This is a genomic window from Citrobacter sp. ANG330 (assembly GCF_047467925.1).
Taxonomy (GTDB): Bacteria; Pseudomonadota; Gammaproteobacteria; order Enterobacterales; family Enterobacteriaceae; genus Citrobacter_A; species Citrobacter_A amalonaticus_G.
Genome location: NZ_JASJUI010000009.1, coordinates 57,672 through 114,260 on the forward strand (window position 1 = coordinate 57,672; position 56,589 = coordinate 114,260).

Consider the following 56,589-nt stretch of genomic DNA (forward strand, 5'->3'; position numbering starts at 1 on the left):
CTCGCCAAAGTTAACGTAGCCCTGGCCGAGATTACGCAGCTTGCTCAGGCCACGCAGCATCTGCGGCAGGCTTTCTTTCTCTTTAGTCGCGCCGCGCAGCTCTTTGGCATAGGTTCCCACTTCCATCACGTGTTCGTAACCGATGTAAATCGGCACCAGGGTGATCGGACGGGTGCCGCCGCGCAACATCGCCTGAATGGTCATCGACAGCGTGCCGGTTTTCGGATCCAGCAGACGACCGGTACGGGAACGCCCGCCTTCGACAAAGTATTCAACCGAGTAGCCACGACTGAACAGTTCGCCCAGATACTCACGGAAAACCGTGGAATAGAGCTTATTGCCCTTAAAGGTACGACGAATAAAGAAGGCGCCCAGGCGGCGGAAGATCGGACCTGCCGGCCAGAAGTTCAGGTTGATACCTGCAGCGATGTGCGGCGGCACCAGCCCCTGGTGGTATAACACGTACGAAAGCAGCAGATAGTCCATATGGCTGCGGTGGCAGGGCACATAGACAATTTCGTGCCCGTCGTGCGCCAGTTGCCGGACGCGCTCCGCGTTGTGAACGTTAATCCCCTGATACAGCCGGTTCCAGGTGAAGCCCAGAATACGGTCGGTCAGGCGAATCATCTCGTAAGAGAAGTTGGCGGCGATCTCTTCCATCAGCGCAATCGCGTTTTGCTGCGCCTTTTCATGGGAGATTTTTTTGCTGCGCGCTTCATCTTCTACCGCACGGGCAATTGCTTTGGACGCCAGCAGCTTGTTGAAGAGATCCTGACGCGCAGGCAGGCGCGGCCCCACAGCGGCCAGGCGCTGACGGGCGAAGTGCATACGCGCCACGCGCGCCAGTTTCTGCGCGATGGTTTTATCCGTGCCGTGCTCATCGGCCATTCGGCGCAGAGAGACGGAAGGCGAGAAGCGGACAAAGCTGTCGCGGCCAAGCCAGGAGACGGCAAAGAACTTCTGTATGCCGTTAAGCATGCGCAGCGGCGGGTTCACTTCACCTTTTTCACGGCCCGGAGAGCGTCCAAACATCACCGATACCGGCACCATTTGCACATCCAGATCCGGGTTGCTGCGGTGCAGGTCGAGATAGTTATGGAACAGCTTGATGGACTCTTCTTTCGGCGTGTAATAAGTGAAGACACGCGGACCGCCGTGAATGAACACATAGCGCGGCAACTGTGTGCCATCGATCTCCAGCGGCTCTAACGGGTCGGGGAGATCGTGCGCCAGACATTGCGCTCGCAGGGTCAGCAAGTCCGCTTTGGAGTTGTACGGTAAAACGTACATAATTGGACGAGAGGTATCGAGTCCCAATTCCGGGGCAGGATCTGCCGGAATAGACTTACTTTTTACCAGTACGCTTAATGGTAAATTCAGGATTTTGTAGTAAATTCGTGGCCAGCCGGACATAAACGATGTAAAGCCTCTGGTTAATAATGCAATTGCGATGCAAGGATATCAGAAAGTCATGTGAATTTCTGGTGTATCCCGTCATACTTCGCGCCGCGTTGCCGTTACTCGAATCACATGAGTTAACAAGACAATGTCATTGACGCCAATAATGTAAAAAGGTTCTTTTAATGGCTAATAATACCACTGGATTCACCCGAATTATCAAAGCGGCAGGCTATTCCTGGAAAGGTTTTCGCGCCGCGTGGATTAACGAGGCGGCGTTCCGTCAGGAAAGCATAGCGGTGTTGTTGGCCGTGGCGGTCGCCTGCTGGCTGGATGTGGATGCCATTACGCGCGTACTGCTGATAGGCTCCGTCATGCTGGTCATGATTGTTGAAATTCTCAACAGCGCCATTGAGGCCGTGGTGGACCGTATCGGCTCTGATTATCACGAGCTCTCTGGTCGCGCTAAAGATATGGGATCGGCTGCGGTGCTGCTCTCAATCATTGTGGCGTTGATCACCTGGGGTCTCCTGCTGTGGTCACATTTTCGCTAAGGTTTTTCGACCCTGATTCCATAACCGGTTAAATCTGCTGTTGAATGTGCAGTTTGTGGTTCCAAAATCACCTTTAGCTGTATATACTCACAGCATAACTGTATATACACCCAGGGGGCGGAATGAAAGCGTTAACGGCCAGGCAACAAGAGGTGTTTGATCTCATTCGGGATCACATCAGCCAGACAGGTATGCCACCGACGCGTGCGGAGATCGCGCAGCGTTTGGGGTTCCGTTCCCCAAACGCGGCTGAAGAACACCTGAAAGCGCTGGCGCGTAAAGGTGCGATTGAAATCGTCTCTGGCGCTTCACGCGGCATTCGACTGTTGCAGGAAGAAGAAGAGGGCTTACCGCTCATCGGTCGCGTAGCGGCGGGTGAACCGCTGCTGGCACAGCAGCACATCGAAGGCCATTATCAGGTTGATCCGTCGCTGTTTAAGCCGAATGCCGATTTCCTGCTGCGCGTCAGCGGAATGTCGATGAAAGACATCGGCATTATGGATGGCGATTTGCTGGCGGTACACAAAACCCAGGACGTGCGTAACGGCCAGGTGGTGGTGGCGCGTATCGATGACGAAGTGACGGTCAAGCGCCTGAAAAAACAGGGCAATAAAGTAGAACTGCTGCCCGAAAACAGCGAATTTAAACCGATCCTGGTTGACCTTCGCGAACAGAATTTTACCATCGAAGGATTGGCCGTTGGCGTCATCCGTAATGGTGAATGGCTGTAGTATTTCTGTAGGCCGGATAAGGCGTTTACGCCGTTATCCGGCACTCTCACCACTCTCGTTATGACCTCTTCTCAGGCTCGTCTCCATGCCGTTTTTTGCTTCTGCTGACAAAGCACTCTGGCGCCTCGCCTTACCCATGATTTTCTCCAATATTACGGTTCCGTTGCTGGGACTGGTGGATACGGCGGTCATTGGACATCTGGACAGCCCCGTCTATCTCGGCGGTGTGGCAGTAGGCGCAACCGCAACCAGTTTTCTGTTCATGCTGTTGCTCTTTTTACGCATGAGCACTACCGGACTGACGGCGCAGGCGTTCGGTGCGAAGGATCCTCAGGCGCTGGCGCGTGCGCTGGTACAACCGCTGATTCTGGCGCTGGGCGCGGGAGCCTTGATTGCACTGTTTCGCACGCCGATTATTGACCTGGCGCTGCACATTGTCGGCGGTAGTGAAGCGGTGCTGGAGCAGGCCCGGCGGTTTCTGGCGATTCGCTGGCTGAGCGCTCCAGCCTCGCTGGCGAATCTGGTCCTGCTCGGCTGGTTACTGGGCGTACAGTATGCGCGTGCGCCGGTGATCCTGCTGGTTGTTGGCAATATCCTGAACATTGTGCTCGATCTCTGGCTGGTGATGGGGCTGCACATGAACGTGCAAGGGGCCGCACTGGCAACGGTGATCGCAGAATATGCGACGTTGCTGATCGGTCTGTTGATGGTACGTAAGGTGCTGCGTCTGCGCGGTGTTTCATTTTCCATGCTCAAACAGGCCTGGCGCGGGAATATTCGCCGGCTTCTGGCGCTCAATCGCGACATCATGCTGCGTTCGTTGCTTCTGCAACTCTGCTTTGGCGCTATCACTGTACTTGGCGCAAGGCTTGGCAGCGATATCATCGCCGTCAACGCCGTGCTCATGACGTTGCTGACGTTTACGGCTTATGCATTGGATGGCTTTGCCTACGCCGTGGAAGCGCATTCCGGCCAGGCTTATGGCGCTCGCGACGGCAGTCAGTTACTGGAAGTCTGGCGGGCGGCGTGCCGCCAGTCCGGCATTGTGGCGCTCCTGTTTTCACTGGTCTATCTGCTGGCGGGCGAACAGATTGTCGCGTTGCTCACCTCACTGCCGCAAATCCAGCAACTGGCCGATCGCTATCTGCTCTGGCAGGTGATTTTGCCTCTGGTCGGCGTCTGGTGCTATCTGCTGGATGGCATGTTTATCGGTGCCACGCGGGCGGCTGAAATGCGCAACAGCATGGCGGTAGCTGCTGCCGGATTTGCGCTGACGCTATTGGCGTTACCCGCGCTGGGGAATCATGGTTTGTGGCTGGCGCTGGCGGTATTTCTGGCGCTGCGTGGCCTCTCTTTAGCCTTCATCTGGCGGCGCCACTGGCGAAACGGCACCTGGTTTTCGGCAGCGTAACGGTTAAAAATTCTGAATAGTGAATCGAACCCAGAATCCCTGACTACACTTAATATCACGTCCAGCAGAAAACGTAACGACGTTGGATGATACAGACTCGCTATTCACAACCTAATGAAGAGGACTTTATGATGAATAAAGACGAAGCCGGTGGTAACTGGAAGCAACTCAAAGGTAAAGTGAAAGAGCAATGGGGCAAACTGACCGACGATGATATGACGGTCATTGAAGGTAAACGTGACCAACTGGTAGGTAAAATCCAGGAACGTTACGGCTACGCAAAAGATCAGGCGGAAAAAGAGGTCGGTGACTGGGAAACCCGTAACGACTACCGCTGGTAAATCGACTCCTGCCCGAAAAGTACAAGGATGTACTCCCCACTGTTTGCTTTAATGCTTTGAGCGGCAGCGTTTGCCGCTCAGATTGTTAGCGCGGTTTCTTTTTCACCTGAATGGTATGATCGTGCTGACACTCGTCAGGGTGACGACAAGCCTCAACTTCCACGCACGCTGAACATAATCCATGTGCTTCAATCACATTGTGGCGCAGGGCAAATCCCATCTTCGCCGCCAGCGTATGCATAATGTCTTCCACGCCTTCCGCACACTCTTCCTTCACTGCACCGCAGCGGTCGCAGATAAACATCGCAGAAGTATGGGTTGGCTGATCGAACAGATAGCACAAAACATAGCTGTTGGTGGATTCGACCTTATGTACAAACCCTTGTTCAAGCAGGAAATCCAGTGCGCGATAGACCGTTGGCGGCTTGGCCTGCGGTTCTGATTCACGCAGTAAATCCAGCAGATCGTAAGCGCTAATCGCCCCTTCTTGCAGGCTCATCAGACGCAACACTTCGAGGCGCTGTGGGGTCAGGCGCACATTGCGTTGCGCGCACAGTTTTTCAGCTTGCGCCAGCAACTCTTGCGTTGTGGTCTTTTCCATCAGGCACCTCGGATTGTGTGGGATAAGAAAACCCTCACTTTATCATGTTATGGGAGAAACGCCGAGTTCCTCCCCGGCACGATAAATCGCCTGCTAATCTTTCCCTGTTTCGCATTCTCTTCTATACATATTGATGGCTGTCACATAACAAAAGCGTTCCAGCAAGTTCTGCATGGAGCGAATAGCGTCATCTTTATCCATTTTATCACAGCAATAGTCCTACTCAGCCGCGCTGATACTGGCTGAGGCATTATTTCACCTGCAAATAAAATAGGCTTACTGTGAATAAAAATTTTAATTTTTCGGTGGTGGCAATTGCGGTCTCGTTCCTGGTTTCACACCAGGCGAACGCGGCGAATACCTGGGCGGAAGCGCGTAACGATGCGATGGGCGGAACGGGCGTGGCGTCGGCAAATTATGGCAGCGGGGTCCTCATTAACCCGGCGTTGCTGGCGAAAGCGAAGCCTGAAGACAGTGTTACCGTGATTCTTCCGGCGGTCGGTGCACAAATCACCGACAAAGATAATCTTCAGGATGAAATTGATGAGATCAGCGACAAAATCGATTACTACGATGATGTGGTTGATAATCTGACGCCGCAGGACGTTTTGCTCAATCCTCGCGGCGTGTTGAATCAGTTTCAGGGCGCGGCACGCGATCTTGCTGATGAACTCGAATACCTGAAAGGGAAAACGGCACGCGCCAGTGCAGGGGCGGGTCTGGCGGTGAGCATTCCCAATGAGACGCTTTCCCTGGCTTTCGTGGCGAAAGGCTACGCGCATGGACGGGTCAGTTCATCCATTGATCAGGGTGATATTGACTATCTGCGCCGGATTGAGGGCAGCGATACCTATGCGCTCGTTGAAGCAGGGAAGGCGGCGATTGAAGGCTCAGATGAGATAACCAAACACCTCAACTCCACGGCATCGGGACGCGCGGCAATTGTTTCAGATTATGGTATCGCCGTTGCCCGACAGTTTGCGTTCGGTGATGTGCCGGTGTCGATTGGCGTCACGCCAAAACTGCAAAAAACCTGGCTCTACAATTACACCACGTCTATCTATAACTACGACAGTAGTGACTGGAACAGCAGCCGTTATCGCAATGACGACACCGGTTTTAACGTCGACGCCGGGATTGCGGCAGATTTTGGTGAACACTGGACGGTGGGGATCAGCGGGCAGAACCTCATTTCACGCGATCTGGATACCAAATCGATCACTATCACCCACGGCATGACGGGTGAAACGCGAAACTACAAAGACACATACCAGATTCGCCCGCTGGTCACCGCCGGGGTGGCCTGGCAAAATGAGCTTGTCACGCTGAGCGCCGACGGGGATCTTACTGAAACCAAAGGCTTTAAGAGTGAAGACAACTCACAGTACGTGGGTGTCGGTGCCGAAGTTCGGCCAGTAAACTGGCTGGCAGTGCGTGCGGGTTATCGTGCTGACGTGAAAGATAACGACAGCAACGTCTTTACCGGCGGTATCGGGTTTGCCCCGTTCAATCGTGTCCATCTTGATTTGATGGGACTGTATGGCGAGGACGAAACCTGGGGCGCAGGCGCGCAGGTCAGCGTGACGTTCTGATGAAGATGACGGGGCATTATGCCCCGTCTTTCAGCCATGAGCCGCTTTGGTAAGCGTATCATTAATCCATTGATTGACACTTTTTCCGGAGACTTCGGCTGCGATATTAATCGCCGAATGCACCTCCGGAGAAATACGCAGACTGATCTTTCCACTTGCCGGGCGCAGAGGTTCCCTGCCTTGTTTAGCACAGTAAGAAAGGTAATCATCGACTGCTTCTTCGAATGCATTGCGAAGATCGGCAACGTTGTCGGCATGGAAACCAATCACATCACGTATACCGGCGACATGCCCGACGAAGCATAAATCTTCGTCACTGTAATCAATTTTGGCGGCATAGCCCTTATAAGTCATGGTGTTCATGGGGTCACTCCTACTGCGATAAGAAAGGCCATAGCATCCTTGACCTGATAAACTTTGGCTTCCTTTTCAGGATGTGGGCGATGAAAAGAGGCCACAACCTGATTGATTTCGAATCTGACACGGGATCCGTTTCCCTCTGAGACCTTTGCACCTAAGGCAACAAACAGCGCCTCAATTTTTCGCCATTCCAGCGCTGCAGGCGTAGGTAGGGAGAAAATCTGCTGTAATGTTTTTTGGTGTCTGGCGCTTAGTGATGTCATATCAATGCCGTTTCCTTGTGAGTGTGATGCCCGCCAGGACAACTTAATGATATCATTTTTTGATATCACATCAAGGTGAATCGTATCCCTTTCATGCCTGTGCTATAGTAGCGCCCCTAATTCATCAGATGTTCAAAAAATCGCCATGTCGCCAGAATCCCAATCCACTTTTCCCGCTTACCGTTTCTCCATCGCGCCGATGCTCGACTGGACGGACAGACACTGCCGTTACTTCCTGCGTCAACTGTCTCGCCAGACGTTGCTCTATACCGAGATGGTGACGACCGGGGCGATTATTCATGGCAAAGGGGATTATCTGGCGTACAGCGACGAAGAACATCCGGTCGCGCTGCAACTGGGTGGGAGCGATCCGGCGGCGCTGGCACAGTGTGCGAAGCTGGCTGAAGCGCGCGGCTATGACGAAATCAACCTGAATGTGGGTTGCCCGTCCGATCGTGTACAGAACGGCATGTTTGGCGCGTGTCTGATGGGGGAAGCGCAACGGGTAGCCGATTGCGTGAAGGCGATGCGTGACGTGGTGTCGATTCCGGTGACCGTGAAAACGCGCATTGGTATTGATGACCAGGACAGCTATGAATTTCTGTGCGATTTCATTAATACGGTGTCTGGTCGCGGTGAGTGCGAGATGTTCATCATCCATGCGCGTAAGGCCTGGCTTTCTGGTTTAAGTCCGAAGGAAAACCGTGAAATCCCGCCGCTGGACTATCCGCGTGTGTATCAACTGAAACGCGATTTCCCACAACTGACCATGTCCATTAATGGCGGCATTAAATCGCTGGAAGAGGCGAAGGCGCACCTTGAACATATGGATGGCGTCATGGTCGGGCGTGAAGCCTATCAGAACCCCGGCATTCTGGCCGCTGTTGATCGCGAAATCTTTGGCGCCGCGACCACGGATGCCGATCCGGTAGAGGTGGTACGGGCGATGTACCCGTATATTGAGCGCGAACTGAGTCAGGGCACGTATCTGGGACATATTACGCGCCATATGCTGGGGTTGTTCCAGGGGATCCCAGGCGCGCGCCAGTGGCGCCGTTATCTGAGCGAAAATGCCCATAAAGCCGGTGCCGATATCAATGTGCTGGAGCACGCGCTGAAGCTGGTTGCGGATAAGCGGTAGAATTTCACTAAAAGTTAGTCAATTTCGCCACGCCCTGCGAAAGTTCGCGGGGCGTTATCTTTGTAAATCAATAGATTAAGTTTGGCATGATTCTTGTAATGCTCTGAGCAGAATCCATTAGGGGAGAGCATCATGCTGGAACTACTTTTTGTGCTTGGCTTTTTTATCATGCTGATGGTCACGGGCGTCTCGCTGTTGGGCATTCTGGCCGCGTTAGTTGTGGCCGCGTTCGTGATGTTCCTTGGCGGCATGTTTGCGTTGATGATTAAACTGCTGCCGTGGTTACTGCTGGCCGTTGCGGTGGTGTGGGTGATCAAAGCGATTAAATCGCCAAAAATCCCACAATATCAGCGCAATAACCGCTGGCGTTACTAAAGATGTGAGGGATACATCACAACCTGTGATTTTGGCTTTAGAACCAAATAGGAATTGAACAGCAAATCTGTCACTATTGCGCGACTAACTGATTCATCGAGCTGTACCCTACATACAGCCGAACTAAAAAAGAAAGGGCTTCCCGTGTTGCATGGGAAGCCCAATTTCTTTCAGGAACAAGGGAATCAAGGGATCAGCAAACTCGATCCCTGCGTCGCCCGACTCTCCAGCACTTCATGGGCACGCCGTGCCTCTTTCAACGGATATTTCTGAGCGTCTGGCACATCCACTTTGATCACACCGCTGGCAATCAGTGAAAACAGCTCGTTGCTGGCTTCAGTCAGTTCTTCCGCGTTGGTGATGTAACCCTGAAGAGAAGGGCGCGTGGCGTACAGCGAACCTTTTTGATTCAGAATTCCCAGATTCACGCCGGTTACCGGCCCTGATGCGTTGCCAAAGCTGACCATCAGGCCACGGCGTTGCAGACAATCCAACGAGGCTTCCCACGTGTCCTTACCGACGGAGTCATACACCACCCGAACTTTTTTGCCGCCGGTTACCTCTTTAACCCGCTCAACGATGTTCTCTTCGCGATAGTTAATCACCTGCCATGCACCGGCATCCAGCGCCCGTTGCGCCTTTTGCGCACTGCCGACGGTGCCGATCAATTTCGCGCCCAGCGCTTTCGCCCACTGACAGGCAATCAGCCCAACGCCGCCGGCGGCTGCATGGAACAGGAACGGTTCTTCAGGTTTGATTTCGTAAGTTTTGCGCAGCAAATAAAAAACGGTCAGTCCCTTCAGGAAAGAGGCGGCAGCCTGTTCATAAGAGATGGCATCAGGCAGGATAGCGGCTTTATCGGCCGGCACGTTGTGGACCGAGCTGTAAGCGCCCAGCCCGGATTGCGCATACACCACGCGATCGCCCGCTTTTATATGGCTGACGCCGCTGCCGACTTTGCTGACGACGCCCGCCGCTTCGGTCCCTAAACCGCTCGGCAGCGCGGGGGGGGGATAGAGCCCACTGCGAATATAGGTATCGATGAAGTTAATGCCGATCGCTTTGTTTTCGACCTGGATTTCGTTTGCTGCGGGATCGGCAGGGGTAAAGTCCACGGCCTGAAGCACCTCAGGACCACCATGCTTGTGAAATTCAATTCGTGTTGCCATGATTTCTCCAGTATCATCGGAAGATTAGCGTCAACTCACTTTTATCTCGGTAACTCCATTCACTATGGCAGGAAATAAACCCTTCAACAAACAACAGACTGATGTCCGTGATCGCGACCCACAGGTTGCCGGACTGAAAGTACCGCCGCACTCGATTGAAGCGGAACAGTCGGTGTTGGGCGGTTTGATGCTGGATAATGAACGCTGGGACGATGTCGCCGAGCGCGTGGTAGCGGAAGATTTTTATACCCGCCCACACCGCCATATCTTTACTGAAATGGGGCGATTGCAGGAAACCGGCAGCCCGATTGACCTGATTACGCTCGCGGAATCGCTGGAGCGACAAGGGCAACTGGACAGCGTCGGTGGTTTTGCGTATCTGGCTGAACTCTCCAAAAATACGCCAAGTGCGGCGAACATCAGCGCCTATGCGGATATCGTGCGCGAACGTGCGGTGGTGCGCGACATGATTGCCGTCGCCCATGAAATTGCCGATGCGGGTTTTGATCCGCAGGGGCGCACCAGCGAAGATTTGCTCGATCTCGCCGAGTCCCGCGTCTTTAAAATCGCCGAAAGCCGCGCCAATAAAGACGAAGGCCCGAAAAACATTGCCGATGTGCTCGATGCCACCGTTGCGCGTATCGAACAACTGTTCCAGCAACCGCACGACGGGGTGACGGGGGTTAACACCGGCTATGACGATCTCAATAAAAAGACCGCAGGCCTGCAGCCGTCGGATCTGATTATCGTCGCGGCGCGTCCGTCGATGGGTAAGACCACATTTGCGATGAACCTCGTTGAAAACGCGGCGATGTTGCAGGATAAACCGGTGCTTATCTTCAGTCTGGAAATGCCCTCTGAACAGATTATGATGCGTTCTCTGGCCTCGCTGTCCCGCGTGGATCAGACCCGTATTCGTACCGGGCAGCTGGACGATGAGGACTGGGCGCGCATTTCCGGTACGATGGGCATTCTGCTGGAAAAGCGTAATATCTATATTGATGACTCCTCCGGTCTGACGCCAACGGAAGTGCGCTCCCGCGCGCGCCGTATCGCCCGTGAACACGGCGGTATCGGGCTGATTATGATCGACTACCTGCAACTGATGCGCGTGCCGTCGCTCTCAGACAACCGTACGCTGGAGATTGCTGAAATTTCCCGCTCGCTGAAAGCGTTGGCAAAAGAGCTGCATGTGCCGGTGGTAGCGCTGTCGCAGCTTAACCGCTCGCTGGAACAACGTGCCGATAAGCGCCCGGTCAACTCCGATCTGCGTGAATCCGGCTCCATCGAACAGGATGCCGACTTGATCATGTTTATCTACCGTGACGAGGTTTATCACGAGAACAGCGATCTGAAAGGTATTGCGGAAATCATCATTGGTAAGCAGCGTAACGGCCCCATCGGGACGGTACGACTGACCTTTAACGGACAATGGTCGCGCTTCGATAATTATGCGGGACCCCAGTACGACGACGAGTAAATCCTCTCCTTCCTTTGCGCCACAGCGGTGTTGGTCGCCTTGCTGTGACTCAAATGTTTTCGAGGATTGTTTCTTTATTAAGGCAAGGAATGACAATGCAAGCGGCAACTGTCGTTATTAACCGCCGCGCTCTGCGACACAACCTGCAACGCCTGCGTGAACTGGCACCTGCCAGTAAGCTGGTTGCGGTCGTGAAAGCGAACGCTTACGGACACGGTCTGTTAGAGACTGCGCGAACGCTCCCCGATGCTGACGCTTTTGGTGTGGCACGTCTCGAAGAAGCCTTGCGTCTGCGCGCAGGGGGGATCACGCAGCCCATCCTGCTGCTGGAAGGTTTTTTTGAGGCAGCCGATCTGCCCACCATTTCCGCCCAGCATTTGCATACGGCGGTCCATAACCAGGAACAACTGGCTGCGCTGGAAGCCGCAGAACTGGATGAACCGGTGACCGTATGGATGAAACTCGACACCGGTATGCATCGTCTGGGCGTGCTTCCCGAAGAGGCGAACGCCTTCTGGCAGCGCCTGACGCAATGTAAAAATGTGCGCCAGCCAGTGAACATCGTCAGCCATTTTGCCCGCGCGGATGAGCCGGAATGCGGCGCGACTGAACGACAGCTTGATGTGTTCAATACCTTTTGTGAAGGTAAAGCGGGCCAACGCTCGATTGCCGCCTCCGGCGGGATTTTACTCTGGCCGCAGTCGCATTTTGACTGGGTTCGTCCGGGCATTATTCTCTACGGAGTGTCGCCGCTGGAAAACCAGTCCACAGGGGCAGATTTCGGCTGCCAGCCGGTCATGTCGCTGACCTCCAGCCTGATCGCGGTGCGCGAGCATAAAGTGGGCGAGCCGGTTGGCTATGGCGGAACATGGATCAGTGAACGTGATACGCGTCTTGGCGTCGTGGCGATGGGCTATGGCGATGGTTATCCACGCGCAGCGCCATCGGGAACGCCGGTACTGGTGAATGGCCGAGAAGTACCGATTGTAGGTCGCGTGGCAATGGACATGGTGTGTGTTGATCTTGGTCCACAGGCAGAAGATAAGGCCGGTGACCCGGTGATTTTATGGGGGGAAGGTCTCCCGGTTGAACGCATTGCGTCCATTACAAAAGTAAGTGCTTACGAACTGATTACTCGCCTGACCTCACGGGTGGCAATGAAGTATATCGATTAAGCGAGTGAGTGGAGTGCCGGATGGCGGCGTAAGCGCCTTATCCGGCCTACGGTCAGCAAGCATTGCAACAATCCATGCCGGATAAGCGTCAGCGCCATCCGGCAATATTCCCACCAGGCGCTCGATCTTCCTCTCCATCCGGTTTATTGTGTCTTATCCCCTGCCTGTAAACCTGGAGAACCATCGCGTGTTTCAAAAAGTTGACGCCTACGCTGGCGACCCGATTCTGTCGCTCATGGAGCGGTTCAAAGAAGATCCGCGTAGTGACAAAGTGAATCTGAGTATCGGTCTGTATTACAACGAAGACGGGATTATCCCGCAGTTGAAAGCGGTGGCGAAAGCCGAAGCGCGTCTTAACGCGCAGCCGCACGGCGCCTCGCTGTATCTGCCGATGGAAGGGTTGAATACCTATCGTCATACCATCGCGCCATTGCTGTTTGGGGCTGATCATCCGGTTCTCCAGCAGCAGCGTGTGGCGACCATCCAGACATTGGGTGGCTCTGGTGCGCTGAAAGTGGGGGCCGATTTCCTCAAGCGTTATTTCCCGGATTCCGGCGTGTGGGTCAGCGACCCGACGTGGGAAAACCATATCGCTATTTTTGAAGGGGCTGGATTTACCGTCAGCACCTATCCCTGGTACGACAATACTACCAACGGTGTGCGTTTCAACGATCTGCTGGCGACCCTGAAAAAGCTGCCTGCGCGTAGTATCGTCCTGTTGCATCCTTGCTGCCATAACCCGACGGGCGCGGATTTAACGCACGCGCAATGGGATGCGGTTATCGAAATCCTGAAAGCGGGCGATCTGATCCCGTTCCTCGATATCGCTTACCAGGGGTTTGGCGCCGGGATGGACGACGATGCTTATGCTATCCGCGCGATTGCCAGCGCCGGGCTGCCTGCCCTGGTCAGCAACTCATTCTCGAAAATCTTCTCTCTGTACGGCGAGCGCGTCGGTGGGCTTTCTGTCGTCTGTGAAGATGCCTCCACCGCAGGCCGCGTGCTGGGGCAACTGAAAGCAACCGTGCGCCGTAACTACTCCAGCCCGCCAAACTTTGGGGCGCAGGTGGTCGCGACGGTGCTCGGCGATGAGGCGTTGAAAGCGGACTGGTTAGCAGAAGTGGAGGCGATGCGTTGCCGTATTCTGGCAATGCGCCAGGAGCTGGTGAACGTGCTAACCGCTACGATTCCGGGCCGTAATTTCGACTATCTGCTGCAACAGCGCGGCATGTTCAGTTACACCGGGCTGAGCGCGGCTCAGGTCGATCGCCTGCGCGACGAGTTTGGCGTCTATCTGATTGCCAGTGGGCGTATGTGCGTGGCCGGTCTGAACGTGGCGAATGTGCAACGTGTAGCAAAAGCCTTTGCGGCGGTGATGTAATTTCTCTCAGGCCGGTTGAACCGGCCTTTTTTCTTCTATATGTGATCACCCTCTTTTTCCAGGGTTAAACCGCAGAAAATTCTTCCTTTCACCTGCCGCTGGGGTTATGGTCAGAGAGTTTGTCGAATAGTCGTACTAATAAAATCATAACTAAATGACTTCACAGGGAAAAATATGCGAAAGATCACACTGGCGTTGAGCGCCATCTGCTTACTTTTCACGTTGAACCATTCTGCCAGCGCGCTGGCTTCTTCACCTTCCCCATTAAACCCCGGCACTAACGTTGCGAAACTCGCGGAACAAGCTCCAGTTCACTGGGTTTCCGTAGCGCAGATCGAAAACAGCCTGACCGGTCGTCCGCCAATGGCCGTTGGTTTTGATATTGATGACACCGTGTTGTTTTCCAGCCCCGGATTCTGGCGTGGAAAGAAAACCTGGTCCCCGGACAGCGAAGCATATCTGAAGAATCCGGCGTTCTGGGAGAAAATGAACAACGGCTGGGATGAATTCAGTATTCCAAAAGAGGTCGCGCGCCAGTTGATCGACATGCACGTTCGTCGCGGTGACAGTATCTTTTTTATCACCGGACGTTCGCCGACCAAAACCGAAACCGTATCGAAAACGCTGGCCGATAACTTCCATATTCCGGCGGCAAATATGAATCCGGTCATTTTTGCCGGAGATAAGCCGGGTCAGAACACCAAAACGCAGTGGTTGCAGGATAAAAACATCCGCATGTTCTATGGTGACTCGGATAACGACATTACCGCCGCGCAGGATGCGGGCATTCGTGGGATCCGCATTCTGCGCGCCTCAAACTCGACCTACAGACCGTTGCCCCAGGCTGGCGCGTATGGTGAAGAGGTGATCGTAAATTCGGAGTACTAACCGGCGGGTGAGTATCTGCTGTTTTTTTAAACAAAATTGATCTGCCAGCTTTTACCTTTTGCTGTCTTGCTGCACACTGAATATACCCGTCATACTTCAAGCTGCTTATGCGTTGGCTGCACCCGATCACCCTGGTCACTTACTCAAGTAAGCTCCCGGGGACTCACAGGTTTGCCACCTTTAAGCAACTCGAATTATTTTGGGTATAGATGACATTTCAGTGGAGCATCACGCTTGCAAGGGGAATCACGATGACCAATTCGGAGTTACTGCAATACTGCATGGCGAAAATCGGCGCAGAGCAGAGTGTGCACAGTGACTGGAAAGCCACACAAATCAAAGTTGAAGATGTGCTCTTTGCCATGGTGAAAGAGGTGGAAGGTCGCCCGGCGGTGTCTCTGAAAACCAGCCCCGAACTGGCCGAGCTATTACGCCAGCAGCACAGCGACGTGCGTCCGAGCCGACATCTGAATAAAGCGCACTGGAGCACCGTCTATCTGGACGGATCGCTGCCGGATTCGCAAATTTATTATCTGGTGGATGCCTCGTATCAACAGGCGGTGAATACGCTGCCGGAAGAGAAACGCAAACTGCTGGTGGAGCCGTAAAAAACGCCGTTCAGTGTGGAAGATGAACGGCGTTTTGTCTTTTACAGCATCGGTTTCAGGAAGCGGGCCGTGTGTGAGGCTTCACATTCCGCCACGGTTTCCGGCGTACCGGAGACGAGGATTTCACCGCCGCCGCTGCCGCCTTCCGGACCGAGATCCACAATCCAGTCCGCCGTTTTAATGACGTCCAGGTTGTGCTCAATCACCACGATAGTATTGCCCTGATCGCGCAACTGATGGAGCACGTCCAGCAACTGCTGGATATCGGCAAAGTGCAGACCTGTAGTCGGTTCATCCAGAATATAGAGCGTCTGGCCGGTGCCGCGTTTGGACAGCTCGCGTGCCAGCTTCACGCGCTGCGCTTCACCGCCGGAGAGCGTTGTCGCCGACTGGCCGAGACGAATGTAGGTCAGACCGACATCCATCAGGGTTTGCAGCTTACGTGCCAGCGCCGGGACGGCATCAAAGAATTCACGCGCTTCTTCGATAGTCATATCCAGCACTTCGTGGATGGTTTTGCCCTTATACTTAATCTCCAGCGTTTCGCGGTTATAGCGCTTGCCCTTGCACTGATCGCACGGCACGTAAATATCCGGCAGGAAGTGCATCTCGACTTTAATCACGCCATCGCCCTGACAGGCTTCACAACGCCCGCCGCGAACGTTAAAACTGAAACGCCCCGGCGTATAGCCGCGTGAACGTGATTCCGGTACGCCAGCAAACAGCTCACGCACTGGCGTAAACACGCCCGTGTACGTTGCCGGGTTGGAGCGCGGCGTGCGTCCAATCGGGCTCTGATCGATGTCGATGACCTTATCAAAATGCTCCAGCCCCTGCACGTCGCGGTACGGCGCCGGTTCGGCGATGGTCGCACCGTTCAACTGGCGCTGCGCAATCGGGAACAGCGTATCGTTAATCAGGGTCGACTTACCGGAACCTGACACGCCGGTGATGCAGGTGAACAGGCCAACCGGCAGCGTCAGCGTCACGTCTTTCAGGTTGTTGCCGCGCGCACCGGTCAGTTTCAGCACTTTCTCCGGGTTCGCGGGCACGCGCTGTTTCGGCACTTCAATCTTGCGTTTGCCGCTCATGTACTGGCCGGTCAGGGACTCCGGCACCGCCATAATCGCTTCCAGCGGACCTTCGGCAACCACTTCGCCGCCGTGGACGCCGGCACCCGGACCGATATCAATCACGTGATCGGCAGCGCGAATCGCATCTTCATCGTGCTCCACCACAATTACGGTATTGCCTAGATTCCGCAGGTGAACAAGCGTCCCAAGCAGACGCTCGTTATCGCGCTGATGAAGGCCGATAGACGGCTCATCCAGCACGTACATCACGCCGACCAGACCGGCGCCAATCTGACTTGCCAGACGAATACGCTGGGCTTCGCCGCCAGAGAGCGTTTCCGCAGAACGGGACAGCGTCAGATAGTTGAGGCCAACGTTGACCAGGAACTTGAGGCGGTCGCCAATCTCTTTGAGGATTTTCTCTGCAATTTTCGCCCGCTGACCGGCGAGTTTGAGATTGTTGAAGAAGTCCATCGCATGGCCGATGCTCATGTCGGAAATGGTCGGCAGCGGCGTATTCTCAACAAAGACATGGCGCGCTTCACGACGCAGACGAGTTCCTTCACAACTGGCGCACGGGCGGTTACTGATGAACTTGGCGAGCTCTTCCCGTACCGCACTGGATTCCGTCTCTTTATAGCGGCGCTCCATGTTGTGCAGTACGCCTTCGAACGGATGGCGGCGCACGGAGGTATCGCCACGATCGTTCATATATTTGAATTCAATGCTCTCTTTACCAGAACCGTACAGTACGACTTTGTGCACGTTCGCACTCAGGCTGGACCACGGGGCTTCAACATCGAACTTGTAGTGTTCCGCCAGCGATTTCAGCATCTGGAAGTAATAGAAGTTACGGCGATCCCAGCCGCGGATGGCACCGCCTGCCAGCGACAGCTCAGGGTTCTGGATCACGCGATCGGGGTCGAAATACTGCTGTACGCCGAGGCCATCGCAGGTCGGGCAGGCGCCCGCTGGGTTGTTAAAGGAGAACAGGCGCGGTTCCAGTTCGCGCATGCTGTAGCCGCAGATCGGGCAGGCGAAGTTGGCGGAAAAGAGCAGTTCTTCTGCTTTTTCGTCATCCATATCAGCAACGACTGCCGTGCCGCCGGAAAGCTCCAGCGCGGTCTCAAACGACTCCGCCAGACGAGTGCTCAGATCGTCACGCACTTTGAAACGATCGATCACCACCTCGATAGTGTGTTTCTTCTGCAGTTCCAGCTTCGGCGGATCGGAGAGGTCACAGACTTCGCCATCGATACGGGCGCGGATATAACCCTGGCTTGCCAGGTTTTCCAGCGTTTTGGTGTGCTCGCCCTTACGCTCTTTAATCACCGGCGCCAGCAGCATCAGGCGTTTGCCCTCCGGCTGCGACAGGACGTTATCCACCATCTGACTAACGGTCTGCGCCGCCAGCGGAACATCGTGATCCGGACAGCGCGGTTCGCCAACGCGGGCAAACAGCAGACGCAGGTAGTCGTGGATTTCGGTAATGGTGCCGACCGTGGAGCGCGGGTTGTGGGACGTCGATTTCTGTTCAATTGAGATGGCGGGCGACAGCCCCTCAATGTGGTCGACATCCGGTTTTTCCATCAGCGACAGAAACTGACGTGCATAGGCGGAAAGGGATTCAACGTAACGACGCTGCCCTTCGGCATACAAGGTGTCGAAAGCGAGCGAGGATTTGCCTGACCCCGACAGCCCGGTCACGACAATCAGTTTGTCGCGGGGGATGACGAGGTTGATATTTTTGAGATTATGGGTGCGGGCGCCCCGAACTTCGATCTTATCCATTCACCTTTCCCGGATTAAACGCTTTTTTGCCTGGCGCAGCAGGGTGCCGCCGGCGATCACAAACGGTTAATTATGACACAATAAAGCCTGAATGAATATACAGTATTGGAATGCAAAACGCAGAGTCTTGTGTAACAATGTCCGGCTGAGGTTGTTTCGCGGAATCCGCGTCGCAACATAGTAAATTCGCTATTGGTAATGCTACAATCGCGCGTTTACACTTATTAAGAAACGTTTTCAGGAGACTCGATCATGGCCAGCAGAGGCGTAAATAAGGTTATTCTCGTGGGTAATCTGGGCCAGGACCCGGAAGTACGCTACATGCCGAATGGTGGCGCAGTCGCCAACATCACGCTGGCTACTTCCGAATCCTGGCGTGATAAGCAGACCGGCGAGATGAAAGAGCAGACGGAGTGGCACCGCGTTGTGCTGTTCGGCAAACTGGCGGAAGTGGCCAGCGAATATCTGCGTAAAGGTTCTCAGGTCTACATTGAAGGTCAGTTACGTACCCGTAAATGGACCGATCAGTCCGGCGTCGAGAAGTACACCACAGAAGTGGTGGTGAACGTGGGCGGCACCATGCAGATGCTGGGTGGCCGTCAGGGCGGCGGCGCACCGGCTGGTGGTCAGCAGCAGCAGGGCAGTTGGGGTCAGCCTCAGCAGCCACAGGGCGGCAGCCAGTTCAGCGGCGGCGCACAGTCTCGTCCGCAGCAGCAGTCTGCTCCGGCAGCACCGTCTAATGAGCCGCCGATGGACTTTGATGACGATATTCCATTCTGATCACGTCAGTTTAGCGCTGTGCTAAATAAAAATCACAAAGCCCCGTTTCTGACGGGGTTTTTTTTACATATACGCAAAGAAAAAATAATAGCCGAACAAACGGAAAGTTATTTTCGAAAAATTAAAAATCACATAATTCAAAAGCTAATTGATTTCTTAAAAATAAGATCACTCTACTTATAGTTATATAAATTAATGTAAAGAAACGTAATTCAGCCCAATTGAAATATTGACAAGTGAATGTGGTGTTCAAAATAATATATTGCGTTATCAATTCACCATTAATATAAATGTATTGCTTATCTCTTCTGTTAATGAGGTATTGGTAATCGCATCGATGTTTTAATTTTGTTGTGTTGGAGCTGTATATGTATCAATGGAAGATTAATTCAACATTATTAGTGCCTTTAGCATTGTCGGTCAGTATTAGTCATATTCTTTATTCTGGAAATGCATTTGCCAAAAAATATGAGCTTAATTTTATTGGTAAATCGGCTGATAAAGGGGTAAGCATCAAGGATACGATTACACAGGATAATCAGTATGACTTCGCAGTAAAGGTCGATAACCCCGATCTCCCGGAGGGGAATGGACTTGAGGTGCGTATCGGTAATGTCACCGCAGCGCAGTCGGGTGCTTATGCTATCGGTGATTACAAGGTAACTATCGATGGCAAAACGCAGATGGAACATCCCGCAGGGTTAGCCTTCTTTGGTCTTTCCGTTGAGGGTAAAGATTCTCGTGTCTCCGTAGATAACTTTACGCTTAACAATACATTTTTAGTGGGTTCGAAATACAATCATAATAATACGGCGCTTTACGCTGGCAGCGGATCTAATATAGATTTAAACGGTGGTGTCTATATACGATCTATTATTGAACATACTGAGGATGGCAAAGAGGCAACCGTTGCGAATAATGGTTTATATGCCCGTGGTGTAGGTTCTACCATAACAGCTAATGGCGGTAATGTTTATATCAATACGTATGCCAGTAACTTTAAGGAACTACTCGAAAATAATATGGGTTATCCTTCCGGCTCATCGAAAAGTGATGCTGTGAGTGCAAAAGATGGCGGGACGGTGAACATTAACCAGTCTGGTAAAAATCAGGTCAATATTTTTGGCAACCTCGATTTTGGCGAAAAGATGTATCCTAACACCAGCCAGATGAATATTACCTTGAACGGTGCAGATTCTTACTGGCACGGCCATGAAGCCAACGTACTGGATGAAAGTACCGGGAAATGGACTGGTAATCTCAATCTGACGTTAATGAATAACGCGCACTGGATCCCGGATGGTAAAGATGCGCAGATCAGCGCCATCACGCTGAAAGACGGTGGTACTGTCAACCTGCACGGCTTCAACCTGCATACCAACCAGAGCGTTAATGAAACCGTTAAAATTCACGACCTGCGTGGCAATAACGGTATTTTCCTGATTGACGTCAACACCTCGAAAACTGACGACCAGCGGCGCAACGGCAGCGACTTCATCGAAGTGGTGAGAAGTAGCACTGGCGGTACACATGCCATTGAAGCGCTGAACGTCGATAAGCTGGTCTCCCTGAAGGAAGACTTATGGGTGGCTGATGCCGCGAACAACGTTAAGTTTGAAGCTTACGACAAAATCGATATCACCAACGAGTACGTTTACGACTATAAACCGCTGCTGCGTTCCGATATCCGCGAAGGCGATCCGGCCAGCCAGTACGGCACGAACTGGTACATTACCGGGGTTTCCACCAAAGCCAGCGCCGCTAGCCATACCGCTATTGCAAATGCCAGTGTGAACTATGCGGCGGCAACCGCTCGCCTCGAAATCGACAGCCTGAATAAGCGATTGGGCGAGTTGCGTAACGATCAGCAGAAAAATGGTCTGTGGATGCGCTACAAAGGCGGCGAGCTGGAAAGCGATAAAGGCAGCTATTTCAAAACGCAGTATCACTTCTGGCAATTGGGTTACGACAATAAAGAGGAAGGAGAAAACGCCATCTGGACTCGCGGTATTGCCGCACATTACATGAAGGGCAATTCTGATTTTGATTATGGTTCTGGCGATAACAAGAGCTTTGGCGGATCGCTCTACAGCGCATGGAATCGTCCTGAGAAACAGGATTACCTGGACCTTGTTTTAAAATACAGCCATCACGACAGTGATTTTGACTATCAGAACGTGTATGGCAACAGCGGCAAAGGCGACACCAGCACCTGGTCACTTAGCGCCAGTGCGGAATATGGTCGAGAATTTACGGTCGGGAAAACGTCCTTTATCGAGCCGCAGGCACAGCTGGTTTACACTTATATTGATGACGCGCGATACACCACCAGCAGCGGTCTGAAAGTGCATCAGAAAGATATTGATAGCCTGATCGGTCGCGTCGGCGTGCGTATTGGGCACCGCTTTGAGGATCGCCCCAACAGCGATGTTTATCTGAAAGTGGACTGGCTGCATGAATTTGCCGGCGATCGCGATGTGATTGTGCGCGGTAAAGACGCCACGTTGAAAGTGACGGAAGGCGGCAGCGACAGCTGGATCAACTACGGTATTGGCACCAACGTCCAACTGACTCAGGAAAATAACTCCCGCTTGTACCTGGATCTGGAAAAATCGGCTGGCGGTGATATTGATACCAACTGGCAGGTGAATGCGGGTTTCCGGTTTGAGTGGTAATTGGGCCATATAACAATGCGTTAATCTGTCATTGCACATGAAGAAGGCCTCCCATGTCGGGAGGCCTTTTTTATCAGTCGATGCCGTCAGTGATTTACGGCACAACGGATGGGGGAGGAGCTTTTCCTCCCGCGAGAAGGCTCGGGTGAAATCAGGTTAATACCATCGGCCATTCCGGCGGAGTCTGGCTCATCACTTCGACCATCACGGATTCAATGTTGTTCCAGATGGCGGAGAGATCCATCAGGGTGATGCCGAGTAATCCCGTCGCAAACCAGCAGGCGGCGACAACCCCAAGCCCACTGCTGATCACAGCCAGACCAATGTAATCTGAGCGACGAAAACGAATATTCAATGTGCTGGCGAGAAACATGAGCACAGCGCTCAGCAGTTGCCAGCGGAGAAGAACCACGCCAGTGGTTAGGGTAGCCATGAAATATTTCCTCTGAGAGTAGCAGGTGCCCTGGACAGCGCGTCGTTTTCACGGGAGGCGTGGCGCACTCTGGCTATCGATGGGCATTCACATCAACACTAAATGAAACATTGTTTTTGTTTCATAATATTTGTGAACTATATCACGATTATGCATTCGCTCGCCAGCCTGCGCGCCTCTTTTTTGCTTGTTTTATAACCATAATTTATTTGTGGTTATGGGCTGGCCTGTGAGTACAGGTTAATCGTGGTGTCACCGGAGGGACGCAAACCGAATAAAGGTGCATTAACTCTACCTTTTCTGTTTTGTCAAAAAATAACCATTTTTAAAAATTTAGCTTAATTTCTTTTTGCGAATAGCCCGGCAAAATCTTTTTAAGAATCTACTCCTTTTAGAGAATGGATTACCCTTAATAAAATTAATCATCACTTCAGGTTTGCCTTACGGTCGAATATTATCAGCATCCCACAATATCAGACTTTTACTAATAAAAGACTGTTGCTAATATTGACAGATTCATGCAACGTAATCACCAGTGTGATTACGCATCCTGCCTTGATGATGACAGGCACATAAAATGCAGGGATATAGGGCTGAAATGAATCATCGGGCGCGACGCAGGCTGCTGAGGTTCCTTGGGATAATCATGGTGGTTTTATTACCCATGATGCTGGCGCTATGGTTTGCCCACCTGCAGGCAGTTTCTCAAATCACCAGGCAGTTAAGTACTTTCGCGAACCTGGCTTTAGATAAAACTGAGCTGGTCATTTTACAGGCGGATTTAGCCCGCGATGCGGCTGAACAGTATCAGGGACAAGTCTGTACTCCGGCACATCAACAAAGAATGTTGAATATTATCCGTGGACGCCTCTATATCAACGAGCTAATTTATGCGCAGGGCGACCGTTTTTTATGCTCTACAGTAATGACGCCAGCCGCGCCGTTTATTATGCCGACAGCAGATTATAAACGGAAACCCAACATCTCTATTTATTACTTTCGCGATACGCCTTTTTTTACCGGTTATAAAATGACGTATATGCAGCGCGGAAACTATGTCGCGGTGATCAATCCGCTGTCGTATAGCGAAGTGATGTCTGAAGACCCCACGCTGGCCTGGGGGGTCTTTGATACGGTAACTGACACCTTCTTTTCCGTTAGCGAACAGGCCTGGGCGGCACAACTTTTACCGCTGGTACGGCGTAACGAAGCGATCTTTCAGCAGGATGCGCGTTTTTATACTGTGGTTCGCTCAGACAAACGGCCGATTGCGGTGATTGTTTCCACCTCGATGCAACGGTTTTACCAGAACCGGTATCAACAACTAATGATTACGCTCCCGCTCGCGGCCATCAGCAGTTTTCTGCTGCTAATGCTCTGGTCGCGGGCGCGTCGGCGCTACGACTCCCCGCCACGAATGCTTCAGCGAGCGCTTAAACAGCGCCAGCTTTGCCTCCACTATCAGCCAATCATCGACATCAAAAATGAGAAATGTGTGGGAGCGGAGGCGTTATTGCGCTGGCCGGGATGCAAAGGCCAGGTCATGAGTCCGGTGGAATTCATTCCATTGGCAGAAAAAGAGGGGATGATCGCGCAGATAACCGACTACGTCGTGGAAGAAGTGTTCAGTGATATGGGCACGTTTCTGGCGGCAAACCCGCAGTTGTATATCTCCATCAACCTTTCCGCGTCGGATTTCCACTCTTCACGACTGATTGCCATGATTGCGGATAAAGCGCGCGAATACGGCGTGCTTGCGCAACAAATTAAAGTGGAAGTGACCGAACGAGGATTTATTGATGTGCCGAAAACCACGCCGGTGATCCAGGCATTTCGTCAGGCAGGCTATGAAGTGGCGATTGATGATTTCGGCACAGGCTACTCTAACCTGCACAACCTCTATTCCCTGAATGTCGATATTCTTAAGATCGACAAATCCTTTATCGATACGCTGACCACCAACAGTACCAGCCATCTGATTGCGGAGCATATCATTGAGATGGCGCAAAGCCTGCGTCTGAAGACGATCGCGGAAGGCGTAGAGACGGCGGACCAGGTGAGCTGGCTGCTTAAACGCGGGGTGCAGTATTGTCAGGGGTGGCACTTTGCGAAGGCGCTACCGCCGCAAGACTTTATTCACTGGTTGCAACAACCGCCCGCACTCCTGATGCAGCGCGGACAGTAACACTACAGGCGGTGGCGATAGTCGCTGGGGGTGCGATCGAATTCCCGGCGAAACACGCGAGAAAACGTCTGCTGCGACACATAGCCTAAATCCATTGCAATATCGAATATCGGTCGTTCGGTGTTGCGCAGTTCAACGGCGGCTAATAGCAGCCGGCGCTGACGGATATAGTCACCCAACGTCTGGCGCATCACTGTGCGGAACATCCTTTGTAAATACCACTTTGAATATCCAGATTTTTTCGCGACCACATCAATGTTCAGCGGTTGGTCGATATGTTCATCAATCCATTCAGTAAGCGTCTGAATAATTTGCTGATGGGACATACTGCTGCCTCCTTCTCAGTGTTCGATTCATCTTTTGTCTGCGGGCGAGTATAATTCCTCAAGTTAACTTGAGGTAAAGCGATTTATGGAAAAGAAATTACCGCGAATAAAAGCGATGCTCACGCCGGGCGAAGTGGCAAAGCGCAGCGGCGTGGCGGTTTCCGCACTGCATTTTTATGAAAGCAAGGGGCTGATCAGCAGCACCCGCAACAGCGGCAATCAGCGCAGATATCGGCGTGATGTGCTGCGTTATGTCGCGATCATCAAGATTGCACAGCGGATCGGCATCCCGCTGGCAACGATCAGTGAAGCGCTGGGCGTGCTACCAGAAGGTCATACCCTCAGCGCCAAAGAGTGGAAGCAACTCTCCTCGCAGTGGCGCGACGAACTGGATCGTCGTATTCATACGCTGGTCGCACTGCGTGATGAGCTGGACGGCTGCATTGGCTGTGGCTGTTTATCACGTAAAGACTGCCCGTTGCGTAATCCAGGGGATCGGTTGGGCGAAGAGGGGACGGGGGCGCGTCTGCTGGAAGATGAACAAAACTAAAGCGCCGCAAGGGCGCTTTAGTTTGTTTTCCGGTCTTTGTCTTTCTCTCTATCCCGCTGGTTCACGGGAGGGTTTCCCCCGACGTCAACACCCCTCATTCGAGCACGTGGTGGAGGTTCCGGTTTGTGTTGATACTGTAAGTGTAAGTCGCGTTATCCCATTTACCAGCAAATCTGACGGTTTTTTAGGCGAATTTTTTTCGCGATCTCCCATAATTTACTAGAGTGAGTTAGAGGAGATGACGGGAGAACATCATGCTGACGGTGCATCATTTAAACCAGTCCCGCTCACAGCGCATTCTCTGGGCGCTGGAGGAGTTGTCGCTGCCTTATCAGATTGTGCGCTACCAGCGTGAAAAGAGCATGCTCGCCCCACCGGCACTGAAGAAAATCCATCCACTGGGCAAATCCCCGGTTGTGGAGGATAACGGCGCGATCCTTGCCGAATCCGGCGCAATTCTTGAGTACCTGCAGGACACCTACGACCACAAAGGGCGGTTTAAACCGGATGACGCGGAGTCTACGCGCCAGTATCGCTTCTGGTTGCACTATGCCGAGGGGTCGCTGATGCCGTTGCTGTTAATGAAGCTGGTCTTTTCCGGTCTGGGGAAACCCCCCGTGCCGTTTGGTTTGCGCACGCTGGGCGGCGCGCTGGGGCAAGGCGTGCAAAAAACGTATCTCAATCCGCAACTGGAAACCCACGCACGTTTTATTGACGCGCATCTCGCCGCGCACCCGTGGTTTGCCGGGGAGCATATCAGCATGGCGGATATCCAGATGAGTTTTCCGCTGTTTGCGCTACTGGCGCGTGGCGGTATTGCCGATCTTCCCCATATTTTCGCGTGGAAAAAACGCGTGGAAATGCGTCCCGCCTGGCAACGGGCCATCCAGCAAGGCGGACCCTTTGAGATTCCTGGCGGCTGATGGCGGTTTTTTAGCCGTACTCAACCCGGCATTTGCGACGCTACCTGCAAATTATGTTGCCGGATTGCGCATTGACGATAACGTTTGCGCATCAGTTGGTGATTTCTTCAGCATTAGTGCAAGAAATGCGTAAAAAGCGGCAAAGTTCAGTTGAAAATCCCCGTATGATCGCTGGATAATCGTTTGCTTTTTTTTACTACCCGTTTTTTTATGCGCGGAGCTAAACGTTTGCTTTTTGCGACCCCCTTTTGTCGCGATCAGAGCACAGGGAGTTGACGTTGCGCTGGCAGTGGATTGTCCACCACGCATAAGAACGAATAATAAACTCTCAGGGGATGTTTTCTATGTCTACGCCTTCAGCGCGTACCGGCGGTTCGCTCGACGCCTGGTTTAAAATTTCACACCGTGGAAGCACCGTTCGTCAGGAAGTGGTGGCAGGTTTAACAACGTTTCTGGCGATGGTGTATTCCGTTATCGTCGTGCCTGGCATGTTGGGCAAAGCCGGATTTCCGCCTGCGGCGGTGTTCGTCGCGACCTGTCTGGTGGCCGGTCTGGGTTCTATCGTCATGGGGCTGTGGGCAAACCTGCCGCTGGCGATTGGTTGTGCCATCTCGCTGACCGCCTTCACCGCGTTCAGCCTGGTACTGGGCCAGCAGATTAGCGTTCCGGTTGCGCTCGGCGCGGTATTCCTGATGGGTGTGCTGTTTACCATTATCTCTGCCACCGGGATTCGTAGCTGGATCCTGCGCAATTTGCCGCAGGGCATCGCGCATGGCACCGGCATCGGTATCGGCCTGTTTTTGCTGTTGATCGCGGCGAACGGCGTGGGTCTGGTTATCAAGAATCCGCTGGACGGTCTTCCGGTGGCGCTCGGCCACTTCGCCACCTTCCCGGTGATTATGTCGCTGGTGGGGCTGGCGGTAATTATCGGTCTGGAGAAACTGAAAGTGCCGGGCGGCATTCTGCTGACCATTATCGGCATTTCTGTGGTCGGTCTGATTTTTGATCCGGCGGTGAAATTCTCCGGCATTTTCGCCATGCCGTCGCTGAGCGATGAAAACGGCAAATCGCTGATTGGCAGCCTGGATATCATGGGGGCACTGAATCCGGTTGTTCTGCCAAGCGTCCTGGCGCTGGTGATGACCGCGGTGTTTGATGCCACCGGCACCATCCGCGCTGTGGCGGGTCAGGCGAATCTGCTGGATAAAGACGGGCAGATTATCGATGGCGGTAAAGCGCTGACCACGGACTCCCTGAGCAGCGTGTTCTCCGGTCTGGTGGGGGCTGCGCCTGCCGCGGTTTACATCGAGTCGGCAGCTGGTACGGCAGCAGGCGGTAAAACCGGTCTGACGGCGATCACCGTTGGCGTGCTGTTTCTGCTGATCCTGTTCCTCTCGCCACTTTCTTACCTCGTTCCGGTGTATGCAACGGCGCCTGCGCTGATGTACGTCGGTCTGCTGATGCTGAGCAACGTGGCGAAAATCGATTTCGCAGACTTTGTCGATGCGATGGCGGGTCTGGTGACGGCGGTGTTCATCGTACTGACCTGTAACATCGTGACCGGCATCATGATCGGCTTTGCCACGCTGGTGATTGGTCGCGTGGTGTCGGGTGAGTGGCGTAAGCTGAACATCGGCACCGTGGTGATCGCCGTGGCGCTGGTGGCGTTCTATGCCGGCGGCTGGGCCATCTGATTCCTGGACCGCTCCGAAAAACGGGTGGCTTTTGCCGCCCGTTTTTATTTTCAGCACACTCTCGTTGTCTTTTGCGATACTCTGAAAAAGGTAAAATCGAGGTACGACGCCTCTCAAATACATAAGAAACATCGCAAACAGGGAACGCATGGAAATCTTCTTCACAATACTCATCATGACCCTTGTGGTCTCGCTGTCCGGGGTATTTACGCGCGTATTGCCCTTCCAGCTCCCCTTACCCCTTATGCAGATTGCGATTGGTGCGCTGTTGGCGTGGCCGACGTTTGGTCTGCACGTAGAATTTGATCCCGAACTGTTTCTGGTCCTGTTTATCCCGCCGCTGCTGTTTGCAGATGGCTGGAAGACGCCAACGCGAGAATTTCTTGAACATGGGCGAGAGATTTTCGGTCTGGCACTGGCGCTGGTGCTGGTCACCGTGGTCGGCATTGGTTTTCTGATTTACTGGCTGGTGCCGGGCATTCCGTTGATTCCGGCCTTTGCGCTGGCGGCCGTGCTGTCGCCCACCGATGCGGTTGCGCTTTCCGGCATTGTCGGTGAAGGGCGGATCCCGAAGAAAATCATGGGCATCCTGCAAGGCGAGGCGCTGATGAATGATGCCTCTGGCCTGGTATCACTGAAGTTTGCCGTTGCGGTGGCGATGGGCACAATGGTATTTACCGTTGGCGGCGCGACGGTGGAATTCTTTAAGGTGGCGATAGGCGGTATCCTCGCGGGCTTTGTGGTCAGTTGGCTGTACGGTCGCTCGCTGCGCTTTCTCAGCCGCTGGGGCGGCGATGAGCCAGCGACGCAAATCGTCCTGCTTTTCCTGCTGCCGTTCGCCTCTTATCTGATCGCGGAACACATTGGCGTATCGGGCATTCTGGCCGCAGTCGCTGCCGGGATGACGATCACCCGTTCCGGCGTGATGCGCCGCGCGCCGCTGGCCATGCGTCTGCGTGCCAACAGCACCTGGGCGATGCTTGAGTTTGTGTTTAACGGCATGGTCTTTTTGCTGTTGGGCCTGCAATTACCGGGCATTCTCGAGTCATCGCTGGTGGCGGCAGAGGCCGATCCGAACGTAGAAATCTGGATGCTGTTTACCGATATCATCCTGATTTATGTGGCGCTGATGCTGGTGCGTTTCGGCTGGTTGTGGACGATGAAAAACTTCAGCATGCGTTTTCTGAAAAAGAAACCAATGGAGTTTGGTTCCTGGACAACACGGGAAATTTTGATCGCCTCCTTTGCGGGCGTTCGCGGGGCTATCACCCTTGCGGGTGTCCTGTCTATCCCGCTGCTGCTGCCAGATGGCAACGTCTTCCCGGCGCGCTACGAACTGGTCTTCCTGGCCGCTGGCGTGATTCTGTTCTCGCTGTTTGTCGGCGTGATTATGCTGCCGATTCTGCTGCAACATCTGGAAGTGGCCGATCATTCTCAGCAACTGAAAGAGGAGCGGATTGCCCGTGCGGCGACGGCGGAGGTGGCGATTGTCGCCATTCAGAAGATGGAAGAGCGTCTGGCGGCGGATACCGAAGAGAACATTGATAATCAGCTGCTGACCGAGGTGAGTTCCCGCGTTATCGGTAACCTGCGGCGTCGCGCGGATGGGCGCAATGATGTTGAGAGTTCGCTCCAGGAAGAGAATCTGGAACGCCGCTTCCGCCTCGCGGCGCTGCGTTCAGAGCGGGCGGAGCTATATCACCTGCGCGCCACCCGTGAAATCAGCAATGAAACCCTGCAGAAACTGCTTCACGACCTGGATCTGCTGGAAGCACTGCTGATTGAAAACCAGTAGAACCCACAGGTTGCCTGATGGCGCTGCACTTATCAGGCCTACTGTCCACGCACATTTGTAGGCCGGATAAGGCGTCAGCCGCCATCCGTGAGATCAGTAATGAAACGGAAGCACTGCTGATTGAAAACCAGTAGAACCCACAGGTTGCCTGATGGCGCTGCGCTTATCAGGCCTACTGTCCACGCACATTTGTAGGCCGGATAAGGCGTCAGCCGCCATCCGTGAGATCAGTAATGAAACGGAAGCACTGCTGATTGAAAACCAATAGAACCCACAGGTTGCCTGATGGCGCTGCGCTTATCAGGCCTACTGTCTACGCACATTCGTAGGCCGGATAAGGCGCCAGCCGCCATCCGGCAATTCAGTTTGCGAGCCGCATTCCTGAATGCGTTTGTGATGCTTGCCGTCTTCCTTTTCGCCTCCTATTTTTGCGTAAAAAAGGAGGGGATATGTCTGATTATCGGCGTAACTACATTAACGGTGGAACATGGTTTTTTACCGTTAGCCTGCGTAATCGCAGATGTCATCTTTTAACAACACACATTGCGGTACTCAGAGAGGCTATTGGGACGGTTATAAGAAATAAACCCTTTCAAATCAACGCCTGGGTCGTTCTGCCCGAACATATGCACTGTATCTGGACTTTGCCTGACAACGAGTATGATTTTTCAGCACGTTGGCGGGCCATCAAAAAGACTTTTTCAAAGTCACTCGGTTTACAGCAAGTCTGGCAACCCCGTTTCTGGGAACACACCATTCGGGACCAGAAGGATTACCGACGACATGTTGATTATATTTATATCAATCCCGTTAAGCATGGATGGGTAACGCAGGTAAAAGACTGGCCGTATTCAACGTTTCATCGCGATGTGCGGCGAGGTTTATACCCGCAAGAGTGGGCAGGTGACATCACATCGTTACAGGCTGGTGAACGGGTGTAGGCCGGATATGGCGCTAGCCGCCATCCGGTGGCGCTACGCTTACCGGGCAACCGGGGGGACGTGCTTCGCCCAAAACCCCTCGCAGCACGATAACCACGCTTTCGCGCTGTGTGAGAGATAAACGCCTTCCCGCCAAATCATCCCTAACTCCCAGCGCAACTCGCTTTCCAGCGGGATCCAGCGTAGCGTATTTTTGTCCAGCCGTTCGCAGATGGGCTCCGGCAGAATGGCAATCCCGACGCCCGCCTGCACCATCGCCGCAAGAAAGTCCCACTGTCCGCTGCGCACTGCGATACGCGGCTTCACGTCATGTTCGCTGAATAATTGCATCAACTGGCGGCTTAACGCGAAATCTTCGTTGTAAATCAGCAGCGGATGCCCGGCCAGTGCTTCTGGTGACACGGACTGGCAGGTGGTCCACTGGCCGGAGCGAGGAACCAGCACGCAGAGCGGATGGCTGAACAACGGCAAGGTCGCCAGCCCGCTCTCTTCCTCCACCGGCAGCGCGGTCATCGCCACATCCAGCTCACCATTCATCACCGCCTGTTGCACCGTCAACCCGCCAAACTCGGAAACCTTAAGCTCTACGCCGGGGTAACGCTGGCGAAACAGGCCGATCGGTCCGGCCATCAGCATTCCCACCATAGGGGGGATGCCAAGCCGCAGCAGGCCTTTACTGAGGTGATTAATATCGCCCAGTTCCGCTTCCAGTTGGCGGAACTCAGCCAGAATCGCCAGCCCACGTTCAAACACCACCTGGCCCGTATCGGTTAACAGCAGCCTGCGACCGTCGCGGATCAACAGCGTACAGTTCAGCTCATCTTCGAGGTTTTTCAACATCTTGCTGATGGTCGGTTGGGTGACAAAGAGCTTTTCCGCTGCGCGGGTGAAGCTCTGTTGGCGCACCACTTCAACAAAATAACGCAGCGTTCTGATATCCATGAGTATTCCTTCCGACTATGCCTGCAATGATTTTAATTCATTTCAGTCATCGGCGGGGGCTCTCTATACTGGCGCTTCTTATTATTTTCAGGATGTTCCCTCATGGCTGTGGCGATCCGCCGCGTTACGCCTGCCGTTTTGCAACGACTCCAGGTTCCGGTGCAGGTCCTGCTGTATGCAGGTTTATTTCTCATTGCGCAATATCTTGTCGCCTGGCTGCATCTTCCGCTGCCCGCCAATCTGGTGGGGATGGTGCTGATGCTGGCGCTGATCGTCTGTCGTATCCTGCCTCTGAGCTGGGTGCGTGCCGGGGCGCGCTGGTTACTGGCGGAGATGCTGCTGTTCTTTGTTCCGGCCGTGGTGGCGGTAGTGAACTACGCCCATCTGCTGCTGGTGGACGGCTGGCGGATTTTTGCAGTGATTGCGATCAGCACGCTGATGGTTCTCGGTGCCACGGCGTGGGTGGTGGATAAAGTCTATCGCTATGAGATAAGCAGGGTAAACCGTGACTAATCTCCAGCTCAGCGTGCTTTGTCTGGCGATCACGCTGGTTATCTATTTTGCCAATAAACGTCTGTATCGTCGCTTTCGTAAGCTGCCGTTGATGCCGCTGGTCCTCACGCCCGCGTTGCTGGTATTGATGCTGGTGTATGGACATATTTCCTGGCAAAACTACATCGGCGAATCCCACTGGCTGCTGTGGTTGCTTGGCCCGGCAACGATCGCTTTTGCGGTGCCGGTTTACGACAATTTTGCCATTATCAAACGTCACTGGATGTCGCTGACTGCAGGCGTGGTCACCGCCACGGTGGTTGCGGTGACCAGTTCCGTCTGGCTGGCACGTTTGTTTACTCTGCCAGATGAAATCCAGCGCAGTCTGGCGGTGCGCTCGGTGACCACGCCTTTTGCCCTTGCGGCGGCTGAACCACTCGGTGGGCAGCCGGATTTAGTGGCGCTGTTTGTGGTGGTGACCGGCGTCTTTGGCATGGCGGTGGGTGACGCGCTGTTTCTGCGTTTGTCGATTCGCGAAGGAATGGCGAAAGGTGCGGGATTTGGTGCGGCCTCGCACGGCGCGGGAACGGCGCGATCGTATGAACTGGGCCAGCAGGAAGGCGTGGTTGCAAGCCTGGTGATGATGCTTTCCGGTGTGGTGATGGTACTGGTCGCCCCGCTGGTGGCAAGGCTGATGTTCTGAAAAGATTCCCCGGCCTGACTGACCGGGGAAACGCGCGTTGATTAGTGGGCGCGGCCTTGTTCGACGCCGAAGCCCGTCTGGGAACGGATAAACTGGGCACGGAACTGCTCACGTTCGCGATTGCCTTCTGCCGAGTTATCGGTGGCAGAGAAGAACCAGATCCCCAGGAATGCCACGCTGATGGAGAACAGCGCCGGGTATTCATACGGGAAGATAGCCTTTTCGTGGCCGAGGATTTGTACCCAAATGGTGGGGCCAAGAACCATCAGCACTACCGCGGTCAGCAGACCCAACCAGCCGCCCAACATCGCGCCACGCGTGGTCAGCTTCGACCAGTACATGGAAAGCAGGATAATCGGGAAGTTACAGCTCGCGGCGATAGCGAATGCCAGGCCGACCATGAAGGCGATGTTCTGATTCTCGAACAGCACGCCGAGAATAATGGCGATGACGCCCAGCACCAGCACGGTGATTTTCGATACCCGCAACTCTTCACGTTCAGTTGCGCCTTTACGGAATACGTTAGCGTACAGATCGTGTGAGACCGCAGAAGCGCCCGCCAGCGTCAGACCGGCGACCACCGCCAGAATGGTGGCGAAAGCGACGGCAGAAATAAAGCCGAGGAACAGGTTCCCGCCCACCGCATTCGCCAGGTGTACCGCCGCCATGTTGTTTCCGCCAATCAGCGCACCTGCCGCATCTTTATACGCTGGGTTCGCGCCGACCAGCATGATCGCGCCAAAGCCGATGATAAAGGTCAGGATATAGAAGTAACCCATAAAACCGGTGGCGTAGAACACGCTCTTACGCGCTTCGCGGGCATCGCTGACCGTAAAGAAGCGCATCAGAATGTGCGGTAGACCCGCTGTACCAAACATCAGGCCGAGGCCCAGCGAGAGCGCGGAAATCGGGTCTTTCACCAGCCCGCCAGGGCTCATGATCGCAGAGCCTTTCGGGTGGACCGCCATCGCCTCGGTGAACAGGTTATTGAAGCTAAAGCCAACGTGTTTCATCACCATAAAGGCCATAAAGCTGGCGCCGAACAGCAGCAGAACGGCTTTGATGATCTGCACCCACGTGGTCGCCAGCATGCCGCCGAACAGCACGTACATCATCATCAGCACGCCGACCAGCACCACCGCAATGTGGTAGTTCAGGCCGAACAGCAGTTCAATCAGTTTGCCCGCACCGACCATCTGTGCAATCAGATAAAGGGCAACCACCACCAGCGAACCGCAGGCCGACAGAATACGGATCGGACCTTGCTTCAGGCGATAAGAGGCTACATCGGCAAAGGTATAGCGCCCGAGATTACGCAGGCGTTCAGCGATCAGGAACAGGATGATTGGCCAGCCGACGAGGAAGCCCAGCGAGTAGATCAGCCCGTCATAGCCGGAGGTAAACACCAGTGCGGAGATCCCGAGGAACGACGCTGCCGACATGTAATCGCCCGCAATCGCCAGTCCGTTCTGGAAACCGGTGATATTCCCGCCCGCCGTGTAGTAGTCGCTGCGTGAACGGACGCGTTTAGAGGCCCAGTAGGTAATACCCAGCGTAAACACAACGAAAATCAGAAACATGACAATCGCCTGCCAGTTGGTTGGCTGGCGTTGTACTGCACCGCTAATCGCATCCGCCGCGTTGGCCGCGAAGGGTAGTGTGGCGGCAAGCGCCGTCAGGACTCTCTTCATGATGCATTAACCTCTTGCAGTACCGCATTGTTAAGACGGTCAAATTCGCCGTTCGCCCGCCAGATATAAATACCGGTCAGCACGAAGGAGATCAGAATGACCCCCACGCCAATTGGAATGCCCCGGGTGACGCTGGTTCCCTCATGAAGCGGGGTCCCCAGCCAGCCAGGCGCAAAGGCAATCAACAGAATAAAGCTGATATAGACCACCAGCATGATGATCGACAGTATCGTGGCAAACCGTTGCCGTTTTTCAACTAACTCCCTGAAACGCGCACTGTCTTCTATCCGCTGATAAATATTGTCATTCATCACAGAGCTCTCCAGAGGCCCCTTCGTCTTTCGCGCCACAGGTGCGTTGGGCGCACTTCGCTCACCCCAGTCACACAGTTGAACTATGCAACTGGGGATGTGCTCGCTTGCCGCCTTCCTGTGACACGAAATCCTTTGGGGAGGTTTTTATATTTTCCCTCCCGGTGAAGAGAGGGTAGGGTCAGAACTTGCAGGGGCGTAGGCCGGATAAGCGCAGCGCCATCCGGCATATTTTTTGTTATGAAGGCATCGCGATGGCCTGCTTCTCTTCGAGCAGTTTCTCTACCACGCCAGGATCGGCGAGGGTCGAGGTATCGCCCAGATTGCTGGTATCGCCTGCCGCTATCTTGCGCAAAATACGGCGCATGATTTTGCCGGAGCGGGTTTTTGGCAGTGAGTCGGTCCAGTGCAGCACGTCTGGCGTCGCCAGCGGGCCAATCTCTTTACGCACCCAGTTGCGCACTTCAGCGTACAACTCAGGGGACGGCTCTTCGCCGTGATTCAGCGTCACATAGGCATAAATCGCCTGGCCCTTGATGTTGTGCGGAATGCCGACCACCGCCGCTTCAGCGATCTTCGGATGCGCCACCAGTGCGGATTCAATTTCCGCCGTACCCAGACGGTGACCGGAGACGTTCAGCACGTCATCGACGCGACCGGTGATCCAGTAGTAACCGTCTTCGTCACGACGCGCGCCGTCGCCGCTGAAGTACATGTTTTTAAAGGTCGAGAAGTAGGTTTGCTCAAAGCGTTCGTGATCGCCGAACAGCGTACGCGCCTGTCCCGGCCAGGAGTCGGTGATCACCAGGTTGCCTTCGGTAGCCCCTTCCTGCGGATGGCCTTCGTTGTCCACCAGCGCTGGCTGCACGCCGAAGAACGGACGCGTGGCGGAACCGGCTTTCAGTTCGGTCGCGCCGGGCAGCGGGGTGATCATGAATCCCCCGGTTTCGGTCTGCCACCAGGTATCCACCACCGGGCATTTTTCGTTACCGATTTTCTTCCAGTACCACTCCCACGCTTCCGGGTTGATAGGCTCGCCAACGGAACCCAGAATGCGCAGCGATGAGCGGTCGGTGCCCTCAATTGCCTTATCGCCTTCTGCCATCAGCGCGCGGATTGCCGTCGGCGCGGTATACAGAATATTGACCTTATGCTTATCCACTACCTGGCTCATGCGCGCCGGGGTCGGCCAGTTCGGCACCCCTTCGAACATCAGCGTCGTGGCGCCACAGGCCAGCGGGCCATACAGCAGATAACTGTGACCGGTAACCCAACCCACGTCGGCGGTACACCAGTAGATATCACCCGGATGGTAGTCAAATACATATTTAAAGGTCGTGGCGGCATACACCAGATAACCGCCGGTGGTGTGCAACACGCCCTTCGGTTTACCGGTGGAGCCCGAGGTATAGAGGATGAACAGCGGATCTTCAGCGTTCATCTCTGCGGGCTGATGTTCAGCGCTGGCTTTTTCAATCAGATCGCTCCACCACAGGTCGCGACCTTCTTGCCACTCGATGTTGCCACCGGTGCGCTTGAGTACGACCACGTGTTCGATGGTTTTCACGTTCGGGTTTTTCAGCGCGTCGTCGACGTTTTTCTTCAGCGGAATGCTGCGACCGGCACGTACGCCTTCATCGGCAGTGATCACCAGCTTCGAACTGGAATCAATGATGCGCCCGGCGACCGCTTCCGGCGAGAAACCACCGAAGATCACTGAATGCACGGCACCAATGCGCGCGCAGGCCAGCATTGCAACGGCGGCTTCTGGCACCATCGGCATATAGATTGCCACCACATCGCCTTTTTTAATCCCCAGATCCTGCAGGGTATTGGCGAAACGGCAGACATCGCGATGCAGCTCGCGATAGCTTATGTGTTTGCTCTGCGAGGCGTCATCGCCTTCCCAGATGATGGCGGTGTTGTCGCCATTGTCGGCCAGATGACGGTCCAGGCAGTTTGCCGCCAGGTTCAGCGTGCCGTCCTCATACCATTTAATGGACACATTGCCCGGCGCGAAAGAGGTGTTTTTTACTTTCTGATACGGCGTGATCCAGTCGAGAATTTTTCCCTGCTCACCCCAAAAGGTATCGGGTTCGTTAATAGATTGTTGGTACTTAGCCTCATACTGCTCCGGGTTTATCAGGCAACGATCCGCAATGTTAGCGGGAATAGCGTGTTTATGAATTTGGCTCATGGCTTTTGTTCTCCTTGTAGGATGTTAATAATATGTCTCATAAACGTTAAAAGTAGGGGTTTTGGCAGTTTTGTTTAGCTTTTGCGCGACAGATCACGCAATACAGGAATTGTGCAAATAAGCGGCAATACGTTTTTTGAAGGAAACCAACAAAAGTTGCTTAAATCTTTCGGTTACAGAGGGTTATGTTAATTTTTTAAGAAAGGCGATCGGGGTCTAAAAACTGGAAAGGAGTAGCTAAAAACCGGCCTGACTAACTCTAAAGTGGTATTTTACATACACTTACAATTGACTAAAGACAACATTTTGAGTGTGGTTTTTTGTTACATCTGGATAGGGCAATGTCATGGCGGTGTGTGTGGTTATCGTCATGGATAGAATAAAAAAGAACCGTCATTGAACACAATGGCGCAATCTGGATGAGACCTCTATGGCAAGGATTACACTACGCGCACGCCGTTTCTTCAGCCTGATCGTACCGCTGTTTTTCATTTCTGCGGTTTATGCTGAGCAAACGCCCGAACCCGCAAAGACTGTTACTGTTGAAGCGAAGAATGACGTCTTCGCCCCTCAGCATCCTGATCAATACCTCTCATGGAAAGCCACGTCAGAACAAGCAAAACGTGAAGACGCGTTGGCTGAAGATCCCCGTCTGGTGATCTTGTGGGCGGGGTATCCTTTCTCCCGTGATTACAACAAACCGCGTGGGCACGCTTATGCGGTGACCGATGTGCGTGAAACCTTACGTACCGGCGCACCGAAAAATGCCGAAGATGGCCCGCTGCCGATGGCCTGCTGGAGCTGCAAAAGCCCGGACGTGGCGCGTTTGATCCAGAAAGACGGTGAAGACGGTTACTTCCACGGTAAATGGGCGCGTGGCGGCCCGGAAATTGTGAATAATTTAGGCTGCGGCGACTGCCATAACACCGCATCACCGGACTTTGCGAAGGGCAAACCGGAGCTGACGCTGTCTCGTCCGTATGCCGAACGCGCGATGGAAACCATCGGCAAGCCGTTCGATAAAGCCAGCCGTTTCGATCAGCAGTCGATGGTTTGCGGTCAGTGCCATGTGGAATACTATTTTGACGGCAAGAACAAAGCCGTTAAGTTCCCGTGGGATGACGGCATGAAAGTCGAGGACATGGAGAAATATTACGACGCCATTGCTTTCTCCGACTGGACCAACTCACTGTCTAAAACCCCCATGCTGAAAGCGCAGCATCCGGAGTATGAAACCTGGAGCGCGGGTATCCACGGCAAAAATAACGTGACCTGTATCGATTGTCATATGCCGAAAGTGCAGAACGCGGAAGGCAAACTCTACACCGACCATAAGATTGGCAACCCGTTCGACAACTTCCCGCAGACCTGTGCGAACTGCCACACCCAGGACAAAGCCGCCCTGCAAAATGTGGTTGCCGAGCGTAAGAAAGCAATCAACGAGCTGAAAATCAAAGTCGAAGATCAATTGGTTCACGCGCACTTCGAAGCGAAAGCGGCCTGGGATGCCGGGGCGACGGAAGCCGAGATGAAGCCGATTCTGGAAGATATCCGTCACGCACAGTGGCGCTGGGACCTGTCGATTGCTTCGCACGGCATCCATATGCATGCGCCTGAAGAAGGGCTGCGGATGTTAGGCAGCGCGATGGATAAAGCGGCGGATGCCCGAACCAAACTGGCGCGTTTGCTGGCAACCAAAGGGATCACCCATGAAATCGCGATCCCGGATATCTCTACCAAAGAGAAAGCCCAGGCGGCCATTGGCCTGAATATGCAGCAGATTAACGCCGAGAAGCAGGACTTCATCAAAACGGTGATTCCGCAGTGGGAAGAGCAGGCGCGTAAAAACGGTCTGTTAAGCCAATAACCTCACATGTGACAAATTTGCCGGATGACAGCGCACGCGCATTATCCGGCCTACGGAAGTCTTGTAGGCCTGATAAGCGTAGCGCCATCAGGCATTATGCAACGGAGTGAATATGAGCGTATTACGTTCGTTATTAACTGCTGGGGTGCTGGCGACAGGTCTGTTATGGAGCCTGAGCGGGATAACCGCCACGCCAACGCCTCAGGAATCGGAACGCTGGGAGGTGACGCCGCAGCGTAGCCCGGATGCCGCGTGTCTGGACTGTCACAAGCCGGATACCGAAGGGATGCATGGCAAACATGCCTCCGTCACCAATCCGAACAATAAACTACCGGTCACCTGTACCAACTGTCACGGTCAGCCGTCACCTCAGCACCGCGAAGGGGTGAAGGATGTGATGCGCTTTAACGAGCCGATGTACAACGTGGAACAGCAAAACAGCGTCTGTATGTCCTGTCACCTGCCTGAGCAGTTGCAAAAAGCGTTCTGGCCGCACGATGTTCACGTGACTAAAGTCGCCTGCGCCAGCTGTCACTCGCTGCATCCGAAGCAAGACACGATGCAGACGTTAAGCGATAAAGGACGGATTAAAATTTGCGTCGATTGCCACAGCGATCAGCGTAACAATCCGAACTTCAATCCGGCGTCTGTGCCCTTGCTTAAGGAGCATCCATGAGTTGCTCTCGTCGCCAGTTCATCACCGGCGTCGGCGCGCTGGTGGCCGTCAGCGGTACTGCAGGACGCGTGGTGGCGAAGACGTTGAATATCAACGGCGTGCGTTACGGCATGGTGCATGATGAGTCATTATGCATCGGCTGTACCGCTTGTATGGATGCCTGTCGGGAAGTGAACAACGTGCCGGAAGGCGTGTCGCGACTCACGATCATTCGCAGCGAGCCGCTGGGTACATTTCCGGATGTGAAGTACCGTTTCTTCCGTCATTCGTGCCAGCACTGCGATCACGCGCCGTGTGTTGATGTTTGCCCGACCGGCGCGTCATATCGCGATGCCGCTAATGGCATCGTGGATGTGAATCCGGATCTCTGCGTCGGCTGTCAGTACTGTATCGCCGCCTGTCCGTACCGTGTGCGCTTTATCCATCCGGTGACCAAAACGGCGGATAAGTGCGATTTCTGCCGCAAAACCAACCTGAAAGCAGGCAAACTGCCGGCCTGCGTCGAGTCTTGCCCGACGAAGGCGCTGACGTTTGGTAACCTGGACGATCCCAACAGCGATATTTCCCGGCTGCTGCGACAGAAAACGACCTACCGCTACAAGCTGGCACTGGGGACGAAACCGAAGGTCTACCGCGTTCCCTTTAAATTTGGGGAGGTGAGCCAATGACAAACGCATCTGCTTTCCATTTTGAATCGCTGGTGTGGGACTGGCCCATCGCCATCTACCTGTTTCTGATCGGAATCTCCGCCGGGCTGGTGACGCTGGCTATTCTGCTGCGCCGTTTCCATCCGCAGGCGGGTGGAGCGGACAGTACGCTACTGCGCACCACGCTGGTGGTGGGTCCTGGGGCGATTATTCTCGGCCTGCTGATTCTGGTCTTTCACCTGACGCGACCCTGGACCTTCTGGAAACTGATGTTCCATTACAGCTTTACGTCGGTGATGTCGATGGGAGTCATGCTGTTCCAGCTCTATATGGTGGTCTTGATTCTGTGGCTGGCAAAAATCTTTGAAAAAGAGGTGATTGCGCTGCAACAGCGTTGGCTGCCGCGTCTGGGACTGGTGCAGAAGGGGTTGACGCTGTTGACGCCGTTCCATCGCGGGCTTGAGACGCTGATGCTGGTCCTGGCGGTGCTGCTGGGGGCGTATACCGGGTTCCTGCTGTCGGCGCTGAAATCCTATCCGTTCCTCAATAATCCGATCCTGCCGGTGCTGTTCCTGTTCTCGGGGATCTCCTCCGGTGCGGCAGTGGCGCTGATTGCGATGGCTCTGCGCCAGCGCGGGAATCCCCACAGTACCGAAGCGCACTTTGTTCACCGTATGGAAACGCCGGTGGTGTGGCTGGAAATTTTCCTGCTGGCGGCGTTCTTCGTCGGGTTGGCGCTGGGGGATGACGGTAAAATGCGTGCGCTGTCGGCGGCGCTGGGCGGCGGATTCTGGACCTGGTGGTTCTGGCTGGGCGTCGCGGGATTAGGACTGATCGTTCCGATGCTGCTCAAACCCTGGGCCAATCGCGGTTCGACGTTTCATGGTGTGCTGGCGGTATGTGGTGCCAGTCTGACGGGCGTGCTGTTACTGCGCTTTTTCATTCTGTATGCGGGACAGCTAACCGTAGCGTAAGGTGATTTCTGGACGTACTCCTTCCTGAAGCCGGTTTTCTGGCATTGTTATTAAGCCTCGGGGTCAACGTGATGACCCCGCTTGCCACGCTGGTGGGTATTCAGCGGCGCTGGCGGGGCGTTATGCGTCTGTCGAGTGTGGGCGTCTGGGCGCAATTTGTGTGCCTGCTACTTGCCTTCTTGATTCTGGTCTTCTGCTTTCTGACCAGCGATTTCTCAGTTATCTATGTGGCGCAACACAGCCATAGCCTGCTGTCATGGGGACTCAAACTGGCGGCGGTGTGGGGCGGTCATGAAGGTTCACTGCTGTTGTGGGTGCTGTTTTTGTCCGGCTGGAGCGCGCTGTTTGCCTGGCGATATCGCCGCGAATCTGCCCCCTTATTCCCGCTTACCGTCGGTATGCTCTGCGCAATTACCGCTTTTCTGCTGCTGTTTATCGTGTTCTGGTCCGATCCGTTTGTTCGCCTCTTTCCGCCGGCGATAGAAGGACGCGATCTCAACCCGATGCTGCAGCATCCGGGACTGATTCTTCATCCCCCTCTGCTGTATCTTGGTTACGGAGGATTGATGGTGGCGGCCGGTATGGCGCTGGCTTCACTCCTGCAAGGCGATTTAACAAAGAGGGCGGCCTGGGTGTGCTGGCGCTGGGCGCTGCCCGGCTGGTGCGCATTGACGCTCGGTATCATTCTTGGCTCCTGGTGGGCCTACTGCGAACTGGGCTGGGGCGGCTGGTGGTTCTGGGACCCGGTAGAAAACGCCTCTTTATTACCCTGGCTTTCCGCCACTGCGTTGTTGCACTGTCTGCATGTGTCGCGTGAACGCGGAATATTCCGCCATGGGTCGCTGCTGCTGGCGATCGTCACCCTGATCCTCTCGTTACTGGGAACGCTGATTGTCCGCTCCGGTATTCTCGTTTCCGTCCACGCTTTTGCGCTGGATAACGTGCGCGCCGTACCGCTGTTTGTGCTCTTTGCCACTCTGAGTCTGGCCTCGCTTGGCCTGTACGCGTGGAAAGCGCGGATTAACCCACAAACAGTTCAGTTGGGCGGCTGGTCGCGCGAGATGCTCATTCTGGCTACATTACTGCTGTTTTGCGCGGTGCTGCTGATCGTGCTGATTGGCACGCTCTACCCGATGATTTATGGCCTGCTGGGCTGGGGACGGCTCTCCGTTGGCGCGCCCTATTTTAACCGCGCCACCTTGCCGTTTGGTCTATTGATGCTGGTGGTGATCGTTATTACGATGGTCAGAATCCGGAAGGGGACCGTACGCCGCCAGCTCCCGGCGCTGCTGGCGCACGCTGGCGTATTGGTTTTTGCTGCGGGGATACTCTTCTCCAGCGGCAGTCGTCAGGAGATAAGCCTTAACCTGAGCCCGGGGCAGCAGGTTGAACTGGCGGGTTACACCTTCCGCTTTGAACGGCTGGATCTGGCCGCGAAAGGGAACTACACCACCGAAAAGGCGCTTATTACGCTGTGGCAGGGCGACAAACGAATAGGTAGCCTGACGCCCGAGCGGCGCTTTTATTCCGCCCGCCGCCAGCAGATGATGGAGCCTGGCATTCGCTGGGATCTGCTTCATGACTGGTATGCGGTGATGGGGGAAAAAACGGGCGAGGAGCGGTATGCCATACGCTTTTATGTTCAAAGCGGCGTGCGCTGGATCTGGGGTGGTGGGCTGTTGATGATTGCCGGTGCGCTACTGAGCGGCTGGCGGGGGAGAAGGCACGATGCGTAGTCTTATCTGCGATGTGCCGGATGGCGGCGTACACGCCTTATCCGGCCTACTTAAGCACTGCGTAGGCCTGATAAGCGCAGCGCCATCAGGCACAATCATTGCGTTTATCTTACTGTTGGTTGTCTCCTTTTCCGCCCACGCTCAGGTGGTCGATACCTGGGCTTTTGATAACCCGCAGCAACAGGAAAAGGCGTTGTCGATCGCCAGCCAGTTACGCTGCCCGCAGTGTCAGAATCAAAACTTGCTGGAATCCAATGCGCCGGTTGCTGTCAGCATGCGCCATCAGGTCTATGCGATGGTGGCGGAAGGGAAAGATGAAGCCGAAATCACGGCCTGGATGACGGCACGGTATGGTGATTTTGTTCGCTATAATCCGCCGCTGACCTCGCAAACCCTGTTGCTGTGGGCGCTGCCGTGCCTGCTGTTGCTGCTGGTTGGAGTGATTTTGTGGCGCGTCAGCAGGCGAAAAGGGGGGCAACGATGAGACAACCTGAACCGTCGCGCCCAATGCCTGTCAAACGGCTGGCGCTGGCGGTATTGCTGATGGTCATCGTCTGTCTGTGCGGCTATCTGCTGTCACCGAAATGGCAGGCCGTGCGCAATGAACAACAGCGGCTGGCCGATCCGTTACATGCCTTTGCTGAAACCTCCACGCCGGAAGCCCAACTGTTAGCCCTGCAAAAGCAGATTCGCGCCAACCCGCAGGACAGCGAAAAGTGGGCGCTGCTTGGCGAGTATTATCTGTGGCGAAACGATTACGAGAATGCGCTGCTGGCGTACCGGCAGGCGCTACGTATTCGCGGGGAGAATGCGGAGATCTATTCGGCGCTGGCGACCGTCCTCTATTACCAGGCAGGTCTGCACATGACGCCGCCGACACGCGAGATGATCGATAAAGCGCTGGTGCTGGATGCAAACGAAGTCACCGCGATGATGCTGCTGGCTTCGGATGCCTTTATGCAGGCCGATTACAAACAGGCGATAGTGCAGTGGCAAAAAGTCCTGGATTTGAATTCACCGCGGGTGAATCGCGTACAGCTGATAGATTCAATTAATATGGCGAAGTTGTTACAGAATCGGCAGAAATAGTTTTGTCATTTTTATCATTTATCTGTCTAAAAAACAGGCAAATAGACATCGCAGGAAAAATAATTCACTGTGGTTATAATTCAAAAATGGAGATTTAAAAATCTTTCCATAACAAATAGTTATTCATTATAAATGGGCTAAACTCGCGTTATTATGCATTATTTCAGCGAAAAGCCCTGTTCTTAAAGGGTTGCGTAAGATGCCCTGCAAATGGTACTGATTATACACCCGTCGTACTTCACGCTGTAGATGTGTTGGCTTCCTGCAACGTGAAGTATTGAGGGGATAAGCGTTTAAAAATTCTACTAACCAACGCAACACAATTCATACCCTTTCAGTATGTATCCATTCCTGTGCGATGAACAGGAGTGGCGTTCCATTGAGGAAGTCCGTCGTTATGAAAAGTTTTAAACTGAGCCTGGCCTGGCAGATATTGATTGCCATGGTGCTTGGCATTCTACTCGGCAGTTACTTGCATTATCACAGCGACAGCCGCGAGTGGCTGATTGCTAACCTGCTCTCTCCGGCAGGCGATATCTTTATCCATCTGATTAAAATGATCGTCGTGCCGATTGTGATCTCCACGCTGATTGTCGGGATTGCCGGTGTCGGCGATGCGAAACAACTGGGACGTATCGGCGCGAAAACCATTCTCTATTTCGAAGTGATCACGACGATTGCCATTATCCTCGGGATTACGCTGGCGAACGTGTTCCAGCCAGGCTCCGGCATTGATATGTCGCAACTGGCGACCGTGGATATTTCGAAATACCAGAACACGACGGCAGAGGTGCAGAGCCACGCGCATGGCCTGATGGGCACCATTCTGTCGCTGGTGCCGACGAACATTGTCGCCTCAATGGCGAAAGGCGATATGCTGCCGATTATCTTCTTCTCAGTGCTGTTTGGTCTGGGCCTTTCCTCACTACCGGCCACACACCGTGAGCCGCTGGTGACGGTGTTCCGTTCCATCTCCGAAACCATGTTCAAAGTGACGCACATGGTCATGCGTTACGCGCCGGTCGGGGTGTTCGCGCTGATCGCTGTGACCGTGGCGAACTTCGGTTTTGCCTCGCTGTGGCCGCTGGCGAAGCTGGTGCTGTTGGTTCACTTCGCGATCCTGTTCTTTGCGCTGGTGGTGCTGGGTATCGTCGCGCGTATTTGTGGACTGAGTATCTGGATCCTTATCCGTATTCTGAAAGATGAGTTGATTCTGGCTTACTCAACCGCCAGTTCGGAGAGCGTACTGCCGCGGATTATCGAGAAGATGGAAGCCTACGGCGCGCCTGCATCTATCACCAGTTTCGTGGTGCCGACCGGCTACTCGTTTAACCTTGATGGCTCTACGCTGTACCAGAGTATTGCGGCCATCTTCATTGCGCAGCTTTACGGTATCGATCTGTCGCTGTGGCAGGAAATCGTGCTGGTGCTGACGCTGATGGTGACCTCGAAAGGGATTGCCGGCGTGCCGGGGGTCTCCTTCGTGGTTCTGCTGGCAACATTAGGCAGCGTGGGCATCCCCCTGGAAGGGCTGGCCTTTATTGCCGGTGTAGACCGTATTCTCGATATGGCGCGTACAGCGCTGAACGTGGTGGGGAATGCGTTGGCGGTATTGGTTATCGCCAAGTGGGAACACAAATTTGACCGTAAAAAAGCGCTGGCGTATGAGCGCGAAGTCCTGGGTAAATTCGACAAGACCGCCCAGTAACGGTTAACGGATTGCCGGATGGCGACTGCGTCTTATCCGGCCTACGGGTCGGTATCGCTTGTGCCGGATGGCGACTGCGCCTTATCCGGCCTACGGGTCGGTATCGCTGGTGCCGGATGGCGACTGCGTCTTATCCGGCCTACGGGTCGGTATCGCTTGTGCCGGATGGCGACTGCGTCTTATCCGGCCTACGGGTCGGTATCGCTTATGCCGGATGGCGACTGCGTCTTATCCGGCCTACGGGTCGGTATCGCTTGTGCCGGATGGCGACTGCGCCTTATCCGGCCTACGGGTCGGCATCGCTTGTGCCGGATGGCGACTGCGTCTTATCCGGCCTACGGGTCGGTATCGCTTGTGCCGGATGGCGACTGCGTCTTATCCGGCCTACGGGTCGGCATCGCTTGTGCCGGATGGCAACTGCGCCTTGTCCGGCCTACGAGTCGGCATCGCTTGTAGGCCTGATAAGCAAAGCGCCATCAGGCAATCTGAATCATCCGTTCGTCAACTTCTCAAATTCTTCGCAGCCGGTATCAAACCCTTCGGTACAGCTCAGATTTAACCAGTGCAGCGCCTTCTGTTTATTCTTCTCAATAAAGCCCTGTTCGCCGTTCAGAAACATCATTCCCGCCCAGTATTCGGAATAGCCGGTGCGAGAGATGGCGGAACTGCGCTTGAAGTACCATGTAGCTTTATCATCATCAGCCTGAATCCCGACGCCGTTGGCGTAAATCAGACCGAGCAACATCTGCGCATCTACGGCGACATCACTCTCCAGATTTTCAGAGGCGTTTTGCAGCAGGGAGATGGCTTTGGGGTAATCGGTTTTACCGGCCTGCGTATTCACCAGAATGCGTGCCAGCGTAATTTCACCCGCTTTACTGCCCGCCCGGGCGGCCTTCTCTGCCAGCATTTTCGCTTCCGGGTAATCCAGACTCACCGGGTTAGTGATTTTTATCTGCGCCAGTAGCGCACAGGCATCCGCATCGCCATTGTCAGCAGATTTCTGTGCCCAGTATTCGGCTTTGCTCAAATCGCCGAAGCTAAACCAGCTGTCAGCAAGGTAATATTGCGCGCGTTTGTCACCGGCCTCTGCGGCCTGCAAATACTGGCTTCCTGGCTCAGGATCGGCAGCACGGGCAAAGAATGTCATCAATAACATCAATGCAAGAAGTGGTTTCATTATTAAGTTTTAATTAGGGTACGGAAGGGACAGTATAAAGAGATCCTATGGATAAAAAAACAGCCTCCGGTAACGTGAGGCTGTTGGAGAAGCATCGTTTATGCCGTCTTATCCGACCCACAACGCAAGCGCTCTGTAGGCCGGATAAGGCATTCATGCCGCCATCCGGCGGATCACCCCATTGCGGTTTCGCGCAGGCGGGTCTTCAGCTTGTTGTATTCATCAATTACGTATTGTTCGGCGGCGGACTGATTGGCAATCGGCTCCACGCGCACGGCGCAATACTTGTACTCTGGCGTTTTGGTAATCGGGCTTAAGTTCTCGGTCACCAGCTCGTTACAGGCGCCAATCCACCACTGGTAGGTCATATAGATAGCCCCTTTGTTCGGGCGTTCGCTGACCTGCGCACGGGTGATAATTTTGCCTTTACGCGAGTGAACCCACACCAGCGCTTCATCTTCAATACCCAGACGCGCCGCGTCGGCCGCGTTGATTTGCGCATAGCCCGGTTCGTCCGCCAGCGCGGCCAGGGCCGCACAGTTACCGGTCATCGAACGACAGGAGTAGTGGCCGACTTCACGCACCGTCGACAGTACCATCGGGTACTCGTCAGTGAGTTTGTCGATGGGCGCAACCCAGTCACAGGTGAAGAACTGCGCCATGCCGTTCGGGGTATCAAATTTCTCTTTAAAGAGGTAAGACGTTCCCTGATCGGCGTCTGACGTGTCGCGGCAGGGCCACTGGATGTAGCCCAGTTCGCCCATTTTCTCGTAAGTCGCCCCATAGAAATCCGGGCACAGATGACGCAACTCATCCCAGATCTCCTGGGTGTTGTTGTAGTGCATCGGATACCCCATCCGGGTGGCGATCTCACTGATGATTTGCCAGTCAGTTTTCAGATCCCACTTCGGCTCAACGGCTTTAAAGAAGCGCTGGAAGCCACGGTCAGCAGCGGTAAAGACCCCTTCATGCTCGCCCCACGACGTCGACGGTAAAATGACATCCGCCGCCGATGCGGTTTTGGTCATAAAGATGTCCTGTACGATGACCAGTTCCAGATCCTCAAAGCCTTTGCGCACTGCGGAGAGTTCCGCATCGGTTTGCAGCGGATCTTCACCCATGATATAGGCTGCACGTACTTCGCCATGCGCCGCACGGTGCGGCAGCTCGCTGATGCGATAGCCGGTGTGAGCGGGCAGGCTGTCCACGCCCCACGCTTTGGCGAATTTCTCGCGGTTAGCCGGATCTTTCACGTACTGATAGCCCGGATAGGTATCCGGCAGCGCACCCATATCACACGCGCCCTGAACGTTGTTCTGGCCACGTACCGGGTTAACGCCGACGCTGGGCTTACCGAGGTTGCCGGTCAGCATCGCGAGGCTGGTCAGTGAACGCACGGTTTCCACGCCCTGATAGAACTGGGTAACGCCCATGCCCCACAGGATGGTCGCGCTTTTCGCGCCGGCATACATCCGCGCCGCCTGGCGAATCTCACTGGCGCTGACGCCCGTGATCGCCTCGACGGACTCCGGCGTATAGCCTTCGACAATCTTGCGGTACTCTTCAAATCCTTCCGTACGGGAGGCGACGAACGCCTGGTCGTACAGGTTTTCTTCAATAATGACATGGCCCATCGCGTTCAACAGCGCGATATTCGAGCCGTTTCGCAGTGCGATGTGCATGTCGGCAATGCGCGCGGTTTCAATTTTGCGCGGATCGCAGACGATAATTTTCGCCCCGTTACGTTTAGCGTTAATCACGTGATTCGCCACGATAGGGTGGGAATCCGCCGGGTTGTAGCCGAAGATAAACACTAAATCGGTATTATCAATTTCGTTAATCGCATTACTCATTGCGCCGTTACCGACCGACTGGTGCAGACCTGCAACCGATGGGCCGTGTCAGACGCGAGCGCAGCAGTCAACGTTATTGGTACCAATAACGGCGCGCGCAAATTTTTGCATGATGTAGTTGGTTTCATTCCCGGTGCCGCGCGACGAGCCGGTCGTCTGGATGGCGTCAGGGCCGTATTTCGCTTTGATAGCGCTCAGGCGCTCGGCGACGTAGTTCAGCGCTTCATCCCAGGAAACAGATTCCAGTTTGCCGCCACGCTGGCGACGAATCATAGGGGTTTTCAGGCGCGGGGTCAGGATCTGGGTATCGTTAATAAAATCCCAGCCATAATAGCCCTTCAGACACAGAGTACCCTGATTGGTTTTCCCCTGCGCCGCCTCAGCCCGGACGATTTTGCCGTTATCGACCACCAGGTTGATCTTGCAACCTGATGCGCAATACGGGCAAACCGTGACGACTTTTTTCATCGGTCTCGCTCCAGTTAATCAAATCGCGCATACACGCTTGTCGTCCTGAGTATGCATCTTTTATGCCACATTTAATTTGTGGCCTTTCCCTGATATTACGGGCAATTTTTGGACAAAACCCTGACGAAAAACAGGCTGTCGTCATATTTGACGTGACGATTTGGCGTTGTGCCGACGCAGGCTGTAGCGGAACCCGATACGAAATTGAGATTCCTCCGCTACTCGCTACACATCGCGATAACTAACGTAGAAACCGTCCCCTTTTGAGGCTGGTTCTATGAAACGCACCCCGACGCTCTTTTTATTCAGCTTGCTATTACTGACCTCCGTGCCGGCGCAGGCCGACATTATTGATGACGCTATTGGCAATATTCAGCAGGCGATCAACGACGCTTACAAGCCGGATAACGGGCGGGATTATGAGGATTCGCGTGACGACAGGTGGCAGAACGAAATGAGCGACGATCGCCGCAGGCAGTATGATGATCGCCGTCGTCAGTTTGAGGATCGCAGACAGCAACTTGATGAACGTCAGCGCCAGCTCGATCGCGAACGCCGTCAACTGGAAGATGAAGAGCGGCGAATGGAAGAGGACTACGGACGTTAATCCACCACAATCTGCATCCCGTCATAGCCTGCTTCAAATCCGTCCGGGAGTGGGTTATCCATTAGCCAGACGTCGAACTGGTGGCTGATATGCGTGAGGATCACCCGTGGGCAGCGAATCACTTTATTAAGCGCAATGACCGTATTTAAATCACAGTGATTGTGAGCCGGTTGCAGGCGCGGCGCATGGCTACAGTCAATGACGATAACCTGTGGCTGATTGTTGAGCAGGAATTTCAGCGTTTTATCGGGCAGTCCCGCGGTGTCAGAAAGCCATGCTACGCGGCTGTGCGCAGTCTCCAGAAGATAGCCAAACGTCATCTTTGAGTGGTTCAGGGGCAGCGGCGTGACCTGCAATCCCTGCAGTTCAAACACCACAAACGGCTCGACGGTGTGGCTAAAGTCGAGAATGCCGGGATGCTTAAACAGATCGTCGCATCCCTGTTCGTCCGGAGGACCGTATACCGGGATGGCATCACCAACGCCCCAGCGTAGCGGAAACAACCCCTGTACGTGGTCCATATGGTAATGAGTGAGTAAAAATTGCCGGAAACTGCCCGCTGGCCACGCGTCCATCAAATAGGGTATTCCTGCATCCAGCAGCGTCACCGTATCGTTGAATGTGATCACGCCGCTACAGGGGCGTCGGCGATACTGTTCCTGTAGGCGTGCGCGACGACAGGCGGCGCAGTCGCAGCCAAATACCGGCACCCCTTGGGCGCCGCCCGTGCCACTTAACGTGATGCTCAGACTCATCGGGACTCCCCTTGTCGTATCGTGCCGGAGGGCGACGCGAGCGTCTTATCCGGCCTGTGTATCTCACAATGCTTTCGTGAAGCGAAAATGGCTCTGTGCGTAACCTTCGCGCAGATAAAACCGGTGCGCGTCATGACGCTTCACGCTGGTGGAGAGTTCCGTCATCTCCGCGCCCGCCTCGCGGGCTTCCTGCTCCGCCCATGCCAGGAGCCGGCTGCCGATTTTCAGACCCCGCGCCTGCGGCATCACCACCAGTTCCTGAATCTCGCCAATCCAGTTGGCGTGATGTAAATGATATTGCAGATGCAGGCCAATTAGCCCAACCGCCTGGCCGTCAAGCAGCGCCAGTTGATAGCGTATGGCCGGGTCTTTCAGGTTCGCGGCGAACCCGGCGCGAAAGGCCGGGTAATCAAAGGTGGCTTGTTTCAGTTCGCACACCAGCGCGTACACGGCATCGGTGTCTTGCGCCGTGGCGCGACGAAGTTCACAGACAGGCATGACGTGGCTCCTTGCGTCCCATTAACGTTAACAGCGAATCGACGGACTGGTGCAAACTGCCGTCGTTATTCAGCGTATGGCAGTCAAACGGGGCGTAGCGGGCGGCGCGTTCCAGACGGGCGGCGATCTCCGTTTCGCTTTCCCGTCCTCGCGCCTGTAATCGCTGGCGCAAAATCGTAGGGGAGACCTGCAAGCAGACCGGCAGCAGCGCCGTACCGTAGCGCGCCTGTGCCTGGGGTAGGTGCGCGCGTGAGCCGTTGACCACCACGTCGAAGCCGCCGTTGAGCCAGAGATCGATCTCCACGCCGACGCCATAATAAAAGCCGTTAGCATGCCAGCTTAGCGCCAGCAGGTTATGCCCGGCGCGGGTGAAAAACTCTTGCTCGCTCAGGGCTACATGATTCTCGTTCCCGGCGTGAGCCGCGCGGGTAATGTAACGGTGCGCCACCAGCAGATGCGCATGTTCCTGCTGACGAAGTGCGGTCAGCAAACTGTCCTTCCCGGAGCCGGACGGCCCCATCAGCCAGATCAGTTTTCCCATACTCAGAACACCCTCTTTCCCTGACGCCAGACGTGGTCGATATGGATGTGGTCGCCCTTGCGATGCGCCAGTACCAGATCGGCACGCTTACCTTCGGCGATCGCGCCTCGGTCATTAAGACTGAGCGCCCGCGCCGGGTTGGCGGTCACCAGGCGGATCGCCTGCGGCAGGGTGAAGCGGTTAGCCGCGTCGTCTGCGACGCGAAACGCGGCATCCAACAGGCTGGCGGGGTAGTAATCCGACGAGAGGATATCCAGCAACCCTAATTCGGCCAGCGAGTGTGCCGCGACGTTGCCGGAGTGAGAGCCACCGCGCACAATGTTCGGCGCACCCATCAGGACGTTCATGCCATGCTGGCGTGAGGCTTCCGCGGCTTCGAACGTGGTGGGAAATTCGGCGATCACGCTGCCAAGCTGATGGGACTCCTGCACATGCCCGGCGGTGGCGTCATCGTGGCTTGCCAGCGCAATGTTGCGCTCACGGCACAACTGCGCGATGGCAGTCCGGTTGGGCTGCGACCAGCGAGCCGCCAGTGCCAGTTGTTCCTCTTCGTAACGCGCCATCTGTTCATCGGTCAGCGAATATTTACCCTGATAATACTCACGATATTTTTCTCGGTTAGCGAACTGGCGCTGGCCCGGCGAGTGATCCATCAGCGACACCAGCGTCACCGGCTCGCGACCAACCAGCTTCTCGAACAGCGGCAGCGTGGTGTGGTGAGGCAGTTCGCAGCGCAGATGCAGGCGATGTTCGGCGCGGTTCACGCCACGTTTTTGCGTCTCCTCCACGGCGTTGATCATTTTCTCCAGGTTTTCCAGGCGATCGCCGCCGTCGCGGACATCGCCAATCGCCACCGCGTCCAGCACGGTGGTGATACCGCTGGCGACCATCAGCGCGTCGTGGCTACTCATTGCGGAATGCGCGGGCCAGTCCACTTTCGGGCGTGGGGTAAAGAATTTGTCGAGATTATCGGTATGCAACTCAATCAGCCCTGGTAGCAGCCAGCCGCCTTCGCCGTCAAGCGCTTGCGGAAGACGGCTCTGACTCTGCGCAAACGCGCGAATCACGCCATTCTGAATTTCCAGCGATCCCTGCACCACTTCATCTTCCAGAACCAGCTTTACATTGTTGATAATCATGGTGTTGTTCCCATCAGGTGCAAACGATCCGCCACGCGGTCGCGCACAGTTTGATCGTGAAAAATGCCGACAATCGCCGCGCCACGCGCTTTCGCCTCTTCAATTAGCGCCACCACGGCGGCGCTGTTGTTGGCATCCAGCGATGCGGTCGGTTCGTCGAGCAGCAGAATCGGGTAATCGACGATAAAACCGCGCGCGATGTTCACGCGCTGTTGTTCACCGCCGGAAAACGTTGAGGGTGCAAGATGCCACAGGCGTTCCGGCACGTTCAGGTGGGTCAGCAGGTTTGCGGCTTTAGCGGCACAGGTTTTACGCGGTACACCGAGATCCAGTAGCGGTTGCATCACTACGTCCAGCGCACTGACGCGTGGAATCACCCGCAGAAACTGGCTCACCCAGCCGATCGTGGTGCGGCGAACCTCCAGAACCTTACGTGCCGGCGCCTGTACCAGATCCACCCATTCGTCGTGATGGCGAATATGGATATGCCCTTCGTCGGGCTGATAGTTGGCATACAGCGAACGCAGCAGTGTCGATTTACCGCTGCCGGACTGGCCATGCAGAACAACACATTCTCCGCTTGTGACTTCCAGTGAGGCATTTTGCAGCACCGGCAGGCGCACGCCATTTTGCTGGTGGAGAACAAAGGTTTTGCTGACGTTTTCAGCGCGGATCGCGTTCATTTTTACCCTCTTTTAAGCATTTGTGCGTTCGATTACCTGATGGCGCTTTGCTTATCAGGCCTACAAGCAATACCGATCCGTAGGCCGGATAAGGCGCAGCCGTCATCCGGCAAAAGCAATATCGATTCGTAGGCCGGATAAGGCACAGCCACCATCCGGCAAAAGCAATACCGATCCGTAGGCCGGATAAGGCACAGCCGCCATCCGGCAAAAGCAATATCGATTCGTAGGCCGGATAAGGCACAGCCGCCATCCGGCAAAAGCAATATCGATTCGTAGGCCGGATAAGGCGCAGCCGTCATCCGGCACAAGCAATATCGATTCGTAGGCCGGATAAGGCGTAGCCGTCATCCGGCACAAGCAATACCGATCCGTAGGCCGGATAAGGCGCAGCCACCATCCGGCACAAGCAATATCGATTCGTAGGCCGGATAAGGCGTAGCCGTCATCCGGCACAAGCAATATCGACCCGTAGGCCGGATAAGGCGCAGCCGTCATCCGGCAAAAATTAGTTCTGCAATACCGACGACACCAACAACTGGGTATACGGATGATGTGGATCGTCGAGCACGCGGTCGGTTAATCCACTTTCCACCACCTGACCCTGTTTCATCACCAGCAGACGGTCCGCCAGCAGGCGCGCGACGCCTAAATCATGGGTGACAATCACCACCGCCAGATCCAGTTCCACCACCAGCCCACGTAACAGGTCCAGTAGTCTGGCCTGTACGGAGACGTCCAACCCACCGGTCGGTTCATCCATAAATACCAGCTTCGGGTGGGTGACGAGGTTGCGGGCGATCTGCAGACGCTGCTGCATGCCGCCGGAAAAGGTGGTCGGCAGATCGTCAATGCGTGAGGCCGGGATCTCGACCTCTTCCAGCCAGCGCTGGGCGGTGGCGCGGATCTCGCCATAGTGACGCGCGCCGGTTGCCATCAGGCGCTCGCCGATATTGCCGCCCGCCGAAACCTGGCGGCGCAGGCCGTCCAGCGGATGCTGATGTACCACGCCCCACTCGGTGCGCAGCAGACGGCGGCGATCGGCCTCGCTCATGGCGTACAGTGACCGGTTCTGGTACCGAATCTCGCCCGACTGCGGCGTCAGGCGTGAGGAGAGGGATTTCAGCAGGGTGGTTTTACCGGAACCGGACTCCCCAACAATGCCCAGCACTTCGCCAGGCCACAGGTCAAAGGAGACATCGCTGAAGCCTTTGCCCGGCGCGTAGAGATGGGTCAGGTTATTAACCGAAAGCAGCGGTTGCGTCATTGGTTGAGTGCCTCGCTCTGTTGGCGGCAGTAGTCGGTGTCGGAGCAGACAAACATGCGTTTGCCGGTGTCATCGAGCACCACTTCATCAAGATAGCTGTGCGTGGAACCGCAGATGGCGCAGGGCTCATCCCAGGTCTGCACAGTGAACGGATGATCGTCGAAATCGAGGCTTTCCACGCGGGTATACGGCGGCACGGCGTAGATACGCTTTTCACGCCCTGCGCCAAACAGCTGGAGAGCGGGCATCCTGTCCATCTTCGGGTTGTCGAATTTCGGGATCGGCGACGGGTCCATCACATAGCGTCCGTTGACCTTCACCGGGTAGGCGTAAGTGGTGGCAATGTGGCCGAAACGGGCGATATCTTCATACAGCTTCACCTGCATGATTCCGTACTCCTCCAGCGCATGCATAGTGCGGGTTTCCGTTTCGCGAGGTTCGATGAAGCGCAGCGGTTCAGGGATCGGCACCTGGAAGATCAGGATTTGATCTTCCGTCAGCGGCGTTTCCGGGATCCGGTGACGGGTCTGGATCAACGTGGCGTCTTCCGTGCGCTCGGTGGTATTGACCCCGGTGACGCGTTTGAAGAAGTTGCGGATCGACACGGCGTTGGTGGTGTCATCTGCGCCCTGATCGATAACCTTCAGCACGTCCGGTTCACCAATCACGCTGGCGGTAATCTGGATCCCACCGGTTCCCCAGCCGTAAGGCATCGGCATTTCGCGGCCACCGAATGGCACCTGATAGCCTGGGATCGCCACCGCTTTGAGGATCGCGCGACGGATCATGCGTTTGGTCTGCTCATCCAGATAAGCAAAGTTGTAGCCGGAGAGGTTAGTGGTCACGGGCGGCCTCCTGTTGCAGGCGTTTGAGCAGTTCCAGCTCGGCCTGGAAATCGACGTAGTGGGGGAGCTTGAGGTGCGAAACAAAACCCGCCGCCTCGACGTTATCCGCGTGCGCCAGCACGAACTCTTCGTCCTGCGCCGGTCCCGTGACCGTTTCATCGTAATCGGGTGCCTGTAGGGCTCTGTCCACCAGCGCCATTGCCATCGCTTTGCGTTCACTCATGCCGAACACCAGGCCGTAGCCGCGGGTAAAGTGAGGCGCATCGTTATCCGGCGCGACGAAGCCGTTGACCATTTCGCATTCGGTCATCAGCAGTTCACCGACGTTGACCGCAAATCCCAGCTCTTCCGGCACCGTTTCCAGCGCAACGTAGCCGCTGCGGATCTCGGCGGCAAACGGGTGATTACGGCCATAGCCGCGTTGGGTGGAGTAGGCCAGCGCCAGCAGATAGCCTTCATCGCCGCGCATCAGCTGTTGCAGACGGGAGGCGCGGGAGCAGGGGTAAACCGGCGGCGTGCGGGTGATGTCATCCGGCGTGGCACCGTTATCTTCTTCGCGCTTCGCCAGCCCCTGATTCGCCAGCAGCGAAAAGACGTGCGGGGCAGCGTCCTGCGTATTCTCTGCGGTTCGCAGTGGCGGCGTTTCACCACTTGCCAGCAACGTGAAATCGAGCAGGCGGTGGGTGTAGTCGTAGGTTGGCCCTAACAACTGACCGCCCGGAATATCCTTATAGACGGCGGAGATACGACGTTCCAGGCGCATTTCCGCGCTGTTCAGCGGCTCACTCACCGCCAGCTTCGCCAGCGTGGTGCGATAAGCGCGCAGCAAAAAAATGGCTTCGACGTTGTCGCCGCTGGCCTGTTTAAGTGCCAGTGCCGCCAGTTCACGATCGGCAATGCCCCCTTCGGTCATCACGCGGTCAACCGCCAGGTTCATCTGCTGTGCGATCTGCTCTACGCTCAGCTCGGCAACGGTATTGTCGCCCCGGCGTCGGTGCTCCTGTAACGCGTGGGCGCTGGCTATCGCCTTTTCGCCCCCTTTGACGGCTACGTACATCAGCACACCTCCACATGAGTGGTTCGCGG

Annotated in this window: 53 protein-coding genes and 1 pseudogene (2 of these 54 running past the window's edge); 31 read left to right on the forward strand and 23 right to left on the reverse strand. The window is 54.8% G+C overall.

Going from position 1 to position 56,589, the window contains the following annotated elements; genetic code table 11:
- Positions 1-1,413: the 5' portion of a glycerol-3-phosphate 1-O-acyltransferase PlsB gene (plsB, locus tag QNN88_RS18045; protein ID WP_414241424.1), read on the reverse strand. 1,008 nt of this gene lie to the left of the window's left edge; the window shows 1,413 of its 2,421 coding nt (coding positions 1-1,413); its start codon is at positions 1,411-1,413; its stop codon lies beyond the left edge, outside the window.
- A 170-nt stretch (positions 1,414-1,583) separates the two neighbouring features.
- Between plsB and QNN88_RS18050 the strand changes: the two genes are divergently transcribed.
- From QNN88_RS18050 to QNN88_RS18065, 4 genes are all read left to right on the forward strand, one after another.
- The gene (locus QNN88_RS18050; protein ID WP_414241425.1) at positions 1,584-1,952 is read left to right on the forward strand and encodes a diacylglycerol kinase; all 369 of its coding nucleotides are present in this window, start codon (positions 1,584-1,586) and stop codon (positions 1,950-1,952) included.
- Between the two features lie 122 nt (positions 1,953-2,074).
- Entirely contained in the window at positions 2,075-2,683 is a 609-nt protein-coding gene (gene lexA / locus QNN88_RS18055; RefSeq protein ID WP_042321072.1) for a transcriptional repressor LexA, read from the forward strand.
- Between the two features lie 85 nt (positions 2,684-2,768).
- Positions 2,769-4,094: an MATE family efflux transporter DinF gene (gene dinF, locus QNN88_RS18060; RefSeq protein ID WP_414241426.1), complete on the forward strand. Its 1,326-nt coding sequence runs from the start codon at positions 2,769-2,771 to the stop codon at positions 4,092-4,094.
- Positions 4,095-4,225: 131 nt separating this feature from the next.
- A complete protein-coding gene (locus QNN88_RS18065; RefSeq protein ID WP_414241518.1) occupies positions 4,226-4,435 on the forward strand; it encodes a CsbD family protein in 210 nt (69 codons plus the stop codon).
- 85 nt (positions 4,436-4,520) lie between these two features.
- On the opposite strand, the gene zur is transcribed toward QNN88_RS18065, so the two are convergent.
- Complete coding sequence (gene zur / locus QNN88_RS18070; protein WP_414241427.1) at positions 4,521-5,036, reverse strand: zinc uptake transcriptional repressor Zur; 516 nt, start codon at positions 5,034-5,036, stop codon at positions 4,521-4,523.
- A 281-nt stretch (positions 5,037-5,317) separates the two neighbouring features.
- Here zur and QNN88_RS18075 point away from each other — a divergent pair, with 281 nt between their 5' ends.
- Positions 5,318-6,628, forward strand: coding sequence for a conjugal transfer protein TraF (locus tag QNN88_RS18075; RefSeq protein WP_414241428.1), 1,311 nt, complete (start codon positions 5,318-5,320; stop codon positions 6,626-6,628).
- Positions 6,629-6,658: 30 nt separating this feature from the next.
- Here QNN88_RS18075 and QNN88_RS18080 read toward each other — a convergent pair whose 3' ends face one another.
- Both QNN88_RS18080 and QNN88_RS18085 read right to left on the reverse strand, forming a co-directional pair.
- Entirely contained in the window at positions 6,659-6,991 is a 333-nt protein-coding gene (locus tag QNN88_RS18080) for a type II toxin-antitoxin system HicB family antitoxin (RefSeq protein WP_414241429.1), read from the reverse strand.
- Positions 6,988-7,251, reverse strand: a complete 264-nt coding sequence (locus tag QNN88_RS18085) for a type II toxin-antitoxin system HicA family toxin (protein ID WP_414241430.1) — start codon at positions 7,249-7,251, stop codon at positions 6,988-6,990. The genes QNN88_RS18080 and QNN88_RS18085 overlap by 4 nt, the downstream gene beginning before the upstream one ends.
- A gap of 145 nt (positions 7,252-7,396) precedes the next feature.
- On the opposite strand from QNN88_RS18085, the gene dusA reads away from it, so the two are divergent.
- On the forward strand, positions 7,397-8,392 hold the full coding sequence (gene dusA / locus QNN88_RS18090; protein ID WP_414241431.1) for a tRNA dihydrouridine(20/20a) synthase DusA: 996 nt from the start codon (positions 7,397-7,399) through the stop codon (positions 8,390-8,392).
- Between the two features lie 132 nt (positions 8,393-8,524).
- Positions 8,525-8,767, forward strand: coding sequence for an envelope stress response protein PspG (gene pspG, locus QNN88_RS18095; RefSeq protein WP_044257370.1), 243 nt, complete (start codon positions 8,525-8,527; stop codon positions 8,765-8,767).
- 185 nt (positions 8,768-8,952) lie between these two features.
- Here pspG and QNN88_RS18100 read toward each other — a convergent pair whose 3' ends face one another.
- A complete protein-coding gene (locus QNN88_RS18100) occupies positions 8,953-9,936 on the reverse strand; it encodes a quinone oxidoreductase (RefSeq protein WP_414241432.1) in 984 nt (327 codons plus the stop codon).
- Between the two features lie 64 nt (positions 9,937-10,000).
- On the opposite strand from QNN88_RS18100, the gene dnaB reads away from it, so the two are divergent.
- The 5 genes from dnaB (at position 10,001) to QNN88_RS18125 (ending at position 15,468) form a co-directional block, all read left to right on the forward strand.
- Positions 10,001-11,416, forward strand: a complete 1,416-nt coding sequence (dnaB, locus tag QNN88_RS18105; protein ID WP_042321088.1) for a replicative DNA helicase — start codon at positions 10,001-10,003, stop codon at positions 11,414-11,416.
- A 95-nt stretch (positions 11,417-11,511) separates the two neighbouring features.
- Positions 11,512-12,591 (forward strand): alanine racemase, encoded by a 1,080-nt coding sequence (gene alr, locus QNN88_RS18110; RefSeq protein WP_414241433.1) that lies wholly within the window; start codon positions 11,512-11,514, stop codon positions 12,589-12,591.
- Positions 12,592-12,778: 187 nt separating this feature from the next.
- Complete coding sequence (gene tyrB, locus QNN88_RS18115) at positions 12,779-13,972, forward strand: aromatic amino acid transaminase (RefSeq protein ID WP_414241434.1); 1,194 nt, start codon at positions 12,779-12,781, stop codon at positions 13,970-13,972.
- A gap of 174 nt (positions 13,973-14,146) precedes the next feature.
- Positions 14,147-14,860 carry an acid phosphatase AphA gene (gene aphA, locus QNN88_RS18120; RefSeq protein ID WP_414241435.1) on the forward strand — a complete coding sequence of 238 codons (714 nt, stop codon included), beginning with the start codon at positions 14,147-14,149 and terminating at the stop codon, positions 14,858-14,860.
- A gap of 251 nt (positions 14,861-15,111) precedes the next feature.
- Complete coding sequence (locus tag QNN88_RS18125; protein WP_414241436.1) at positions 15,112-15,468, forward strand: MmcQ/YjbR family DNA-binding protein; 357 nt, start codon at positions 15,112-15,114, stop codon at positions 15,466-15,468.
- A 41-nt stretch (positions 15,469-15,509) separates the two neighbouring features.
- Here the strand turns inward: QNN88_RS18125 and uvrA are convergent, their stop codons facing one another.
- Entirely contained in the window at positions 15,510-18,332 is a 2,823-nt protein-coding gene (gene uvrA, locus QNN88_RS18130; protein ID WP_414241437.1) for an excinuclease ABC subunit UvrA, read from the reverse strand.
- A gap of 252 nt (positions 18,333-18,584) precedes the next feature.
- Between uvrA and ssb1 the strand changes: the two genes are divergently transcribed.
- Together ssb1 and QNN88_RS18140 are read left to right on the forward strand one after the other, a co-directional pair.
- Positions 18,585-19,112 carry a single-stranded DNA-binding protein SSB1 gene (gene ssb1 / locus QNN88_RS18135; RefSeq protein WP_316962646.1) on the forward strand — a complete coding sequence of 176 codons (528 nt, stop codon included), beginning with the start codon at positions 18,585-18,587 and terminating at the stop codon, positions 19,110-19,112.
- A 368-nt stretch (positions 19,113-19,480) separates the two neighbouring features.
- Positions 19,481-21,787 (forward strand): autotransporter outer membrane beta-barrel domain-containing protein, encoded by a 2,307-nt coding sequence (locus QNN88_RS18140; RefSeq protein WP_414241438.1) that lies wholly within the window; start codon positions 19,481-19,483, stop codon positions 21,785-21,787.
- 151 nt (positions 21,788-21,938) lie between these two features.
- Here the strand turns inward: QNN88_RS18140 and QNN88_RS18145 are convergent, their stop codons facing one another.
- A complete protein-coding gene (locus QNN88_RS18145) occupies positions 21,939-22,220 on the reverse strand; it encodes a YjcB family protein (protein WP_042999048.1) in 282 nt (93 codons plus the stop codon).
- 598 nt (positions 22,221-22,818) lie between these two features.
- On the opposite strand from QNN88_RS18145, the gene QNN88_RS18150 reads away from it, so the two are divergent.
- Entirely contained in the window at positions 22,819-24,405 is a 1,587-nt protein-coding gene (locus QNN88_RS18150) for an EAL domain-containing protein (RefSeq protein WP_414241439.1), read from the forward strand.
- Between the two features lie 2 nt (positions 24,406-24,407).
- On the opposite strand, the gene soxS is transcribed toward QNN88_RS18150, so the two are convergent.
- Positions 24,408-24,731, reverse strand: coding sequence for a superoxide response transcriptional regulator SoxS (gene soxS / locus QNN88_RS18155; protein WP_414241440.1), 324 nt, complete (start codon positions 24,729-24,731; stop codon positions 24,408-24,410).
- Positions 24,732-24,816: 85 nt separating this feature from the next.
- On the opposite strand from soxS, the gene soxR reads away from it, so the two are divergent.
- The 5 genes from soxR (at position 24,817) to QNN88_RS18180 (ending at position 30,634) form a co-directional block, all read left to right on the forward strand.
- Positions 24,817-25,281, forward strand: coding sequence for a redox-sensitive transcriptional activator SoxR (gene soxR / locus QNN88_RS18160; RefSeq protein WP_414241441.1), 465 nt, complete (start codon positions 24,817-24,819; stop codon positions 25,279-25,281).
- Between the two features lie 254 nt (positions 25,282-25,535).
- Positions 25,536-26,204 (forward strand): glutathione S-transferase family protein, encoded by a 669-nt coding sequence (locus QNN88_RS18165; protein ID WP_414241442.1) that lies wholly within the window; start codon positions 25,536-25,538, stop codon positions 26,202-26,204.
- A gap of 344 nt (positions 26,205-26,548) precedes the next feature.
- Complete coding sequence (ghxP, locus tag QNN88_RS18170; protein WP_414241443.1) at positions 26,549-27,898, forward strand: guanine/hypoxanthine transporter GhxP; 1,350 nt, start codon at positions 26,549-26,551, stop codon at positions 27,896-27,898.
- Positions 27,899-28,046: 148 nt separating this feature from the next.
- On the forward strand, positions 28,047-29,693 hold the full coding sequence (locus QNN88_RS18175) for a Na+/H+ antiporter (RefSeq protein ID WP_042999051.1): 1,647 nt from the start codon (positions 28,047-28,049) through the stop codon (positions 29,691-29,693).
- 449 nt (positions 29,694-30,142) lie between these two features.
- Positions 30,143-30,634, forward strand: coding sequence for an REP-associated tyrosine transposase (locus QNN88_RS18180; protein ID WP_414241444.1), 492 nt, complete (start codon positions 30,143-30,145; stop codon positions 30,632-30,634).
- A 39-nt stretch (positions 30,635-30,673) separates the two neighbouring features.
- Here QNN88_RS18180 and QNN88_RS18185 read toward each other — a convergent pair whose 3' ends face one another.
- Positions 30,674-31,576 (reverse strand): LysR family transcriptional regulator, encoded by a 903-nt coding sequence (locus QNN88_RS18185; protein ID WP_414241445.1) that lies wholly within the window; start codon positions 31,574-31,576, stop codon positions 30,674-30,676.
- A 102-nt stretch (positions 31,577-31,678) separates the two neighbouring features.
- On the opposite strand from QNN88_RS18185, the gene QNN88_RS18190 reads away from it, so the two are divergent.
- Positions 31,679-32,089 (forward strand): CidA/LrgA family protein, encoded by a 411-nt coding sequence (locus QNN88_RS18190; protein ID WP_414241446.1) that lies wholly within the window; start codon positions 31,679-31,681, stop codon positions 32,087-32,089.
- Positions 32,082-32,771 (forward strand): LrgB family protein, encoded by a 690-nt coding sequence (locus QNN88_RS18195; RefSeq protein WP_414241447.1) that lies wholly within the window; start codon positions 32,082-32,084, stop codon positions 32,769-32,771. The genes QNN88_RS18190 and QNN88_RS18195 overlap by 8 nt, the downstream gene beginning before the upstream one ends.
- A gap of 41 nt (positions 32,772-32,812) precedes the next feature.
- Here QNN88_RS18195 and actP read toward each other — a convergent pair whose 3' ends face one another.
- The 3 genes from actP to acs all read right to left on the reverse strand — a co-directional run bounded on the left by actP (position 32,813) and on the right by acs (position 36,970).
- On the reverse strand, positions 32,813-34,462 hold the full coding sequence (gene actP / locus QNN88_RS18200) for a cation/acetate symporter ActP (RefSeq protein WP_061075563.1): 1,650 nt from the start codon (positions 34,460-34,462) through the stop codon (positions 32,813-32,815).
- Entirely contained in the window at positions 34,459-34,773 is a 315-nt protein-coding gene (locus tag QNN88_RS18205; protein ID WP_414241448.1) for a DUF485 domain-containing protein, read from the reverse strand. Before QNN88_RS18205 ends, actP begins: the two co-directional genes overlap by 4 nt.
- A 238-nt stretch (positions 34,774-35,011) precedes the next feature.
- On the reverse strand, positions 35,012-36,970 hold the full coding sequence (gene acs, locus QNN88_RS18210; RefSeq protein ID WP_414241449.1) for an acetate--CoA ligase: 1,959 nt from the start codon (positions 36,968-36,970) through the stop codon (positions 35,012-35,014).
- Between the two features lie 430 nt (positions 36,971-37,400).
- Between acs and nrfA the strand changes: the two genes are divergently transcribed.
- From nrfA to QNN88_RS18250, 8 genes and pseudogenes are all read left to right on the forward strand, one after another.
- Positions 37,401-38,837, forward strand: coding sequence for an ammonia-forming nitrite reductase cytochrome c552 subunit (gene nrfA / locus QNN88_RS18215; RefSeq protein WP_414241450.1), 1,437 nt, complete (start codon positions 37,401-37,403; stop codon positions 38,835-38,837).
- Between the two features lie 112 nt (positions 38,838-38,949).
- Entirely contained in the window at positions 38,950-39,513 is a 564-nt protein-coding gene (gene nrfB / locus QNN88_RS18220) for a cytochrome c nitrite reductase pentaheme subunit (protein ID WP_414241451.1), read from the forward strand.
- Positions 39,510-40,181 (forward strand): cytochrome c nitrite reductase Fe-S protein, encoded by a 672-nt coding sequence (nrfC, locus tag QNN88_RS18225; RefSeq protein ID WP_414241452.1) that lies wholly within the window; start codon positions 39,510-39,512, stop codon positions 40,179-40,181. The genes nrfB and nrfC overlap by 4 nt, the downstream gene beginning before the upstream one ends.
- Entirely contained in the window at positions 40,178-41,134 is a 957-nt protein-coding gene (gene nrfD / locus QNN88_RS18230) for a cytochrome c nitrite reductase subunit NrfD (RefSeq protein WP_414241453.1), read from the forward strand. The genes nrfC and nrfD overlap by 4 nt, the downstream gene beginning before the upstream one ends.
- An 8-nt stretch (positions 41,135-41,142) precedes the next feature.
- Positions 41,143-43,354: pseudogene (gene nrfF / locus QNN88_RS18235) on the forward strand (heme lyase NrfEFG subunit NrfF).
- On the forward strand, positions 43,351-43,959 hold the full coding sequence (nrfG, locus tag QNN88_RS18240) for a heme lyase NrfEFG subunit NrfG (RefSeq protein WP_414241454.1): 609 nt from the start codon (positions 43,351-43,353) through the stop codon (positions 43,957-43,959). Before nrfF ends, nrfG begins: the two are co-directional and overlap by 4 nt.
- A gap of 397 nt (positions 43,960-44,356) precedes the next feature.
- Positions 44,357-45,667, forward strand: coding sequence for a glutamate/aspartate:proton symporter GltP (gene gltP, locus QNN88_RS18245; RefSeq protein WP_042999068.1), 1,311 nt, complete (start codon positions 44,357-44,359; stop codon positions 45,665-45,667).
- A gap of 18 nt (positions 45,668-45,685) precedes the next feature.
- On the forward strand, positions 45,686-46,123 hold the full coding sequence (locus QNN88_RS18250) for a hypothetical protein (RefSeq protein WP_414241455.1): 438 nt from the start codon (positions 45,686-45,688) through the stop codon (positions 46,121-46,123).
- Between the two features lie 34 nt (positions 46,124-46,157).
- Here the strand turns inward: QNN88_RS18250 and yjcO are convergent, their stop codons facing one another.
- Positions 46,158-46,847, reverse strand: a complete 690-nt coding sequence (yjcO, locus tag QNN88_RS18255; RefSeq protein WP_414241456.1) for a Sel1 family TPR-like repeat protein YjcO — start codon at positions 46,845-46,847, stop codon at positions 46,158-46,160.
- A 173-nt stretch (positions 46,848-47,020) separates the two neighbouring features.
- A complete protein-coding gene (gene fdhF, locus QNN88_RS18260) occupies positions 47,021-49,168 on the reverse strand; it encodes a formate dehydrogenase subunit alpha (RefSeq protein ID WP_414241457.1) in 2,148 nt (715 codons plus the stop codon).
- A gap of 277 nt (positions 49,169-49,445) precedes the next feature.
- Between fdhF and yjdP the strand changes: the two genes are divergently transcribed.
- Positions 49,446-49,775, forward strand: coding sequence for a DDRRRQL repeat protein YjdP (yjdP, locus tag QNN88_RS18265; RefSeq protein ID WP_414241458.1), 330 nt, complete (start codon positions 49,446-49,448; stop codon positions 49,773-49,775).
- Here the strand turns inward: yjdP and phnP are convergent.
- From phnP to phnH, 9 genes are all read right to left on the reverse strand, one after another.
- Positions 49,772-50,530: a phosphonate metabolism protein PhnP gene (phnP, locus tag QNN88_RS18270; protein ID WP_414241459.1), complete on the reverse strand. Its 759-nt coding sequence runs from the start codon at positions 50,528-50,530 to the stop codon at positions 49,772-49,774. The two genes, yjdP and phnP, sit on opposite strands and share 4 nt — an antisense overlap.
- 63 nt (positions 50,531-50,593) lie before the next feature.
- Positions 50,594-51,028 (reverse strand): aminoalkylphosphonate N-acetyltransferase, encoded by a 435-nt coding sequence (gene phnO / locus QNN88_RS18275; RefSeq protein WP_414241460.1) that lies wholly within the window; start codon positions 51,026-51,028, stop codon positions 50,594-50,596.
- Complete coding sequence (gene phnN, locus QNN88_RS18280) at positions 51,015-51,569, reverse strand: ribose 1,5-bisphosphokinase (RefSeq protein ID WP_414241461.1); 555 nt, start codon at positions 51,567-51,569, stop codon at positions 51,015-51,017. Before phnN ends, phnO begins: the two co-directional genes overlap by 14 nt.
- A gap of 2 nt (positions 51,570-51,571) precedes the next feature.
- Positions 51,572-52,708 carry an alpha-D-ribose 1-methylphosphonate 5-triphosphate diphosphatase gene (gene phnM / locus QNN88_RS18285; RefSeq protein WP_414241462.1) on the reverse strand — a complete coding sequence of 379 codons (1,137 nt, stop codon included), beginning with the start codon at positions 52,706-52,708 and terminating at the stop codon, positions 51,572-51,574.
- Entirely contained in the window at positions 52,705-53,391 is a 687-nt protein-coding gene (phnL, locus tag QNN88_RS18290) for a phosphonate C-P lyase system protein PhnL (protein WP_414241463.1), read from the reverse strand. The genes phnM and phnL overlap by 4 nt, the downstream gene beginning before the upstream one ends.
- A 508-nt stretch (positions 53,392-53,899) precedes the next feature.
- The gene (phnK, locus tag QNN88_RS18295) at positions 53,900-54,658 is read right to left on the reverse strand and encodes a phosphonate C-P lyase system protein PhnK (protein ID WP_414241464.1); all 759 of its coding nucleotides are present in this window, start codon (positions 54,656-54,658) and stop codon (positions 53,900-53,902) included.
- Complete coding sequence (gene phnJ, locus QNN88_RS18300) at positions 54,655-55,446, reverse strand: alpha-D-ribose 1-methylphosphonate 5-phosphate C-P-lyase PhnJ (RefSeq protein WP_414241519.1); 792 nt, start codon at positions 55,444-55,446, stop codon at positions 54,655-54,657. The genes phnK and phnJ overlap by 4 nt, the downstream gene beginning before the upstream one ends.
- A 46-nt stretch (positions 55,447-55,492) precedes the next feature.
- Entirely contained in the window at positions 55,493-56,560 is a 1,068-nt protein-coding gene (locus QNN88_RS18305; RefSeq protein WP_414241465.1) for a carbon-phosphorus lyase complex subunit PhnI, read from the reverse strand.
- Positions 56,560-56,589: the 3' end of a phosphonate C-P lyase system protein PhnH gene (gene phnH / locus QNN88_RS18310; protein ID WP_414241466.1), read on the reverse strand. The gene runs 555 nt beyond the window's last position; only the last 30 of its 585 coding nucleotides appear in the window; the start codon falls outside the window, past its right edge; its stop codon occupies positions 56,560-56,562. The genes QNN88_RS18305 and phnH overlap by 1 nt, the downstream gene beginning before the upstream one ends.

Excerpts from the sequence above, each read along its gene's own strand:
- QNN88_RS18050 (WP_414241425.1), top strand. The coding sequence starts at position 1,584 with ATGGCTAATAATACCACTGGATTCACCCGAATTATCAAAGCGGCAGGC.
- lexA (WP_042321072.1), top strand. The coding sequence starts at position 2,075 with ATGAAAGCGTTAACGGCCAGGCAACAAGAGGTGTTTGATCTCATTCGG.
- dinF (WP_414241426.1), top strand. The coding sequence starts at position 2,769 with ATGCCGTTTTTTGCTTCTGCTGACAAAGCACTCTGGCGCCTCGCCTTA.
- QNN88_RS18065 (WP_414241518.1), top strand. The coding sequence starts at position 4,226 with ATGAATAAAGACGAAGCCGGTGGTAACTGGAAGCAACTCAAAGGTAAA.
- zur (WP_414241427.1), bottom strand. The coding sequence starts at position 5,036 with ATGGAAAAGACCACAACGCAAGAGTTGCTGGCGCAAGCTGAAAAACTG.
- QNN88_RS18080 (WP_414241429.1), bottom strand. The coding sequence starts at position 6,991 with ATGAACACCATGACTTATAAGGGCTATGCCGCCAAAATTGATTACAGT.
- QNN88_RS18085 (WP_414241430.1), bottom strand. The coding sequence starts at position 7,251 with ATGACATCACTAAGCGCCAGACACCAAAAAACATTACAGCAGATTTTC.
- dusA (WP_414241431.1), top strand. The coding sequence starts at position 7,397 with ATGTCGCCAGAATCCCAATCCACTTTTCCCGCTTACCGTTTCTCCATC.
- pspG (WP_044257370.1), top strand. The coding sequence starts at position 8,525 with ATGCTGGAACTACTTTTTGTGCTTGGCTTTTTTATCATGCTGATGGTC.
- QNN88_RS18100 (WP_414241432.1), bottom strand. The coding sequence starts at position 9,936 with ATGGCAACACGAATTGAATTTCACAAGCATGGTGGTCCTGAGGTGCTT.
- dnaB (WP_042321088.1), top strand. The coding sequence starts at position 10,001 with ATGGCAGGAAATAAACCCTTCAACAAACAACAGACTGATGTCCGTGAT.
- alr (WP_414241433.1), top strand. The coding sequence starts at position 11,512 with ATGCAAGCGGCAACTGTCGTTATTAACCGCCGCGCTCTGCGACACAAC.
- aphA (WP_414241435.1), top strand. The coding sequence starts at position 14,147 with ATGCGAAAGATCACACTGGCGTTGAGCGCCATCTGCTTACTTTTCACG.
- QNN88_RS18125 (WP_414241436.1), top strand. The coding sequence starts at position 15,112 with ATGACCAATTCGGAGTTACTGCAATACTGCATGGCGAAAATCGGCGCA.
- uvrA (WP_414241437.1), bottom strand. The coding sequence starts at position 18,332 with ATGGATAAGATCGAAGTTCGGGGCGCCCGCACCCATAATCTCAAAAAT.
- ssb1 (WP_316962646.1), top strand. The coding sequence starts at position 18,585 with ATGGCCAGCAGAGGCGTAAATAAGGTTATTCTCGTGGGTAATCTGGGC.
- QNN88_RS18140 (WP_414241438.1), top strand. The coding sequence starts at position 19,481 with ATGTATCAATGGAAGATTAATTCAACATTATTAGTGCCTTTAGCATTG.
- QNN88_RS18145 (WP_042999048.1), bottom strand. The coding sequence starts at position 22,220 with ATGGCTACCCTAACCACTGGCGTGGTTCTTCTCCGCTGGCAACTGCTG.
- QNN88_RS18150 (WP_414241439.1), top strand. The coding sequence starts at position 22,819 with ATGAATCATCGGGCGCGACGCAGGCTGCTGAGGTTCCTTGGGATAATC.
- soxS (WP_414241440.1), bottom strand. The coding sequence starts at position 24,731 with ATGTCCCATCAGCAAATTATTCAGACGCTTACTGAATGGATTGATGAA.
- soxR (WP_414241441.1), top strand. The coding sequence starts at position 24,817 with ATGGAAAAGAAATTACCGCGAATAAAAGCGATGCTCACGCCGGGCGAA.
- QNN88_RS18165 (WP_414241442.1), top strand. The coding sequence starts at position 25,536 with ATGCTGACGGTGCATCATTTAAACCAGTCCCGCTCACAGCGCATTCTC.
- ghxP (WP_414241443.1), top strand. The coding sequence starts at position 26,549 with ATGTCTACGCCTTCAGCGCGTACCGGCGGTTCGCTCGACGCCTGGTTT.
- QNN88_RS18175 (WP_042999051.1), top strand. The coding sequence starts at position 28,047 with ATGGAAATCTTCTTCACAATACTCATCATGACCCTTGTGGTCTCGCTG.
- QNN88_RS18180 (WP_414241444.1), top strand. The coding sequence starts at position 30,143 with ATGTCTGATTATCGGCGTAACTACATTAACGGTGGAACATGGTTTTTT.
- QNN88_RS18185 (WP_414241445.1), bottom strand. The coding sequence starts at position 31,576 with ATGGATATCAGAACGCTGCGTTATTTTGTTGAAGTGGTGCGCCAACAG.
- QNN88_RS18190 (WP_414241446.1), top strand. The coding sequence starts at position 31,679 with ATGGCTGTGGCGATCCGCCGCGTTACGCCTGCCGTTTTGCAACGACTC.
- actP (WP_061075563.1), bottom strand. The coding sequence starts at position 34,462 with ATGAAGAGAGTCCTGACGGCGCTTGCCGCCACACTACCCTTCGCGGCC.
- QNN88_RS18205 (WP_414241448.1), bottom strand. The coding sequence starts at position 34,773 with ATGAATGACAATATTTATCAGCGGATAGAAGACAGTGCGCGTTTCAGG.
- acs (WP_414241449.1), bottom strand. The coding sequence starts at position 36,970 with ATGAGCCAAATTCATAAACACGCTATTCCCGCTAACATTGCGGATCGT.
- nrfA (WP_414241450.1), top strand. The coding sequence starts at position 37,401 with ATGGCAAGGATTACACTACGCGCACGCCGTTTCTTCAGCCTGATCGTA.
- nrfB (WP_414241451.1), top strand. The coding sequence starts at position 38,950 with ATGAGCGTATTACGTTCGTTATTAACTGCTGGGGTGCTGGCGACAGGT.
- nrfC (WP_414241452.1), top strand. The coding sequence starts at position 39,510 with ATGAGTTGCTCTCGTCGCCAGTTCATCACCGGCGTCGGCGCGCTGGTG.
- nrfD (WP_414241453.1), top strand. The coding sequence starts at position 40,178 with ATGACAAACGCATCTGCTTTCCATTTTGAATCGCTGGTGTGGGACTGG.
- nrfG (WP_414241454.1), top strand. The coding sequence starts at position 43,351 with ATGAGACAACCTGAACCGTCGCGCCCAATGCCTGTCAAACGGCTGGCG.
- gltP (WP_042999068.1), top strand. The coding sequence starts at position 44,357 with ATGAAAAGTTTTAAACTGAGCCTGGCCTGGCAGATATTGATTGCCATG.
- QNN88_RS18250 (WP_414241455.1), top strand. The coding sequence starts at position 45,686 with ATGGCGACTGCGTCTTATCCGGCCTACGGGTCGGTATCGCTTGTGCCG.
- yjcO (WP_414241456.1), bottom strand. The coding sequence starts at position 46,847 with ATGAAACCACTTCTTGCATTGATGTTATTGATGACATTCTTTGCCCGT.
- yjdP (WP_414241458.1), top strand. The coding sequence starts at position 49,446 with ATGAAACGCACCCCGACGCTCTTTTTATTCAGCTTGCTATTACTGACC.
- phnP (WP_414241459.1), bottom strand. The coding sequence starts at position 50,530 with ATGAGTCTGAGCATCACGTTAAGTGGCACGGGCGGCGCCCAAGGGGTG.
- phnO (WP_414241460.1), bottom strand. The coding sequence starts at position 51,028 with ATGCCTGTCTGTGAACTTCGTCGCGCCACGGCGCAAGACACCGATGCC.
- phnN (WP_414241461.1), bottom strand. The coding sequence starts at position 51,569 with ATGGGAAAACTGATCTGGCTGATGGGGCCGTCCGGCTCCGGGAAGGAC.
- phnM (WP_414241462.1), bottom strand. The coding sequence starts at position 52,708 with ATGATTATCAACAATGTAAAGCTGGTTCTGGAAGATGAAGTGGTGCAG.
- phnL (WP_414241463.1), bottom strand. The coding sequence starts at position 53,391 with ATGAACGCGATCCGCGCTGAAAACGTCAGCAAAACCTTTGTTCTCCAC.
- phnK (WP_414241464.1), bottom strand. The coding sequence starts at position 54,658 with ATGACGCAACCGCTGCTTTCGGTTAATAACCTGACCCATCTCTACGCG.
- phnJ (WP_414241519.1), bottom strand. The coding sequence starts at position 55,446 with ATGATCCGTCGCGCGATCCTCAAAGCGGTGGCGATCCCAGGCTATCAG.
- QNN88_RS18305 (WP_414241465.1), bottom strand. The coding sequence starts at position 56,560 with ATGTACGTAGCCGTCAAAGGGGGCGAAAAGGCGATAGCCAGCGCCCAC.